Below are 57,671 nucleotides of genomic sequence, written 5' to 3'. Positions count from 1 at the left end.
GAAATTTTTTTGGAGGCACGCCGTGAATTTTTTTTACTTTTCGATGTTTTTCTCTTAGGAACAGCCAAAGTGTGACACCTCCCTGTAATTAAATGATAATGATTACTATTTAAAAGATACGCGCTTTTGGCAACTTTGTAAAGGCCTTTTTAACTGTAGTTGACAAAGTAACTTTTCATTGTTATTTTATAAAGAGTAATTATTACTATTTAATATGGAGGAGAAAACATGCGAACAAATATACTCTTAGAATGTGTCGAAACTGGAGAACGTCTTTATATTACAAGTAAAAATAAGCGAAATACGCCAGAGAAGCTGCAATTAAAGAAATATTCACCAAAACTGCGCAAGAAAGCATTATTTGTAGAAGTTAAGTAACTAGCCTACTGAATAATTTGTAAAAAGGAACGATTTGCTCTGGTTTTTAAATATACAGCAAAATAATAGTCATGAAACGCAGTACGGACACCTGAAGTTTCTTACTCAAAACTTCAAGTGCCCGTTGTTCTAACAAGACAAGTCGTCATTGGATAATTGCACGACTGTCGTTTGCTCGTTATAGGATTGTTTTTTGTGCAAAAAGTGTAGTAGGGCGTTGGTGTGGAGTTTGATGGTACTTCTACATAACGTGCTCAAAGGCTAACGGTGAGTGTCGGCACTTCTACATAACGTGCTCCAAAAGGCAGCCCTTTATGCTTAGCTCAGGTAACAACGGCAACAAGCCCAGTCACCCATGTTACCTGTCGCTAATCCTTCAAGGCCTCCCGCCTTTTTACGCACTTCTATTTAACGTGCTCCACCCAGCAACCGCCGATTCCTAAGCCTGCCTTACGCGTAACCAAGCCCGGGTTACTTTGTAATGCCGGACTTAGTCATTGGAGGCTGAACGCCGGGTGTCGGCACTTCTACATAACGTGCTCCAAAAGGCAGCCCTTTATGCTTAGCTCAGGTAACAACGGCAACAAGCCCAGTCACCCATGTTACCTGTCGCTAATCCTTCAAGGCCTCTCGCCTTTTTACGCACTTCTTTTATAACGTGCTCCACCCACCAGCCTTTTGTGCCTAACCTCAAATTACGCATAGACACAACCCGTCTATTTTGTAATTTGTTGTTAGTGCTCAAAGGCTAACGGTGAGTGTCGGCACTTCTTTTATAACGTGCTCCACCCACCAGCCTTTTGTGCCTAACCTCAAATTACGCATAGACACAACCCGTCTATTTTGTAATTTGTTGTTAGTGCTCAAAGGCTAACGGTGAGTGTCGGCACTTCTTTTATAACGTGCTCCACCCACCAGCCTTCTGTGCCTAACCTCAAATTACGCATAGACACAACCCGTCTATGCGTAATTTGTTGTTAGTGCTCAAAGGCTCCCAGTGAGTGTCGCACTTCTTCAAATTTCTTGCCTAGCTTTTACTTTTATTTCTGAGTCTCACTAAAATTTTTAATGCTAAATATAAACGATGTTTTAAACAGAAGACAAAAACCTTCTCCTGCGTATTTAGCAAATTATAGTTGACCTTCCCCAAAGCCGTTTGATACCTTTTTTTGTTCAAAAGAGTATTCAAGGCTTTTTTGCTTTCCCAGTAGTTATTAGGGTTTCGGGGGTGAAAGTAGTAGTGATACAGAAAAGAGTTAAAGCTAGTTAGTTCTTTCATATACATGGCATGATACATAATATCTTCTCTTTGAGAAAGAGATAAAAATTTAAAGGTTTCATCAAAATATTTTTCAAAATTATCTACAATTTGGGTTGAATATTTTGACGAAGCAGAGCCTTCTTCTTTTCTGTAATAATAAAGTTTTTGAGGAAGATAGTGTATCTTGGCAGCACATTCAATCGCATACAAGCAGAAAATATTATCCTGCATTCTTCTCATTCCTGGAATAAAGGAAAGCTGATTGGCTTCAATGAAACTGCGCTTAAACATCTTAGCCCATGGGACTCCTGCAGCAATTTCTGGAGGATAATAGGCACAGATCTTTTTGCCCACTAGTTGATATAACAAGAGATTTTTAGCTTTACCGGTTAAATTACCCTCTGGAATATTAAGAAAACGATTTTCTTTTTCAGAGTGAGGATAGTGGACAAAACAATCTGAGATTACAAAATCTGCATCCGATGTTTGAAGGGCATGCAAGAGTTCGCCGACGTAATTTTTTGCAACCCAGTCATCAGGGTCAACAAAACAAATATAATCGCCGGTAGCTTTTTTAAGACCATGATTGCGCGCAACAGATACTCCTGAATTTTTTTGACGGATAATTTTTATCCGCGGATCTTTTTGCGCATAGTTTGTGCACAGTTCATAGGAATTATTTGTAGAACCATCGTCCACCAGAATAATTTCAATGTTAGAATAAGTTTGGCTTATAAGAGAAGTGACGCACTTTTTTAAAAACGATTCTTTGATGTTATAAATTGGAAGAATTAGACTAACACAGTCATTTTTCATATGATTACTCCTAAATTTTGACAAAATGAGTTAATGTGGTGAAACTATGAGCGTCAAGCGAAAAAATGTTGGACAAGTAATTTTCCCGGCTGCAGTTGGGAGGTGCAACTCTGTGCTATAATAGCGTTATGCTCATTTCTAAAGTTAAAATTAAGGTTAACATAGAGATTTGACTTTTCTGTTAAGAACCATCAAATTTTTGTAACCACTTTATTTAAACGTCGAAAACCGCTTTCAAAATTGGCAAATTAAAATTTAAGTAAGTAACTTGGTAACTTTTTTGAATCTGACAAGGGACTCAGAGTATAATTAGAGAACGGAGCTTAAGACTTATTTTATGCAATTAAAGTTTGACACTGATAAGGAAAGTTAATAATGCTTAAAATTGAGTAGCAAGGTTTGCAGTGTTTTAAAGCTCAGTTTAGGTTTTTGAATAGATTCTTGATGTAAAGGGTGAAACAGTAATGCAGGCTGTTCTGATATTAGCACACAAAGATGTTTCTCAAATTATTGCGTTGGCAAATTTGTTGAAGAGAAAATTCCTTGTTTTGGTGCATTTTGACAAAAGTTTAGGGTTAACGAGTGCAGATAAAGAAAGGCTCAAAGAAAACAATGTGAAGTATTTTTCCAAGGTGAATGTTCATTGGGGAAGTTGGAGCATTGCACAGGCAGCAATTTTGTTGATGCAAGAAGCATTAAAGAATCCAGAGGTTACATATTGCCATGTTATCTCTGGTCAAGATTGGCCTGTCACAAATTTAGATCAAATCCATGCTTTTTACGAAGACAATGATAGAATCTACATGGAATATCACAGATCACGAGAGGTTAAAAAGTCAGGAGAGCCGGTTATCTTATGGCAAAAATATTATTTTAACTACGATCAGATAAATCGGCGCAGTAAATTCGGAAAAATATATCATCGTCTTCTGCTTGGCGCACAGACGTTGTTACGGATTAACAAGTTTAAAAAATACAACATAACTCTGGAAATCTATAACGGCCCCAACTGGGTAGATCTGCCACGGGACGCAATTGAATATTGTTTGGATTATTTAAATAAGCATACTAATTTATTAAGGATATTTCAAACAGGATGCTTTTCCGATGAGTTCTGGATGCAGACAATTCTGGTGAATTCTCCCGAATTTAGGAAAAGAATTGTTAAAAATAATCATCGCTATCTCAATTGGCAAAAGAAAAACGGGAGTTATCCCGCGGTGTTAGATGAACAAGACTTTCCAGATATTAGTAAGAGCCAGTGCCATTTTGGCAGAAAATTTGACAGTACGCATTCAAAAAAATTGATTGCATTGCTGAATATTCAGGAAAAATCATAGTTTCAAAATTCTTTGGACATAACTTTGCCACTTTAAATTGACTTAGGCTTAGTTAGATTCAGCGTGGATACGCATCATAGTATTCGAACTGAATCTTTTTGTTTACGCTGAAAATGTTAACGCTGTTTAACTGATAGTTATATTTTAAGTGCAAATAAAAAGATCCAAGCCAAGTTACTGAAATACAGTGCTTGGGATTGGATCTAAAAGTTGCAGTTTTTGCGATGCGCCCCTTAAAAGTGAAACTTACTAAATGCAGTTTTAGTAAAGTGACCTGTACGCATTTTCTGGCCCACTTTAATTGCATTTTGCCGCATCTCTTTATATTCAGAAGCTGAGATACTAGCTAAGACATGGTCTAGGTCTGCAAGACTCTCCAAGGCGATACCCACACCATTTGCTTCAATGAAGTCTGCCAGAGCAGCTTGTTTCCAGATGATCACAGGGATGCCAGAACTAAGATAAAGTGAAGCCTTGTGTGGGTTGTTGAACTTCATATACTCACCATAAACACCATTGCAAGCTGAAAGTGCTGTTCCATCCCAGACTAGGCCAAAGTTTTGTGTCAGATGTTTGGGGAGTTCTTCAGGAGAATAGATTCCTTTGTAGACTAATCCATTTGAATAAGTTTTCGCGGGATTAGGACCATAGATATCGACTTCATTTTGAGTAGTCATTTTCTCAAGAAACTTGGCTTTCTTTAAGTTACCCGCGAAACAGACATCTTTTTTAAAAGTTTCACTGCGCTGTAGTTCCTGAGTATTATCGTAATCGAAAATCTGCAAAGAAACCATTTGCGTAGTAACACCATGTTGTTTTAACCATGCCAGCATTTTATCATTATGTACAATTAATCCGTCTGCCACATTCAGAAGTTCAATTTCGGCGGCAACATACGCTGCGTTGTTTTTAAAAAGGCGCAATGACTCGACATCATGAATTACAAACAGCAATTTGGCGTTAGAGTACTTTCGTGCATTTTTGATTAACTGTTTCATGAGCACCAGGGAATAAAGCGGATACTGTAATACGATGGTATCCATCCTGCGATTTTTAAAGGCGCGCGGAATATCCCAAAGTGCATATTTAATTTTTTTCATTTTGCTGACAAGAGAGCCGTTTAAGTCGAATTTAAGTTTGATGATTTTAAAATCTTTTTCAGTTAAGAATTTGTCAATGTCTTGCTTGGCTTTGGGACCGGCATCGTTTTTCTTATTGTCATATATCGAAATTACATAGTTGTCCATGATTTGTAAGCCTCCAGTATGATGCTATAATTCTGAGCAGCTCAACACATGTGAAATTTAAACACTAAGATCTGGTTTACTTACCGGCAGACTCTTGTCTAAACTGAAAGTCAGCTGCAGTGCAACAGGTTATTTAAAGTGCTTTCAATTTTTAATTTGTGCTAAAGCAGACATTTTCCACGGACAGGCTAATTTAAGAAAGTTGCTGCTGCAATAGCGCAAATTTATTTGAAGTCTTTTGGACCTAGTCTAAGGGTGTACTGAGTTACACAGATAAAAGTGTTTTCACATGTAGTCAGAGCTAATTATTGAATACTTAAATAACCATGTTAAGTAAATATTTATTGTGGTATGAAAAGAGAAACCCTCCCCCACGACGATTAGAGACTAGACAAACCATGAAATAAAATAGTTATTATAAGTACATCTACTTTACCATATTTTCAACTTGAGTTCGATTTATAATTAGATTTGCAAGGAAATTCTAACTTTTGAGTGTTTAAATTAAGCGATCTTTTTAATTTGATTTAGTAAAATATCATAATTAGGCCCAAAAAAGCTGAGGTGTGACATAAGTCGGGAAAATTTGAGTGCTAACTCGAAATTACGAACATAGCGAGTACTTTGCGATGAGCAATTCGAAGTTAGACGGAGGATTTTGATTTATGGAACACGTTTATCCGGAATAAAAGAGGGGCTGTGACAAAAGTTAAATTTTGTCACAGCCCCAACCTGATTAGGACTATTTTTAATTAAATCACAAAATTAAGGGCTGAAATTTCTGTCAAGGTTGTGCAGCTTTTGGGCTTGCTCAGCTAAATTTCAGCAGGTTCAGTTTTTTCAGAAAGCGTAATGATTCCGACAGCATAAAGACCAGTATGGGTCATGATAATGGGACTCGTCAATTTTTCAAGACAGTCAACTTGTACGCCATCTGCTGGCAGGAGAATATTTTTAATCCGCTCTAAAAACTCTTGAGCAGCATCAGCATGGGAAAGGGCAAGTTCTTGAATCGGATTCTTTTCTTTATGATAGGCCGCTAGCTTTTCACAGAATTTGATAAAGGTTTTGCGGCTGCGGCCTTTAACAACAACATCCAAACTTTCTTCACGAAGTTCAACGATTACCTTCAAATTGATAAGCTTGGTAACGGCACCGGCAAAACGACTAACGCGACCACCTTTAACGAGGTAATCAAGGGTATCAATCAGAACATTCACGCGTGTTCTTTTGAAAATTTCACGGCAATGTTGTTGTATTTCCGGAATTGTTTTACCAGCTTCAAGGTCTTGTGCGGCTGCGATAACTTGAAATGCTAGACCGCGATCAGTTGATTTGCTATTGATTACAGTTACCTTAGTAGTGGTCATTTTAGCAGCCGTCTGTGCGGTTTCAAAGGTCCCACTTAGAACATCTGAAAGAACAATTGCCAGCACCTCACTGCCGTCTGCTCCAAGCCGATCGTAAGCTTCAACGAATTTTCCAAGAGCTGGTTGGCTGGTTTTGGGGAATTTTTTGGCGTGCAACTTATTGATTAATTCCGCTCGAGTAATATCGACGCCATCAACATAGGTTTTACCCTCAATTTCAATAGAGAGCGGGACGATTTCGATCTTGTATTTTTCGATTTCTTCAGGTGTTAATTGAATTGACGAATCGGTCAATATTTTAACGGCTTTTGTCATGCTGGTTAAGCTCCTTAGTTCGTAATCTGATTTATGCAAAATTAATTTTATACACCTAATTATACACGTTGTGGTTTAGTATTCAAGAATATGTAAAACACGTGTCTAGATGTGGTGCTCATATACCAAACAAAGTATAACAGAAATGTTAACGGGTGGCATTTTTTTGATTTTAATTAAATTTACTATGATAAGCAAAAAAGGGACCGCATCAAAATTTTAGTTTTGACGCGGCCCCTTCATCGATGAAGATGCTCTGTAAAAAATGCTTGGGGGAGCAAATTAACGTGCATCTTCAATCCGAAAGTCAGTGAATCTTTAGGGGAAGTAAAAATTCAGCTAACTCTTACTAGGGAAAGGAAAAGATATATTATCAGGTTACAAGATCATCCTACTGCCAAATTATGAATTATTTGTGATGATAAATTTTATTTTTTGTTAAGATAGAAAAAATCCGAAAAATTGGAGCTAATGGAAACTGCTGCAATAATGAAAATAGGGTCTGACTTGTTCGAAAGCAGTTTGCATTTTATTATAGAACTAGCCTGTAATTTAAAGTAACGTTTTTTGCAGAGAAATTATAACTGACAAAGTGGAGGAATACTAGTGGGCAAACAGAATGTTTTTGAAAATGGTTCGATTGAGATTCATGATGCACAACAAAACAATTTGCACCACGTTAGTCTTAAGATCCCTAAGAAAAAAATTAGCGTTTTTGTTGGATTATCCGGTTCAGGCAAATCATCGCTGGTCTTTGATACGTTGGCGGCACTTTCACGCCGGGAATTGAATGAGACTTTTCCAAGTTTTACACAGCAGTACTTGCCTAAATATGGTCAACCGCACGTTAAAGAGATTACTAATCTGCCCGTAGCAATTGTGATTGAACAAAAAAAGTTAACTGCAAATGCACGTTCAACAGTTGCCACATATACTGGAATCTATTCATTGCTGCGTTTGCTTTATTCGCGGATTGGGAAACCTTTTGCAGGTTACTCAGACAGTTTTTCTTTTAATCTGCCACAGGGAATGTGCCCACGCTGTCAAGGTTTAGGATACGTTGATGAGGTTGATGAACAACAATTGATTGACCCGCAAAAATCACTCAATGAAGGTGCAATCACATTTGTTAGTTTTGGTCCGCAGACGTGGCGCTGGAAAAGATACGTTAATAGTGGACTTTTTGACAATGACAAGCCGCTTGTAGAATATTCAAAACACGAATATGAATTGCTAATGCATGCCCCACAGCAGAAGCTTAAAGATCCGCCAGCCGATTGGTATAAATCTGCCAAATATGAAGGCCTCGTGCCTCGAATTAAACGCTCGATTTTATATAGTAAAGAAGGCAAACATCATCAAGAGGCACTCGCAAAAATTGTGACACAGCAAATCTGTCCAGAATGTCATGGTGCAAGACTCAGAAAAGAAGCTTTGGCATGTTTAATTAACGGAAAGAATATTGCTGCAGTCACCGAGCTTGATCTAGTTGCTTTACTGCGCTTTTTGGGGACAATTAAAGAGCCGCTTGCGGCAGAAATAGTCCGGCAGTTACAGACTAAAATCCAGTCGTTGATTGATATTGGCTTGGGATATTTAACGCTTGCACGGCAAACTGGGACACTTTCTGGGGGTGAAGCACAAAGAATCAAAATCGCAAAGTACCTGACGAGTTCGCTGTCAGATCTGGTTTATGTCCTAGATGAACCCAGCGTAGGACTCCATCCATATGATATCAAGTTGCTTGAAAAGGCCTTGAGAAAGCTTAAAAACAAAGGAAATACGATTATTATTGTTGAACACAACCCGGCAGTGATTGCTTTTGCAGATTATGTGGTCGAATTGGGACCTGCGGCGGGCGCTCAAGGCGGTCAGCTGACTTTTTGCGGAACCTTCCAGGAAATGCTAGCGTCATCTTGTTTAACATCAAAATGGTTGCAGCAAAAAAAGCAGTTTACTGGCAGCAGAGAGGCCACTAAAATGCTGCAGTTGAAGAATGCAAAGTTGCACAATCTCAAAGCAATTAGTGTAGCAATTCCTTTAGGTGTGATGACGGTGATTTCTGGGGTTGCGGGTTCAGGTAAGAGCTCATTGGTCGCTGCTGTAAAGGAAAAATTGCAGCAGCCATACGTTGATTTTTCGCAAACACCCGTCGGAACTAATATTCGTTCTACGCCAGTAACTTATCTTAATATTCTGCCAGCCATCCGAAAGCTTTTTGGTAAAGCCAACCAGGTTTCAACCCAGCTTTTCAGTTATAACAGCAAGGGTGCTTGCCCGCGCTGCAAGGGCAAAGGGGTCACAATCACAAATATGGCATTCATGGATCCGGTCGTTCAGCTTTGCGAATTGTGCAACGGAAAAAGATATAATCAAGAGGCGCTGGGGTATCGTTATCATGGTAAAAATATAGCAGAGGTTTTGCATCTTTCCGTTAAAGAAGCACACACTTTTTTTGCAACTGAGCCAGAAATCAGTCAAAAATTAGCCCAGCTTGAACGTGTTGGTTTAGCTTATCTGAAGCTGGAACAGCCATTGACGACGCTTTCTGGCGGAGAGCTACAGCGGTTAAAGCTCGCCTTTGAACTCAACCATCAAGGACAGGTCTATCTCTTTGACGAACCAACCGCAGGACTGCATATGAAGGATATTGCGAAATTGCTGCGGCTCTTTAACGAATTGGTTGCACAAGGCAATTCGGTGATTTTGATTGAACATAATCTGGATGTCATTATGGCAGCAGACTGGCTAATTGATCTTGGTCCGGGTGCCGGTCTTTATGGGGGTGAACTGATGTATAGTGGTAAACCGCGCGCTGCAATGGCTGTTCCAAATTCACGCACAGGTGCTGCTTTAAAGGAGTATCTCGCGGGCCAAACAAGCAGCTCACATTAAACTTGTTTATTTTTACCAGAAAAATGTAATTCTGGGATGAAAATAAGTGCTAGAATCAGGTTGAAAAAGAGCGATAGGGCGGTAAAAATGAAAACTCCGCTGTAACCATACAGGTTTGAAACCACTCCGCCTAATAAAGAACCAAACATACTTCCAAGCGCTTGGAAAGATTGGTTCCAACTAAAAATGGTACCTACAAGACTTGAGGGGGAATCTTTTGAGAGCAGAGTTTGGACTGTTGGAAAGAGAGCTCCATCAGAAATGCCGATCATAAAACGTAAAATCCCCAGGGTCCAGACACTAGCAATTAGTCCTTGGGGAAGATACATAATTACAGCAAAGACAAACCCAAACAGCAAAATTTTGCCATGTCCCTTTCTGTCACCAAGCTCACCGAGTCGCGGGGCTGTCAGCAGCGTTGAGACACCAGGAAGTGCGGCGATGATTCCTGCAGCAATCGTGATTGGACCTACACCATGCATAAGTTCTTTGACGTACAGACTGATTATCGGAGTGATGGAATTATTACCCATCTGAATAATCATAGTTGAAAGTAACAAAACGATAATTGCGGATGGATTTTTAAATTGAGCAAGTGGGAAAGAATGGTGTGGGAATTTTTTCTTTTGAGAAGCAGGCACAAAATCTTCATGTACGAAAAAAAGGCTCAGGCCAAAAACAATGAGCAACAAAAAGCCGGTTAAAACAAAAGTTAATCTAATAGAGAAAACCTGTGCGAGGAAACCGCCTAGTACGGGACCAATCAGGTTTCCAGAAACATAACCGGTTGTTAATATTCCAAGTGCTGCACCGCTTTTAGCGCGCGGTGATTCTGCAGCAATTAAAGCCGATGCATTGGGAATATAGCCGGCACACAGACCTTCAAGAAAGCGTAATATCAGCAATTCCCAGATAGTATGAACGAAGCCACAGGCACCGATAATAATTGCCATTCCTAATGATGAACGTAACAGCATCAATTTACGCCCTTTGCGATCAGCAAGTCTGCCCCAAAGAGGAGAGACAATTGCTACTACTAGGAAGGTAATCGCATAGGTGACCCCGCTGTATAAGGATAGTTGACCCTTATTAAAATTACCGAGTTCTTCAACATAAAGGGATAAAAAAGGTGCGAGCTCGCTGAAGCCCACACCGGCAATAAAGCAACCTAACCAAAGGACAATTAGATTACGTTGCCATTTTTCGAGTTTAGCGAACATAAAAATTCATCTCCACTGCTTATTTTAAAGTGCGCAGCCCCATTATACGCGCAGCTAAGGTAGTTGCGCAAAAGAGTTTTAAAAGGAAATAAGCTAACAGGCTTAGAGTGAAAGGAAGATTCACATGAAAAATTTAAAAATTGCGGCAACAGCGGAGGTGGAAAAGTTTATTCCAGACGGCTGGAAAAGCGAGCTGCTCAGCAATACATCTCTGCCAGCTGAGTTGGCAGCAGTGGTAATTTCTGCTCGTGCAACATTACCGCCAGTCTTTGCCAAGAAGTTAGCTGCAAGCGGGCTGACAGTTCCAGTGATTCGGGTTAAGCCGCAAGTTAAGTCTGCCAAAATGCGTGCTGAGATTAACCGAAAAGCTGCAGCTTATGAGCAGGAAAATGTGCCGCAGTTTCTGAATGATCTGATCACTTACGCGCGTGCGCATCCTGTCAGTTTTACTACACCAGGACATCATAATGGACAATTTTATGCATTGCACCCTGCTGGTAAAGTCTTTAAAGATTTCATGGGCGAAAATTTTTTTCTAAGTGATGTTAGTGATACTGTTACAGAGTTAGGAGATACTTTGACGCATGGCGGGTCACCATTAGCAGCTCAGCAGCAGGCTGCCCGTGCCTATCATGCAGACAAGGTCTATTTTGTGACGGATGGGACGACCTGTGCAAATACTATTTGTGCAACAGCCGCACTGACTGCAGGTGATTTGGTTCTTTTTGATCGCAATAATCACAAATCATTGTACAATAGTGCCTTGGTTGAGACTGGAGCAATTCCAATTTATTTACCAACAGATCGCAATGCTTTAGGAGCGATTGGAGAAATAGATGAACGGGCGCTAGATGAACAGCAATTGCGGGCACAAGTAAAGAAAGTGGCACATGCTAAGGCAACTCAGCAGCGGCCTTTCAGATTGGCAGTTATTCAATTAGAAACATATGACGGTGTGCTGTATGATGCACAGCGGCTTGTTAAAAAAATTGGTCATCTCTGTGATTATATTTTGTTTGACTGTGCGTGGGGTGGTTATGAGCAATTTCTACCCATGCTCCGTCCACTTTCGCCTTTTTCGCTGAAGCTGTCAGCGCAAGCACCAGGTATTTTGGTGACACAGTCAATCCATAAACAACAGGCAGGGCTTGCCCAAGCTTCACAGATTCTGAAGAAAGACCGACATCTTAAGGGACAACCACGCTACATTGATCATAAGCACTTTAACCATGCGTATTTGAAATACGTGACAACCAGTTATTCATATCCAATTTATGCCTCACTGACTGTCAATGCAGCACTTGCGGCAAATAATTTTAGTGCAGTGGTATGGCAAAGGGCGCTGAGATTGGGCATTGAATGGCGCAAGCAACTCTTACAGTCTGCACATTTTTTCAAACCTTTTGTTCCTGCAAAAATTAATGGGATTCCCTGGGAGCAGATTCCAACTGAGGAATTAGCAACCCAGCGTACTGCATGGCAATTGAATGCTCAAGCTAAGTGGCATGGGTTTAGAGAGGTCGTTGATGGGCAGGTTTTGCAAGATCCGCTGAAATTGATTATTACAACTCCAGGAGTTGATGTGGCTGCGGCACAATATCAAACGGATGGGATTCCTGCTCCGATTGTAGAGCAATTTTTAACTGAAAGACGCATTATGTGCGCTAAGGCTGATCTAAATTCGTTGTTATTTTTGTTGACCCCAGGAGAAAGTCAGGCAAAACTCGCTCGCTTACTGTCAGCATTGCTTGAATTTGAGAAGTTATATCAAGCAAATGCAACTGTTGAGGAGGTTTTACCACGGTTATTTAAGGAGCATCAGAAGTTTTATGCTGGCTGGACAATGCAAAAACTTTGCAGCAATATGCAACTTTACTATCGGCAACATCAGACATTCGCCTTGCAAAAAGTTTTGTTTGAAAGCCGCAATTTGCAAGATTTTGTGTTGTCACCCGCAAAAGCAGATGCAGAGTTTGTGCGCAATAACTGCGAGTTGATTCCCTTAGAAAATGCGGTTGGAAGGGTTGCGTTAGAAGGAGCTTTACCTTACCCCCCAGGAATATTTGTAGTTGCTCCAGGGGAACGATGGCAGGAAAAAGAGATTGCGTATTTTGAAGTCCTTTTAGGTGCAATGTCGGCCTTTCCAGGTTTTGCGGCTGAAATTCAAGGGGTTTACCCAGAAAAAACTGCGACAGGGAGATATAAAGCAAAGGTTATAGTACTTAAAGAGCAGCACTGATTTCAGAAACATAAATGTACACAAATAGCGGAGAGTGTGACATAAGTCGGGAAAATTCGAAGTTAGACGGAGAATTTTGACTTATGGAACACGTTTATCCGGAATAAAAGAGGGGCTGTGACAAAAGTTAACTTTTGTCACAGCCCCCGCTGATTTTTGGTGATAAATTAAGGTTGTTCAAAGCTGTCCAAGTTTATTTTGTAATTTGTTGTTAGTGCTCAAGGCTACCGGTGGTTGTCAGCACTTCTAAAATAAAGCACCCGCAGCATTATCAAGGTCTGGTTTAGCGACAGACACAATTAATTTTTCATTAACAAAAGCATTTAAGCCCAGACTGCTCATTTCACGACCATAACCTGAACGTTTGATACCGCCGAATGGGAGCTCTGGGAGAGTGTATAGCACTGTATTAACAAAGACCATCCCAGTCTCAATCTGGCTAGCAACTTTTTCACCGCGTTTTACGTCACCTGAGAAGACAATTCCGCCTAAACCGTAATGCGAATCGCTAGCAAGTTCAATTGCTTCTGCCTCACTTGAAACTCGGTAGACTTGTGCAACTGGTCCAAACATTTCTTCATAGTAGGCTGGGTTGTCACGCGTGATGTCTGTCAGAATAGTTGGTTCAAAGAATTGTCCTGGCAGATCAATTGGTTGATTACCCTGATAAAGAGTTGCACCAGCCTTAATTGCAGCATCAACTTGCGCTTGAATCTTCTTCTTTGCGGACGCAGTCGAAAGAGGAGCTAAGGTTGTTTTTTCATCAAGCGGATCACCGGGTTTGAGTTGCTTAAAGTCTTCACCAAGGCGTTTTAAGAATTCGTCGTAAAGATTATCTGCAACAATAAAGCGCTTGGATGAAGTGCAGACTTGTCCTGCATTATACGTACGCGCACGTTTTGCAACTTCTAAGACCTGTTCAAGATCTGCATCATCTAAAATTACAAAAGCATCATTGCCGCCTAGCTCCATTGAAGACTTTTTAAGATACTTTCCAGCAGCTTCTGCAACTACACTACCACCCTGTTCTGAGCCTGTTAGAGCTACTCCTTGAACTCGTGCATCGGCAATGACATCAGTGACCTGATCATGGCTTAGGAATAAGTTGGTCAGGCTTCCTGCAGGTGCGCCAGCTTCATTAACTACTTTTTCGAATGCTACAGCTGAACTTGGGGTATTAGAAGAATGCTTCAAAATCATGGGATTGCCGACCATATAATTAGGAGCAAAAACACGCATGATTTGATAGTAAGGAAAATTCCACGGCTCAACCATCAATAAAACACCGGTCGCATCTTTTTCAATACGTGCAGCACCAGCTTGTGATGATAGTGGTGTGGGTTTGAGCATTTCAGCACCGTGATCTGCAAAATAGTCTGCGATAATTGCACACAATTCAACTTCGCCGCGTGCCTCATTGATTAATTTGCCCATATCGACAACTAACACTTTAGCAAGCTCCTCAGCATTTTTGCGCAGTAAGGCTGCAATTTCATGCAACTTTGCAGCACGTCCTGCTGCTGGTTCTTGGCGCCATTTGTGATAGAGCGCATCGCCCTTTTCTAGTGCTGCCTCAATCTCCGCAGAAGTTGCTGTGGGATATTCTTTAACTAGTTCATTTGTATATGGATTAATAGTTTTATAAGCCATTATTAAAACCCTCCCTTGAATATTTATTCCAGCCTCAGTATATGACCAACTAATTTTTAAAAGCAAATTATTAGTCTGAGTTCAGCAAAGGCATAGAATATAAGTAGCGGGATAGTACATTCCGTTTACAAACAGATAGTAATATAATTAATGGATGAGGTCAATATTATTTTTGGATGATTTTTATTTTTAATTGGGAGGTACCAATTTTGAAAAAGGAATGGTTGCAAGCACTACCTTTAAAAGAGATTCTGGACGTTCAGCCTGTCGGAGGTGGAGATGTTAACCAAGCTTTTCGCCTAAGGACTGCAACAGGAAACTTTTTTTTACTCGTCCAACCACAGACGACCGCTTCTTTTTATGCTGCTGAGATCGCGGGGTTAGAAGACTTTAAAAAAGCTGGTATTTTGGCACCGCGAGTCATTGCGCATGGAGAAATTCAGGGGGATGCCTATCTAATCTTGAATTATCTGGAACAAGGAAGTGGGTCACAAGCCGAATTAGGTCAGTTGGTTGCAAAATTGCATATGCAGCACAGTCCAAATGGCAAGTTCGGGTATGCTTTACCATACTCCGGTTCCAGTATTACTTTAGACAATACATGGACAGATTCTTGGGTCGAGTTATTTGTAGAAAAAAGATTGGATGTTTTGGCAACAGCTGTTGCTGATAAGGGTTTATGGGATCAGCGAGCAATCGCCCGTTATAAACAAGTTAGGCCGCAGATCGTACAGTTATTGCAGAATCATCCAAGCCAGCCGGTTTTACTGCATGGTGACTTATGGAGCGGCAACTATCTTTTTCTTGCTGACGGGCGCCCAGCCTTGATTGATCCGGCAGCTTTTTATGGCGATCGTGAATTTGATCTAGGAGTCACGACGGTTTTTGGTGGATTTAGTGAACAATTTTATCGGGCTTATGCAAAATTGCTTCCATTTGCTCAAGGTTACGAAAAACGCTTAGACTTATACCGCTTATATTATTTGCTAATTCACCTTAATAAGTTTGGCAGCACTTATGCAGCAAGTGTGCAGCGGGTAGTACAACAAATAGCAAATTATTGATTGGTAGTTGAAAAGGACTGATTGATTGTTTTGAGTGTGGAAAACATTTATAATGACACCTTGTCATATGAATGTGAGCGTCCCCCTAAAGTTAGACTAAAAATCAAACTTAGGGGGTCATTTTATGATCGTACTTAGGGCTATGATTAGCGCGCTTGCCTTAGATGCTCGACAGAACACGCACCTGCAGCAATTGACGATTAAAAGCTTTAAAAAAGGAGGTTCCAAGATGCCCAAAGCAACCTTTTATCGGTTAGAGCTTACCAAGAAACGGCAACTTTTCAGGGCGCTTAAAAAAGAATTTGAGTATAAGAGTTTTGCAGATGCTTCAATCAATGAAATTATCAAAACTGCCGGAATTGCACGCGGAAGTTTTTATCAATACTTTGAAGACAAGTTGGATTGTTATCTTTATTTTGTAGAAAAGCTCCAAAAAAAACGTAATCAGCTATTCGTTAAGCTTCTCATACAGGAGCGGGGAGATCTTTTTGCAGGTGCGCGCTTGTTTTTTGAACAAAGTTTAGTTGATGTGCTTACAGGGCCTAACGCTCAGTATTATTAAATAATGATAGAAGCGCATGATTATCGTCTTTACCAGCAACAGCAACGAGAAAAGTGTGCCCAACAGCGTGCACTGGCAAAAGCACTGTACGCAGTTACCACGATGAAAAATTTAAAACTTGCTGGTTACGAAGAATTTAATGCGCTGTTAGAGTTGATTTGCAGTATTTTTTTCAGAACAATGCGTCATTATTTTCGTGCACAGCAAGCAAATAAAACAATTACGCTGGCACAATTAAAGCAGCAATGTTTTTTGCAGCTGGATTGGCTTGAAAATGGAGTTAGTAGCAACATGTATTTTTTGGAAAAAAGGAGTGACTAGATGTTTAGATTGGCTAGAAACAGATTATCAACGGCCGCGGTGTTGGGGGCGGCAATTTTTATGATTATCCAAGTCTTTTGTGATTTGCAGTTGCCCACAATAACCTCTGACATGATTAATCGGGGAGTAGCTATTGGAAATACGGCATACATCTGGCGCAGCGGGAGTCTGATGCTTTTGTTAGCATTTATCGGTGTTCTGGCAGCGGCTGGGAATGTTTTTTTTGCTTCTACGCAGGCGCAACAATTAGGAGCTAAGCTGCGTGCCGAACTTTTCCGCAAGGTTTTGTATTTTGGCAATTTTGAGATGGATCATTTGGGATCTTCTTCATTGATTACACGGACTACAAATGATGTGTTACAGATTCAAAATGTAACGGTTATGATTTTACGAATGATGATTCAAGCCCCTATCATGCTTGTGGGAGCGGGAATTATGGCATTTATTAGTGAAAGAAAGTTAACAGTGGTATTTCTAGTTTCTATTCCGGTATTAATGATTGCAATTGTTAGTATTATGTACTTTGCGGTGCCACTTTTTAAGAGTTTGCAAAAAAGAATTGACGGCATTAATTTAGTTTTTCGTGAAGGTTTGACAGGAGTCAGGGTAATTCGCGCCTTTCGGCAGGATCATTTTGAGCAAGAGCGGTTTAAAAACGTAAATCGTGCGTACACTCAGACAGCCGTCAAAGCATTTAGTCTGGTATCGTTAATGTTTCCAGTAATGATTTTGATCCTTAATATGACCAATATCGGAATTATCTGGATTGGGGGCAAACTGATAGCTACTAGTAGGATGGAAGTTGGTAATTTGGTGTCCTTTATGACGTATGCGGCAATGATCTTATTTAGTTTTATGATGTTATCAATGATTTTTGTCTTTATTCCCCGAGCTCAAGCCGCCGCAGTTAGGATTAATGAGGTCTTGGACACAGATTTTTCGATTACTGAGATTGCTGACCCGGAAAAATTACCGGTACAAAAGTCGCATACCCTCGAGTTTAAAAAGGTTGCTTTTAGATATGATCATGCTGAAAATCAAGCGCTACAAGACGTTAATTTTCATTTGAGATCGGGACAGACCCTTGCAATTTTGGGTGGAACAGGCTCAGGAAAGTCGACACTTGTTAATCTATTACCACGACTTTATGACCTAGAAACCGGACAGATTCTGCTTGACGGAAAAGAAATTGCCAAGTGCAGTCAGCGTGATTTGCGCAATGCGATTTCATTTGTACAACAAAAAGCAGTTCTTTTTAAAGGAACTGTTCGCAGTAACCTACAAGTTGGCAAAGTAACTGCGACTGATCAAGAAATGTGGCATGCACTTGAGATAGCCCAAGCTAAGGATTTTGTGAAGGAAACACAAAAAGGACTCGACGCGGTAGTTGAACAAAATGGGGCTAATTTTTCGGGTGGACAAAAGCAACGTTTGGCAATTGCGCGTGCATTAATTAAACCGGCTGCGGTCTACGTATTTGATGACTCTTTTTCTGCACTGGATTTTAAAACTGATGCTCAGTTACGGCAAGCCATGAAGACGGATCCCCAAACGCAAAAGAGCATTGTGATAATTGTTGCGCAAAGAATAGCAACTGTGACGCAAGCTGACCAAATTCTAGTCTTAGACGCAGGACGCGTAGTTGGATTAGGAACTCATCAGCAACTAAAGGCTGGAAACCAAACCTATCAGGAAATTATGCGTTCTCAGCTACGAGAGGAGGAACTCTAATGCCGCAACATGGACCAGCACGAAATATTGGTAAAACAGTTGATAAGCCAAAAAATTTTTGGCAGACTGCCTGGCGTTTGTGCAAATATATGGCTCCTTGGAAATGGTTCCTAGCACTTGTCTTTATCTTCGCCATCGGTTCAGTTATTTTTCAGATTATCTCCCCCAAGGTATTAGGTGAAGCAACTACTGAGATTTTTAATGGGGTAGTAAAGTATCAACGATTGCAGCCAGCGAAGCGGACGGGGGCACTACCGATTGATTTTGACAAAATTAAAGTAATTTTGCTGACCGTTGGAGGAATGTACCTAGTTTCAGCCTTGCTCGGCTTTTTCCAACAGCTAATTATGGCAAACATTTCGCAAAAGATTGTTTTTAAATTACGTGCAGATTTAAAAGATAAGATGCAACGCTTGCCAATTAATTATTACGATACGCATTCTAATGGTGATATTATGTCACGAGCTGTTAACGATATGGATAACATTGCAGGAACCTTGCAACAAAGCCTTACACAAATGGTAACCAGCATTGTGACATTTGTTGGAGTCTTGATTATGATGTTTACGATCAGTTGGCAACTAACTTTAATTGCCTGTATAACTGTCCCGTTAGGGATTTTAGTTGTAGCTTTGATTGCACCCCGTTCTCAGAAATATTTTGCTAAGCAACAGCAGAGTTTGGGCTTGTTAAATGATCAAGTAGAAGAAAATTTTGCAGGACATACGGTGGTCAAGACTTTTAATAAAGAAGAAGAGAGTTTGGAAAAGTTCAATGAGCAAAATGAACTTTACTATAAATCTTCGTGGAAAGCGCAGTTTATTTCAGGTTTGATTATGCCTGTGATGAACTTCGTTAAGAATTTGGGCTATGTTTTTGTTGCGGTTGTTGGTGGGATCAAAGTTGCCCATGGAAACCTATCGCTAGGGGATGTGCAGGCTTTTTTACAATATGTTAATCAGTTTACACAACCAATTACTCAGATTGCCAATATTGCAAACACGATTCAAGCTACAGTAGCTTCTGCCGAACGTATTTTTCAAGTACTGGATGAAGAAGAGATGCAAAAAACGCATGTTGCAATTCCAGATAAAGCTGAAACTGAATATAAGATAGAGTTCGAAGATGCTGCTTTTGGTTATGACAGTAAACAGCCAGTGCTTAAAAACCTAAATCTCGCAGTTACAACGGGTGAAAAGATTGCAATTGTTGGACCAACTGGTGCTGGAAAAACAACATTGGTCAATTTGCTGGAACGCTTTTATGATATTCAAGGCGGAACACTGCGGTTAGCGGGGCGCGATACACGCAATCTTTCAAGAGAAGCGGTGCGGTCGCACTTTGCGATGGTTCTCCAAGATACATGGCTTTTTACAGGAACAATTTACGATAATATCAAGTATGGGCGTGAAACAGCACGTGAAAAAGAAGTGCTGCAAGCGGCAAAAGCAGCACATGCAGATTCCTTTATTCGGCAACTTCCTCAAGGGTATCAGACGATTCTAAATGAAGAAGCTTCCAATATTTCTCAGGGTCAACGGCAATTATTGACAATTGCGCGTGCCTTTTTAGCTGATCCAGAGATTCTAATTTTGGATGAAGCAACTAGCTCAGTTGACACGCGGACTGAAATCCTGATTCAAAAAGCGATGGCCAAATTATTAAAAGGAAGAACCAGTTTCATTGTCGCCCATCGCTTATCAACAATTCGTGATGCTGATAAAATTATTGTGATGAATCACGGGGCAATTATCGAAGCGGGAAATCACGCAGCATTGCTGGCCAAAAAAGGATTTTACGCAGATCTTTATAATAGTCAATTTACAACATCAGCGTAAAAGAGTCGATAATTAGGAAGTCGGCGCAGCAATTCCAATTCAAGCCTTGATTTATAAAATACGTTTATCCGGAATAAAAATAGGGAGAGTGTGACATAAGTCGGGAAAATTTGAGTGCTAACTCGAAATTACGAACATAGCGAGTACTTTGCTATGAGTAATTCGAAGTTAGACGGAGAATTTTGACTTATGGAACACGTTTATCCGAAATAAAGAGGGGCTGTGACAAAAGTTAACTTTTGTCACAGCCCCTCCTTTTGGGATGCTGCGATGGCAACTGTAAAAATAAAAAAATTAGAGGGGAGGGACCTAATCTAGTGGTCCCTTATCTAAATACGCACTAAGCATCCAAATGATCTTATCTGCATCACTTTTATATCCGTTTAAAATGTCTTGAGTTGGAAAATCGCCTTCAGCATCTGTAATTTCAATCCCCCGCTGATACTGGTCACGGAGATATTGGAACTGTTTGACCAAACGACTAACTAATTCTGGAAGTGTAAATTCATCGAAAGTAATTTTCTCATCAGGGAGACCAGTATTTTCAACGAATTCTTTAATTGTAGCAAAGGGTGAACCACCCAGAGCAATAATTCGTTCACCAAGAGTATCAGTTTGTTCTGCAAGTTGATCTGAATAATCGTCCATTAGAGGATGCAAACTAAAGAAATTATGACCACGCATATACCAATGAATTTGTTGTACATTATTTTTTAACTGTGCAAGATCGGCTAAAAGCTGATTGAGTTGAGACAATGTTTTTGGATATGAATAATCTGGTGTTGTAGCTGTTTTTCCTGTTCTTGTCATTGATGAGACCTGCCTTTCTATATTGTGGTTCAACCTCATTGTACTTTGCACCTTTTTCACAATCAAATAATAGGCTCGGTTGCAGAGCGATTATTGCGGGTATTTTTGGCTGCGCCTAAGCCTGCCTTACGCGTAACCAAACCCAGGTTACTTTGTAATTCAGGACTTAGTCTACGGCGGTTGAACGGTGGTTGTCGGCACTTCTATCATAACGTGCTCCACCCACCAGCCTTTTGCGCCTAACCTCAAATTACACATAGACACAGCCCGTCTATTTTGTAATTTGTTGTTAGTGCTCAAAGGCTCCCGGTGGTTGTCGGCACTTCTATCATAACGTGCTCCATCCACCAGCCTTTTGCGCCTAACCTCAAATTACGCATAGACACAGCCCATCTATTTTGTAATTTGTTGTTAGTGCTCAAAGGCTAACGGTGGTTGTCGGCACTTCTACATAACGTGCTCCACCCACCAGTCTTCTGCGCCTAACCTCAAATTACGCATAGACACAGCCCGTCTATTTTGTAATTTGTTGTTAGTGCTCAAAGGCTCCCGGTGGTTGTCGGCACTTCTATCTAAATAAAAAAAGCATCTCCCACCTCGGAGTCTTACCTAAGGTGTAAAGATACTTTACGTTTAAGCTATTCTTTTATTTTATGACAGACGTTCAATAAAATCGGTGAATGTTTCCATTGCACCTGCAAGGAACTTGAGAGTACCTTCATTTTTGATCTTCAAATTATCATCTAATAATGCAGTCACATTGCCAATATAAAGCTCAGGCTGTTGAATCGTTGGCATATTAAGGAAAACCAATGATTGGCGCAAATGATGGTTAGCACCGAATCCGCTGATTGCACCAGGGGAGACACTTAAAATAATTGCTGGTTTCTGATCCCAAACGCTTGCGCCATAAGGACGTGAACCAACATCAAGTGCGTTTTTAAGTACACCAGGAACAGAACGGTTGTATTCTGGAGTTGCGAAAACAACAGCATCAACGGTTTTCATAGCAGCCCGGAAATCTTGCCAGCTTTGTGGGGCTCTCCCCTCATCATCCAGATCCTGATTATAAAGGTCTAAGTTACCGATCTCAATATTTTTTACGGTGTAACCTGCTGGCAAAGTTGCTACCATTTGTTCTGCGACTGCACGGGTGAAAGAACCCTTACGTAGACTACCGACGATTAAACCAATTGTTTTTGACATGTACATCGCTCCTTATTTTTTGTAAGTAAATAATTTATAAGATAACTATAACACTTGTTACAAAAAAAGCAACATAAGATACTCTGACCTCATTTTTATTTTAGGCACTTAGCATGATAAATTCCAATATTATGACGAACGAAGCCAAAAAAACTCCGCAGTCTTGGGGGGAACTGCGGAGAAAAGGGAGTAGAAAAGATAAATTTTAGTAGCCTGATGGACATCCTATCATAAAGATATGGTCTCTTGGGGGAGTGGATGTCTTAATCAAGACTATGCTTATACATTAAGGGATAAATTTGAAAAAAGTGTGAAAAATATACAATGAATAATTGCCAATTTGGTTAAAGATCATTTGGATTTTAACGAATGGACCTGAAGATTGACAATTCTAAAAGAGACTATTATGATAAAATAAAGCTTACAAAAAGTAAGAATATTTTTTGTAGTTAAAGGAGGAAGCAGATGACAACGCAAAAAAAACTAATTTTTGGACTTGATTCTTTTGGAGATATTCCTACAACTGCTGAAGGTCAGCTCTTTACACAGGCCGCAGCAATTCGCCAGGTTGTCGCAGAAGGGGTCCTAGCTGATCAACTGGGCCTTGATGTCATTGCACTGGGTGAGCATCATCGTCCAGAATACGCAATCTCGAGTCCCGAGACAGTTCTAGCAGGGATTGCGACGCAGACAAAAAACATTATTCTAGCCTCGGGAGTAACCGTGCTAAGTTCTGATGATCCAGTCCGTGTTTATGAACGCTTTGCAACTTTAGATGCGCTTTCAAATGGAAGAGCTGAGGTTGTACTGGGACGTGGCTCTTTTACGGAGTCTTTTCCTCTTTATGGATATAATTTAGAAGATTATGATTTGCTTTTTGAGGAAAAAGTTGCCTTATTTGCGAAACTCAAAACTGAGAAACCGGTTTCGTGGTCTGGAAAAACGCGTGCGCCCTTAAAAGAAACAGCTATTTACCCGCAAACAGAAAAAGGCAGTTTAGCAACTAGAATTGCAGTTGGCGGCACGCCAGAGTCGGTCGTACGTGCGGCAAAATATGGATTCCCACTTACACTGGCAATTATTGGCGGGACACCGCAGCGTTTTGTTCCTTATATTAAGCTTTACCAAAAAGCAGCTGCTAAGTTTTCTCAACCGGCCTATCCGATTGCTGTTCATTCGCACGGATTAATTGCAGATACGGATGAAGAAGCGTTTGAATTAGGCTGGCGTCATTTACGCAAGAGTTTTGTCCGAATTGGGCGTGATCGCGGTTGGGTTCCTATGTCGCGAGCACAGTTTGAAAATGAAGTTAAAAGTGGTTCATTTTATGTAGGTTCCCCTGAAACTGTTGCACAGAGATTAGCAGAAATGATTAGGACATTAGGAGTCGGAAGAGTTGAGCTGGCTTATGGAGCAGGTGAACTGTCCGCACCAGCGCGCATGCACATGATTGAATTATATGCTAAAGAAGTTATCCCGCGGGTGCGCAAGTTATTAAGCGAAGGATCAGAAAAATGAAAAAGACAATCGGAATTTTAGGAGCTGGTAAACTTGGCACAGTCTTGGGGCAACTAGCCTTAAAGGCAGGATATCAGGTTTTGATTGCAGGTTCTGGCGATCCTGCCAAAATTGCTTTAACGGTCGAAGTATTGCTTCCAGGTGCGGTTGCCTTATCTGCTGCTGCGGTGGCTGCCCAAGCTGAACTAATTGTGCTGGCACTTCCACTTGGAAAATACCAGACGCTTGATCCCAAACAGTTAGCAAATAAATTAGTGGTAGATGCAATGAATTATTGGTGGGAAGTCGATGGTAAAGAGACAAAGCTTAACGATGCACGTACGTCTTCCAGTGAGTTAGTCCAGGCGTATTTGAAGAACAGCACAGTTGTTAAGGCCTTTAACCATATGGGGTATCACGACTTATACGACGAAACACGCCCAAGTGGAGCCCAGGGACGTAAAGCAATTGCATTTGTAGGAAATGACAAGCAGGGACTAGGAAGGGTTGCAGCTTTGATTGATGCTTTGGGTTTTGATCCTTACTATGCTGGCGAACTGAAACAAGGAATCAGGTTAGAGCCTGGCAGCCCAGTTTTTGGAGCCAATGTCTCACTCGCTGAGTTAAAAAAACTAGTAGCTGCTTTTGTAGAATCTTCGCGTGGGCGCGAGGTGTTACGCGCACGTGGGGGAGAAATTTAAAAAAGTACCTGATTAATTTGCGAATCCCAGCTTTAAGTTGAGTGGTTGGAGTTCGAAGCAATCAAGCGTTTAGTACAACATAAAAAAATTAAACTTGGATTCAGTGCAAATACCGCTTAAATTCGGTCTTTTGAGCTGAATCTTTTTTTATATCAAGAATAATGAAACTAGCAGGTCTCAGAAACTTTAGAGAATGGGATAAAAGGCGTTTAGTTTGCAACTTTTGTTCCAACCTAATTTTTAGCGAATTTATTAAGAAAAAAATTTTTGCGCTGGTTAATGCAATGAAGTTTTACTTTTTTCTCATAATAGAATATAATGATTACTAGGTTATAATAATTCTAAACTAGGGAGAGGGAACAACATGCAAGCGAAGAAAAGTTTAGCTGAGCGTGTCAATGTGATGCGTGCTTCGGTCATGGGAGCAAATGACGGTATTCTATCTGTTGCAGGGATTGTAATTGGGGTTGCAGGAGCAACTGCGAACAATTATGCAATTTTTCTGTCAGGAATCGCGGGAATGTTGGCAGGCACAGTATCAATGGCGATGGGGGAATATGTTTCGGTAAATGCACAAAAGGACGCCCAGAAAAAGGCAACAATTCAGCAAAAGACAGCATTAGCACTTAACTATGAGCAAGAATTTGACTATATCAGACAAGGTTATTTAGATAAAGGAATTAGTCCACAGTTGGCTCAACAAGCTACGCAAGAGATGATGACCAAGGATGCGCTTGGGACAACTGTTAGAGCTCGTTTTGGTTTCGAAATTAATGAGATGACAAACCCTTATGCTGCGGCATTTTCATCAATGATCTCTTTTCCTTTGGGTTCTATTTTACCGCTTGCAGCAATTTCACTTTTTCCGCTGAAGATCCGGGTTTTGGCAACATTTATTGCAGTTGCCATTGCTTTGATGATTACCGGGTACAGTGCAGCAGTTTTAGGAAATGCAAATTGGAAAAGAGGAGTGCTGCGTAATTTGATTTCAGGAATTTTAACGATGTTGGTCACGTTTCTAATCGGAACTTGGATTGGGGGATAGAAAAATGAAAGAAATGGCAAGTTTAACTAAAATAAAGAATAAGAAACACGAACATACTACGCTTGAACAAAAGCTCAATACTTTGAGAGCTGGGGTATTAGGCTCAAATGATGGGATTTTAACCGTTGTCGGTGTCCTTTTTAGTGTTGCGGTGGCTACCAGTAATCGGTTTACAATTTTTATTGCAGGGTTGGCGGATTTGTTAGCATGTGCTTTTTCGATGGCTTCCGGTGAATTTGCTTCAGTTAGCACACAAAAAGATACCGAAAAAGCTGCGGTTATGAAAGAACAAAGACTACTTAAGCAAAATTACGCACAAGAAGTTCAGACAGTGGCGGCCTATTATCACGAACAAGGTGTTACACATGAAACAGCAATTGAAATTGCACGTGAATTAATGCAAAAAAAGCCGCTTGAAACACTCACAGATGTTAAGTACAATCTAAAACTTGGACAATATATGAACCCGTGGGATGCGGCAGTTGCCTCCTTGATTTCTGCGATGCTTGGCGGAGTTTTTCCTTTAGCTGCGATGACACTTAGTCCCGCTAATTATATGTGGCAGGCTACAATTTTTGCTGTCTGCCTTTCAGTTTCACTGACTGGTTATTTGAGTGCCAAGCTTGGAAATGGGTTGGTAAAAATTGCGATTTTGCGTAACCTCCTGATTGGGATATTGACCATGATTATTCACTATAGCGTTGGTATTTTACTCTAAGAAAAGTAGTGTACTAATGTGGGAAGGAAATTTACAATTCGGTGAGCTTTCCATGTTGGAGTAGTATTTGCCTTTTCTTAGAACAAAAGTCAACATTGAATTAAAAGATATCTATGTGAAAGTACGTTGGTTGCTAATTTAGCTTGCATAAATAAAAATGGACTTGTTTTTATGACATCCACGTTCTATAATCATCTTTAATATTTATATTTAATGTCGGTTTACATGAAGTAGTCCCTTATCTGGGTGTCAGGAAGTTAGTGGTTGCTGCGAACTAATCAGGATAAGGTGTGCGAAATACCGTAAGATCAGCGACGATGGTTAATAACTAGAATCCATTATATTCTAGTGAGCGGTGTCTTTTTAAGGCACAAATTGGGTGGTACCACGGCTAGAGTCGCCCCTATTGGATTAATAATACAATAGGGGCGGCTTTTTGTTGTTCACTGGAAAGGAATTGAGAAGATGAATAGAATCAGAACCAGTAATGGAGGAATTGTGCGTTATTAAACAACTACTTTTGCTAAATATACAAATATATTACAAAAGAGGTTGAATGGAATGAAAAAAATAAAATTAAGTTTAAGAGAAGCAATTATTGTTTTGATCGTGATTTTAGCAATTCTGGGATACGGCGTGATTGGCTTAGGATTGTCACCACAAATTCCAGTCTTATTAGCCATTACAGTGACCATTTTCTGGGGCAGATTTAAAGGTTTGCAGTGGGAAGAGGTTAATGCCAGTATTAAAGATGGCATTGATAAGGGAATTATTCCTATTGTAATTTTTATTCTGATTGGTGCAATGATAAGTACTTGGATTGCAGCAGGAACGATTCCAACTTTAATGGTAATTGGGTTTAAAGCAATCAGCGCACAATGGTTCCTTCCAACCGTATTTCTGGTGTGTTCATTAGTTGGAGCGGCAGTTGGCAGCTGCTTTACAGTTGTCTCAACGGTCGGGATTGCTTTTTTTGGTATCGGGGTAACTATGAATTTTGCACCCGCTTTAGTTGCAGGTGCAATTATTGCAGGCGGGATCTTTGGTGATAAGTGTTCACCACTGTCAGAGACCAATAACCTTGCTGCTGCAGTAGTTGATACCGACTTGTTTGACCACATGAAGACGATTTTGTGGTCAACACTTCCAGCAGCGGGGCTTTCAACTATTGCTTTTGCTGTTTTAGGAAGTGGTCATAATCAGGCTAATATGGGTAAAATTAATGCAACAGTCGCTGCACTTTCCAGTAATTTTAATATTTCACTCTTAACACTGATTCCAATTGTCTTGGTATTTGTCTGTGCTGCATGTAAAATGGCAGCCATTCCAACGATGCTGTTGAATGTTTTTGTGTCTGCCGGAATGATGTTTTTTACGATACCGAACTTGAGTATGCGTAAGGCTAGTACAATTATTACTGATGGGTTTGTGGCTAAGACTGCTAATACTGAAGTTAATCTGCTTTTGTCGCGCGGGGGAATTGTCAGCATGATGCCAACGGTTGCATTAATTGTTTTAACATTATCGCTGGGGGGACTGTTGGTTAATTTCGGCTTGATTAGTGCCGTAATGACTCCCTTAGCCGAAAAATTAGACAGCCATGGTAAATTGATTGTTGCGGCATTGGCAGCCTGCATCGGAATCAACATTTTTGTTGGTGAACAGTTTCTCTCAATTATTCTTCCAGGTCGTTCATTTAAGCAGACTTTTAATAACGGTGGTTTAAAAAGTTCTGCTTTAGGGCGTGTCTTGGAAGATGGTGGCACTGTCTTGAATTACTTGGTTCCATGGGGTGTTGGCGGTGTATTTATCGCTAACGCACTCGGGGTCGCGACACTTCAGTACTTGCCCTTCGTGTTTTTTAGTTTGTTGTGCCCGGTATTTTCCTTAATAAGTGGGTTTATGGGAATTGGACTGCAGACTACAGATAAGGTAACCGAGAAGAAAACAACAGCTTCACAAACGCTACATTAACTATCAAAAACTATCACATGTAACAGCTAAAATAATTTAAGCTTGGATTCAGTACAGACCACTGGTTACGTGGTTTTTACACTGAATCATTTTGGACATATTGGAAAAGGTAAATGTCTTGGAATTCTACTAGGTAATAATAAATGATGGATGAAATATAAACTCGAAAAATATTGATAGTACGTAAAAAAGAAGGGGGCTGGGTCAAAAGTCCTCTAAAATAAAAGAGATTGTCGAAAATCGTTCTGGGATTTTCGACAATCTCTTCTTTGGTTTTAAAAAACAAGTATAATTGGTGACTCTTGCCACCAATTTCCTGATATTCATCGCTATCAAGGCAATTCCTACTTCCTTTTTTACTTTTTTGAGGCCTCTAACCATAAATCTTTTGAAGCCTAAACAAGCCTTCAATCCGCCAAAAACTGATTCGACATCAATTTTACGTTGTCCATAAATGGAACCAGTTTGAGGATTTGAAAGCAATGCTCGTTCTTTAGCTTTGAAATATTCCCAAGTTTCATTAATCTTTATTTTACGAAGCTTTCCACCGCTGGTGAAAGCCTGTTGGTCAACTTGAAAAGTATCATTGTATTTATTCGCTATATATTCCTTAAATTCACGTTCAAAACCATACTTATCTTTGCGTTTGCGATAAGCATGAAAACTAAATCTAACTCCTTGTGGGTCGATAAAATAGTCATCTTTAGGATGGTATTTCCAATTCATAACCTTGCGGTCATCACTCTGCCATTTTCGACTATTTTCTTTAAGCATTGTCCCATATGGGATCAGTGCCGTGTGTTCCGGCAGCTCATCTTCAAGATACTGGTAGTTTGGTTCTGAACCATATCCTGCATCAGCTACAACGTATCTACCTAAAGTTCCAGCTTGTTTTTGTTGCTGCAAAAAGGGAATTAGCGTTTTGGTATCTCCTGGATTTTGAAAAATACTGAAGGCAGTCACAAACTGTCCACTCGTGGCGATTTGAAGATTATAAGCAGGTTTTAGCTGCCCATTAAGCATCGGATCTTCCTTAACACGCATAAAGGTTGCATCATGATCTGTCTTCGAATAACTATTACGTTTACCGTAAATTCCAAGTTGGTTTTTATGTTCTAGTAACTTTGCTTGACGTAACTTAAGTTTTCGCTTTACTGATTTCAATTTTCGCCGTCTGGCCTTATCAGGATTTGGGGAAATATGGTCTTTTTCAATTTTTTTATCCAGATCTTCTAAGCTATTCTCTAAGCGCAGAATAACTTCATCTAACATTTCTAGACTAAGTTCAGTTCCTGCTGGAATTTGGCAATTAAATTTCGCCACTTTTAATTCCTGCAAAAGAGACACAATCGCGGCGCGATTGAGTTTATCAAACCGTACCGTATTTTTACGCCAAACAAAACTATACTTATTGGCATCTGCTAGAATTTTGGTTCCATCAATAAAGGTTACTTCGGTAATCAAATTGTGTTGACGTAAAAACTTAGTTAACTTCTGAAGACATTGATTTAACAAAACTTCAACCTCAGTTGAAACACGGAAACGACAAATTGTACGGTAAGCCGGCACTTGTTCCTGCGTTAACCAACGAGCTGCGAGATTCTCCTCTGCCAGAGTAGTAATCTGACGACTACTAAAAATTCCTTTGGTATACGCGAATATAATTAATTTTAAAAGAACACGCAAGTCGTATTTACGTGGACGTCCAAAAAGGTAGTGATCATTGAGTTCGAGTGACTCAACGATTTTGTTAATCATCCGGGCAGGATGATTTTCTTTTGGCTCCCAAGCAGTTGAAATACTCAGTACGGTCTGATTTATGTTATAATTACTGTGCATTTTGATTATCCTTTCGTAAGGGTATTGTTTTTAAAAGTGTTGGGTGCGACCAATGCTTTTTTATTTTCTATTATATCAGAAGAGCTTCGCCAGAAAAATTACTACTTTTTCTGGCGAAGCTCTTTATTTTGGGACTTTTGACCCAGCCCCTTTTTTATTCCGGATAAACGTGTTCCATAAGTCAAAACTCTCCGTCTAACTTCGAATTACTCATAGCAAAGTACTCACGATGTTCGCAATTTCGAGTTAGCACTCAAATTTTCCCGACTTATGTCACACTCTCTTCTTTTTAAAATTTCAGTTAGTTTTTATCATGTTTCAAATGCTTGTTTAAACAGTCTAAGTCAGAAAGTGTTGTACTTTTTGTATGGTTTTATTCTTAAATAAGAAAATTTAAAAATAAAATGAGTTCAACAAGGTGTTTTTAAGGTCTCGCCTCTGCTAAAATCAACTAAAGTAGCCGATATTAAAAAGTAATTGGCCCATAAAAATCTACTAATAAGAAAATTTAGAGTTATGTCTGCAACGAATCAAGTTGCTGTCAGCACATGTTTAACATCCTGGGAGTTGTTTTCAAACATTAGCTCGGTGTTAACTATGTGTCTTTTAACGTGCGCTGAAGCAGAAAAATTAGCTGAGATACAATTGTCTGAACTTTTCGGCATAGCCGTCTTCTAAATTAAGCCCACCTTTAAGGTAGTTGTCAAAATTACCGAATTTTTCTCGGATTAATTTGAAGGCATACTGCAGGTACTCTGCTTTGACATTCAAGGAGACAGCTAACGCTTTTAGTTTTGTGTCAGATAATTTGGTCGCAAATTGCTGCAAAATTTGGGCATTTTCAGCTTTGCGGGCTTCATTAGTTTTCAAATAATCAGCGTAAATATCATCTGTTCCGACACCCGCAATCTTTAATAATAACGCAGCGGCAAATCCAGTGCGATCTTTACCTGCAAAGCAATGGAAGATGATCGGTTGTGGTGTGTGTAAAAGCTCATTTAAGAATTTGTGATATCCGTCTTGGGCTGAGTGGCTTAAGACGAGTTCTGAGTAAACTGAGAGCATGTAGTTTTCGATATCATCTGTGATAACCATATTTTTGAGGCTCGGATTGGCTTGGCCAGGTGAAGAGATGATACTGATATTTTCATAAGCAACGTTTTGCAAGGCAACATCTGGACGAGTTTCAATCTCCGCGGGGCGTCTGAAATCATAGATTTTTTTCAGATTTAAATCCTTTTCCAAAAAAGTTGCATCAGCACTGGTGAGGCTGCATAACTCGCCGCTGCGAAAGAAGACTCCTGTCTTGAGACGTCCTTGTGCAGCAGTGTAACCTCCGATATCTCTTAAGTTCGTGATGCTCGTTGTTTTATCGTACTCAACAGTCAAATAAATCACTCCTATATTGGGTTATGCTTCTGAAAAAATAAGTTGCTACAAACTTATCTTACACTAAATTTAGAAAAATCCCCTGAGAATTACATTTTTTTTACAAAAAGGCAGTTACATATGCTTTACATTGTTAAACTAATAATTAAAAATTGAATTAGCGCACATGTTAAACATTTTATTAGAATAATCCAAAAATTAGATAATTAATTAGAAATAAGATTAAGATATGAGGACGAAATCAAATGGAAGCGAACAGAAAAGTTTATGAAACTATTCTTCATTTACTTGAAGAAAAAGGTCCCTGTTTTACTACTGCTGAATTAGCCCAACGGCTTCGAATCAGTAAAAGGACCCTTTATAAAATGTTTCCAACGAAAGCAGAGATTATTGATAAAACTCTGGCTTTCTTCTTTCATGACCTTTTCAAAAGATGGCATGTTCCAAAGGAAACTAGGCAACTATCATCTTCACGCCTATTACAGATTCAGTTGAGCAAATTGCCTGAAAAGTACGATCTTGACAAAATTTTGAACTACTCACAGGAATTCGAGCGGCTGTATCCGGAGCAATGGCAAAAGTTGCAGCGTTTTGTTGATGAATTGGGAAAAATGGTCTTTGATTTCTTGGTTGAAAACCAAAATGTCAGGTTGCTAACAGTTTCTGAACAAAAGGTGTTATTACGTACCATTCAATTGCAAATTCGCCAGTTACTAGATGGAGCTTATCTTAAAGCTGAAGGACTAAGTTTCAAAGAAGCACTGCAGGCATTTTATCAATTAATCTTAAGAGGTATTTTATACTAGTGGATTGTTAAGGCTGTCAAAAAATAATTTTCCATCCCAGCTTAAGGTCACTGCTCGACTGGCTGGCGTATATCTAAGCCACTGTCTACGTAGGCATTCTTTGAAAAATGCACTGCCAAGTGTGCCAGCTAAGTGGAAGCGGCGTTCTGTCCAATCTAAGCAAGGTTTAAGCAAGGGACCTTTTGACGGCAACTTGTTAATATCGATCCCCAAATCTTTAAAGAAGAGTTGACCAGCGGGTGTTAATGCTAATTGCTCATGTTGGAAAGTAACAAAATTTTTTTGACAAAGACAATCTAAGAAATTGACACCTAATGCGCCAGCTAGATGTGAATAGCAACTTCTAGCAGCTTTGAGTTCTTTGAATGCTTGATTCTTTTTAAATGAGTTTATCTTTTTTCGGGGGCTGATATTTAAAAGGTTCTCCAAAAGGGTTGCAAGCTGTTCGCTGGCCAAGTGATAGTAAACAGATCTTCCCTGTTTATAAGAACTGACCCACTCTAAGGCCTGCATTCTTTTAAGATGATATGATGCGGTTTGATCAGTGATCTTGACAGCATGTGCTAATTCATGAACAGTCTGAAAGCGTCCGCTCAATAAAAGGCTGAGCAATGCTACTCTGGATTCATCTGCGAGCAGCTTAGTCACGGCGGTTAAGTCTGGTAATTCTGGCATGGGATCCCTCCTTGTTATCTCGATAAACATCGAACTGTTTTTATAATACTCTTATTCTGGAGGTGAGAGTAATGTTTAAACAATTAACTAAAGACTCTTTTTATTATGGAGCCACAGTAGTTTTAATGACAACCAAGAATCCTAACACAGGGATTGATAATTTAACCCCTTTGAGTTCTACATGGACGCTGGATCAGACGATTGTTTTTGGAATTGGATTGCACAATCAAGGATACTTGAATTTGGCTAAAGGAACGAATTTAACCTTTAATATTGCCGACGGGGAGCATTGGCAGCAAGTCGAAAAAGTAGCGAAAACCACAGGGACCCACGAAATTCCGGGGTACAAAGAAAGGGCCGGCTACACCTATTGTGCTGATAAATTTGGTTTAGGCAACTTTACTAAGTTACCAGGAATAACTGGTGAGACTGTCAGAATTAAAGAATGTCCATTACAATTAGAAGCAACGGTTTTACAAATTACAAAGCGGGCAACTTTTGCGATTGTTGAATGTCAAATTAAAGCTATTTTTGTACTGGAAGACTTATTATACGATAGCACCCACATTGATGTCGAAAAATGGCATCCACTAATTTATAAGTTCAGAGAATATGCGACAACTAAGCACCAGCTGGGCAAAAATTTTCGTTTCGCCGAATTTTCACGTTAAAAAAGATGTGCAGATTTTTGAAAAGGTGATGAAGTAGCGCGTGCAAAGATTTAGCACTGAGCACACATTAATGCAAAAGTAACAAAATAAAACAAAGCGGCTGAGTCCCAAACTAAAGTTTTGGATGCAGCCGCTTTGTTTTATTTTTGATATGCATTAAGTCTTAAGATCCGCTCATTTTGCAATTTGGTAGTCTAACGGAGCTGGTCGGCACTTCTATCTTAACGTGCTCCAAAAACCTAGCGCCTTTTTACGCACTTCTTAACGTGTTCCACCCCGCAACCTCCTGTGCCTAAGCCTGTCTTACGCGTAACCAAGTTCAGGTTACTTTGTAATTCAGGACTTAGTCGACGGAGGCTAAACGCTGAGTGTCGGCACTTCTTCTTTAATAATCTTCTACAACCTGAACCTGATAATAACTGCTGCCACTTAGCAATTTAGAAACAGGGCAACGTTTTTTAGCCAACGCAACAAGCTTCGTGGCAGTCTTCAAAGGTACTCCTGGAATCCGGACGCGGGCCACAACTAAAAAGGCAAAATTTTCTTCTTTAATTAACGTCACAGTTACTCGGACTTCTGCAGTATGTGCCAGTCCGTGTTCACGTTCAATTGCCTGCAAGGTTGCATTCATGCAAGTACTTAAGGACAATCCTAGTAATTGCTCGGGGTTTGTTCCCGGTTTATTATTAAGGGGGTTACTAACGGTTACTGTTAAGCCACCAGTTTTAATAAATGACTGACCGTTGAGACCATCTTGGTTAACGGCTTCAGTTGTGTACAAGATGTGTTTTTCCATTGTTTTTCCTCCTGTTTTTTAGGCCCAAAGTATAGAGAGCGTGAGCAAATCAAACGTTAGTTGAAGAATTTCCGACTAAACATTTTCCGCAGTTCTTCGATTAGAAATAATGGAATTGGGATAAGTAATAACATGCACCATTCTTGCCAACCGATTGCTCCAGTATTGAAAGCTTCTTGTAGAATCGGGGTATAGATCAGGATAGAGAGCAAGGCTACTTCAAAAATGATTCCAATGAGTATTTGATGATTACTGAATAGCCCAATTCGAAAAACTGATTCTTTTTGTGTTCGGCAATTCATAACTGCAGCGATCTGGCAAAAGACAATTGCGGCTAAGGTCATAGTTGTAGCCTCTTTATAGATAGGACCACTTGCTGCTAGTACTTGTTGTGGCCATCCAGCCTGAATATTAACAAAAAAGTAGGCAAGAGCCGAAACGGCACTGGCAACTAGCCCGTACCAACCAAAAGCTTTCCAGATGATTGAGCGGCGCAAGAGATGCGCATCGCGGGCACGTGGTGGTTGTTGCATAACATTTGGTTCGGCTCTTTCAGAACCAAGACCCAATGCAGGGAGCATGTCCGTTCCTAAATCGACAGTTAAGATTTGCATAACTGTGAGGGGAAGTGGAATTGCTCCGCGGCTGAATAGAAAGAGGAGCGACGGAACTGCTTCTGGAACATTTGAATTTAAGATGTACAGTAAGAACTTCTGAATATTACTATATACAGCTCTTCCTTCTTCAACAGCAGCCACAATTGAGGCAAAATTGTCATCAGTTAAAATGATATCGGCAGCATCCTTGGCAACATCTGTTCCCATTTTTCCCATTGCAACTCCGATATCAGCTTTTTTCAATGCAGGCGCATCGTTAACTCCATCTCCAGTCGCGGCTACTATCTCACCTTGGTCTTGCAACGTTGAAACGATCCGGTACTTTTGTTCAGGTGCCACGCGAGCAAAAATGATTTCACCACTAAGTGCGTGACTTAGTTCGTCAGTAGACATTTTTTCTAATTCCGCACCGGTAACTATTCTTGGTTCAGAAGCAGTAATGCCAATCTTTTGGGCGACGGATTTGGCAGTCAGTGGGCTGTCACCCGTGACCATAATAATCTTGATATGCGCTTGCCGGCACATTTCAACTGCTTTATAAGCTTCTGGGCGCGGCGGATCAGTCATGGCAGTTAATCCTAGGAAAGTTAATCCGCTCTCTGCTGCATCTAATGTTAATTCATTGAGATTTACTTGGTCTTGTGAGATTTCCTTATAAGCAAAGCCTAAGGAACGCAAGCCCTGCGCAGCAAAATCTTGGTTAGCAGTGTTAATCTTGCGTTTGTGTGTCTCATCTAAGGGGATCGCTTGTTCTTTGAACTGAAGATGTGTACATTTTGGTAGCAAATCACTCAATGCACCCTTGACTAAGACAAGATAAGTTTTATTTGTTGTTTGATGAACAGTCGTCATCCGTTTACGCCTGGAATCAAACGGAAATTCCTTTAAGCGTGGATATTTTTGCTGGAGCGTGTGCAACTTTATTCCAGCTTTGCCAACTAACGCGCATAAGGCACCCTCTGTCGGTGTCCCAATTAATTTGTTTTTGCTTTGATCTTGTTGATTAAGCTCTAGCTTGGTGTCATTATCAAGCGCGGCAGTTAACAGCAGTTTCTCAAGCTCGCTGGTTGTCGTGGAGGCAAGCGGCTGGTTATCCAGCATGATTTTTCCGTTAATTTGATAACCTTGTCCAGTTACTTGATAGTCATGGAGCGGGGTCCAGACATGTGTAATAGTCATTTGATTCTGTGTCAGAGTTCCGGTTTTATCGGAACAGATTACGGTAGTCTCTCCAAGGGTCTCAATACTATTCAATTCTTTGACGAGGGCATGCTTTTTGGCCATGCGTTTGACACCTTGTGCAAGTGAGAGCGTTACCGTGGGCAAGAGACCTTCTGGGATGAATGCTACAACCAGGCCAAGCGCAAAAATAAAAGCTTTAGCTGCGGTGTAGTGAACGAAGAACAGTGCGGCGATGAAAAAAACAATCCCAATCGAAAATGCAATTAATGAAAGTTGTTTAGTTAGACGGTTTAATTCACGCTGCAGCGGACTGAGTGTCTTTTTTTGTTGGTGAGTCAAAGCAGCAATTTTACCAAATTCAGTCTGCATTCCAGTTGCAAGTACGAGCGCGGTCGCTTTACCGCTGACAGCAGCTGTTCCGGCATAAATCATATTGGTTTCTGCAAATTGACCTTCACCAGGTTCGTAAAGAACATCTTTGGACTCGGGAACTGACTCACCTGTCAGTGCAGATTCATCTACCTGGAAGGTAGTTGCAGAAAGTAAACGAGCATCAACGGGCACCGAGTCTCCAGCTTGAATAGAGAAGACATCTCCAGGGACAATTTCTGTCGCATTGAGCTGCTGTAATTGACCATCTCTGTAAACCTGCGTAAAGACTGGTAGCATGGCTAACATTGAATCTGTTGCTTTTTGGGCGGCATGCTGTTGGTAGTAGCTAAAACAGCCATTGATTAAATTAACACACCAAATGGCGATCCCCAGTTCAATAGTATTGGTCAAAATTGCGACCAATCCACTGATCCACAGTAAAATTGCCATCAGACTGGTAAAATTCTTCAGAAATTGCTTAAACTGTGATTGCTTTTTAGTACGTTGAATGGTATTAGGGCCAAAGCGCTGCAAACGAGTGGCTGCCTGCGCACTGGTTAATCCATGTGGTTGCGTCTCAAATTTCTGATACAGTTGTGCAAGTTCTGCCTGCGCGTAATTTCGACTAGTTTTTCCGATCTTTTTCAACGAAATCACTTCTCCCATCTCAAACCTGACTACGTGCACTTTTTCACTTACATAAAAAAACTGGACAACGAAAAACGCTTAATTCACTTCTAAATTACTCCTATGCAGACGTTAATTCAAACTCGAATTAACAGTTATCGATTAAAAGATAGCGCTTACGATTGCTGCTATTAAAAAGCAGGGGATGACTTACACAACACCTGCTTTTTTAATTATCTTTACTGGAATGCTGGAAACTGTTCATTAAGTGCAGTTTCTAAAATAGCCCTCACATGCAGTTCAACGGTGTCATAAAGTGTCAACGATACATCTTTTTGACTAAGCATTAAAGGAAGTTCGGTACAACCAAGAATTAAACCCTCAAGCTGATACTTATTCTGCATAGCATTGATAATGGTCAGCACTTTTTGCTTGCTGGTTGGAGTGACAACGCCAAGTTCAAGCTCATTAGTGATAATTTTATGGATAAGTTCAATTTGTTCGGAATTTGGGGTGATTACTCGGATATCAGCGGATGCCATTTTCTGAGCATAAAAGTCTGTTTCCATCGTAATCTTGGTTCCAAGCAAGCCAACAGTGTGCTGGCGCTTGGAAGTAATAGCCCTTTGTACTGGGTCAAGAATGCTGAGTAGCGGAAGGCTAGCACATTTTTTTAATTCAGGAAAAACAAGGTGTGGTGTATTAGCGGTTAATACCGCAAAATCGGCGCCTGCGTTTTTTAGATTGGTGATACTTGCGGCCAATTGAGCAGTTAATTCAGCTTTGCGTCCATTTTCTTCAAGGTTAAGCAGGGAAAAAACATCTAAACTATCAATGACAATGGGCGGACAGGCATGCGGCATTTTTCTCTGAAAGCCGGCAATGATCTTCTGATAATAATCGACAGTTGAGACTGGTCCCATACCTCCAACCAAACCAATTTTATACATATGCAGCGATCCTTTCTCCATTAGTTATGTTGCTAGTATACAACAATTAAGACTTACTGCTTAATTGTTGTTTTTTAGGTAGTTTAGGTTAATATAAGAAACTGAAAATTCAATGTTAGATGTGAAGCATCCTTTTGTTTTAATACTATAATTTCTGATTTAAGTATCATATAATACCCTTTTAATTGACTGTAAAAGTTAAAAAATATATAATTTCCTTGTTAATCTACTACAAACATGTTTGCTGGGGCCGCTTACCTGAATTAATAGTGGATATTATAATAAACTCAAAAAGGGGAAAAGAAATGAATAGGAACAAATTGTTTCAGAAGTTATACTCTGTGATAATGGCAGTGATCTTGTTAGCACAGTTATTGACACCAATTGCTCAAATAGATGCCAATGACCAAGTTTCCACGAATGCTGACACGGTTAAATTAATTGATGCAAAACAGGATGATAATCAACAAGGAACATTAGCACTGAAGATACATACTAAGAATACAGGATCCACCACAACGCAAGCAAAAGTGAAAGCTACTTCGAATGAAGGGCTGGTATTAAAAAATACTGACAAGGAAACCACGCTTACAGACACAAATAATAAGGAAGTTGGCCAATATACTGTCAAAGATAATCAGCTGGACGTGACAGTTAACGCGGGGGTTGATAGTGATGCCATCCTTAAACTGACCTTTCAGTCTAGTACAAGTAATACAAGCGGCACACTTAAATTTACTTTGAATAGTCAAAGTATTACCTCAGAAACGCTGCAGACTGCGAATAGCTCTGCTAGCACATCAAGTTCGAGTTCTTCCAGTTCTGCTCAGACATCTTCATCGTCTGCAGCATTAACTAGTTCTGCTTCTTCAAAGACTTCTTCGGTTATAAAAAGCAGTTCAAGTAGCTCAAGCCAATCTGCTGCAAGTAGTCAAGCCACAGCATCATCTGCAGCTAAAGAGAGCTCAACTGCAGCCAATAAAACAACTAAGACCTTAGCGGCTGCAACAACAGGTAACGATCTTTCAAAATACCTTCCAGATTCTTCCAACGGGACAATTATAGACTCTGCTGAGATTGAATTTACCGATCAAAACGGTAAAACAGTTGATTCTAGTGCTGTTACAGCGGATACCAATATTAAGCTGAATTATAAATGGTCTATTCTAAAAGAACTTAAAGATGGTTATCAGTTAAAAGCCGGAGACTACTTTAGTTTTAATTTACCTGCTGGGATACAATATAAACCTGGTACAGGGAAATTGGGTGATTATGGAACATATACTATTTCTTCTGATGGAAAAGTGACCTTTACTTTTAACCAAGAGGTTGAAAGCCATGACAGCATCTCTGGAACCTTTAATTACACTTCTACCATAAGTAGCTCCACCACAACTGGAGAACAGGTAATCACAATTCCAACCAAAGACGGCCCACATGAAACGCAGATTGTTGTGAACCCGACAGGCGGAAACGATATTGCTAAGGCCGGGAAACTGACAGGAGAAACTAATTCTAAAAACCCAACTGGAATTACTTGGGATGTCACTGTTAATACAAACGGGAAGGAACTTGATAACGCCACAGTTACAGATCCAATGCCTACAAGTACTAATGGAGATGTACCAACCACTTTAAAGAGCACTGCTGTTTATCCGTTAACAGTTGATTTAAAGGGTAATGTGACAGCTACTGGGGCTCCTTTAACTGCAGGAACTGACTATACTGTCGATAAAAACGGAAAAGTGACTTTTATCGGCAAATACGCTAAAACACACCAAGCATTTAAGATTGAATACACAAGTGAGATTGATGCCAGCAAGTTACCGGATGACGGCGGCAGTGTTAATTTTACTAATATTGCGACATTAACTAATAATGGGAAAGATTCAACTGGTAAGGCGAGCGTGACAGCTAATTATGGCAAACTCTTAAATAAGACATATGATGGTCAAGACAACAACGGTAGTCAAAAGTATAATTGGCACATTGAGTATAATTATGGCGAAAAGAAGCTGCCGGCCAATACTTCGCTGACAGATACATTGTCAGCAGGGCAAGCGTTCAGTGGCGACCCTACATTGAAATATGAAGACGGCACTCAAGTAGATGCATCCTTGTATAAAGTTAGTTATAATTCTGATAAATCAAAGATGACAATTACCTTTACAAACGGGTTAGACAAAGGTGTTAAAATCGCGTATCAGTCGCAGGTGACAGACCCAATTGATAAAAATCAAACAATTAGTAACTCTGTTTCTGGAGGAGACAAGACAGCTGATTCTGGTAATCAGACTGTCGGACAACAGGGATTGACCAAAAGCCGAGGAAATGTTGATTATAATGCCAAGACTGTACAATGGAATTTTGACATCAACATGGCGCGTCAGGAGATGTCAAACTGGTCGCTGACAGATCCAGTTCCTGAAGGTTTGACGGTTGACTATGATTCATTTGTACTACGTAATAAAGACACTAATACAACTTATAAAGCTGGCACAGATTACCTGATTACTAAGGATGGTAACGGATTTAAAATTGAATTCTTAGGTAACTTGAAAACAAGTGCTAAAGATTGGTATACATTATCATACAAAACCAGTTTTGAGACTAATAAGTTACCAAGTAACGGTAAATGGACCAATACTGCCACAGCTACTTGGAAAGATAAAGATGGAAAAGATCATACCAACAATGGCAGTGCGGATTTTGGACCGCAGACTAATTTTAAAAATGATGGTAGTAAGTCTGGTAGTTACAATGCTGTCAACAAACACATTACTTGGACTGTAGTGGGTAACTACAATCAACGAACGCTAAAGAATGCTTCAATCACTGATCCCATCAAAGGTGATCAAGACTATGTTGATGGTAGTGCTAAATTATATGAAGCAACTATCAATGCAAGCGGTTCTTACACAAAGGGCAATGAAGTAACTAATGCTACGATCAACTATAATAAAGATTCTAAGACAATCACAGCTGCTTTACCTGAGGGCAGTACTAAAGCATATGTATTGGTTTACGAAACTAGTTTGGCGGGCAAAGTAATTGATCAAAAAACTTATAATAATACCGCCACCTATACTAATGATTCTAAGTCTAGCAATTTAAATGCAAGTGTCGCAGTCCCGAATAGTGGTAGTTTAGCAACTAAGAGCGGACAACAAGATCCAACTGACTCTGCATATGCTATTTGGAATATTATGGTCAACAAGGCTCAATCGCAACTTAAGGATGTGGTTGTTGATGATACTCCCTCTGAGAATCAGATTGTTGATGAAAAATCAGTTGTGATTTATCCAACTAAGGTAGATGCAAAGGGTAATTATACTGAGGATACTGCTAACCCACTTCAGCTTAATAAAGATTATAAAGTCGATTTGACAACGGATGCTTTGACTGGCAAGCAGGAATTGAAAATAAGCTTCTTAAATGAAATTACGTCCGCTTATTCAGTTCATTATCGTTCACTGATTAACTCTGGGCTGGCAAACGATACACTCAGTAATTCAGTTACAGTTGCTGGTAATGGTGAGAAAGAGACTAGTCAGACAACAACTTCCCAGACACAGATTGTTAATAATGGTGGGTCTGCAACTGGTAAGAATACTAATTTAGTAATTAATAAGACTGATGCAGATAATAAAAAAGCCCTGGCAGGAGCTGGGTTTGAACTTTACGCTGATAATAGTGGTAAAAAGGGGCAGTTGCTCCGTAGTGGTACCACAGGAACTGACGGTAAATTAGGTTGGAATAACTTGAAGTCTGGTAAGTACATCCTGGTTGAAACGAGTGCTCCCGATGGTTATGTGATTTCTTCAGATTTAGCTGAAGGTAAGGAAATTACGATTAGTTATGCTAACGCAGACGCTAACAGCAACGTAACTATTAATGAAAAAAATACACAAGGCAAAGTCACTATTCAGAAAACTGATAGTGATACTACGAAACCACTTTCTGGTGCAACCTTTGATCTTTATAAGAAAGATGGTTCCTTAGTAAAAGGTGGTTTGACATCTAATGATAAGGGAGAAGTTACCTATTCGGGATTAGACGCCGGTGATTACTATATAGTCGAGAAAACTGCGCCAGCTGGCTACGATTTAGATCAAACACAGCATAAATTTACGGTCAACGCTGATAATATTCAACAGACTGTTAAAGCCTATAATGCAGAAAAAACAGGTGCTGTTGTTTTGACCAAAACAGATGGTGATACTAATAAATCGTTGCCGGGTGCAACTTTTGATTTGTATAAAGCAGACGGGACAAAAGTAGCTAGTGATTTGAAGACCGATAGCAACGGGCAGATCTCTTATGCTGGATTAAAGCCTGGTGATTATTACTTCACTGAAACAGCAGCCCCAGCTGGTTATGATTTTAATAAGGACACGCATTACGGGTTTACCGTTGAGTTGCAAACGACTGCTAAAGTTGCAAAGGTAGCTGCGGTAAACAGTGAAAAGACTGGTTCAGTGGTCTTAACCAAAACAGATGGTGATACCGGTAAAGTATTATCAGGCGCGGTCTTTAGTCTCTACGATAGTAACGACAAGTTGATTAAAACAGGCTTAACGACTGGTAAAGATGGGCAGGTTAAAGTCGATAATTTGAAGCCAGGTAACTATTATTTTAAGGAAACCAAGGCTCCAACAGGGTATGAATTAAATGATGCTAAGCTCAGCTTTACAGTTGAGTTACAGATCACAACTAAGGTTGCGACGGTTTCAGCTGCTAACGTTAAGCAGACGGGTGCAGTTGTCTTAACCAAAACAGATAGTGATACAGGAAAGACATTGTCTGGCGCAGTCTTTGATCTCTACAAAAAAGATGGTACAAAAATTGCCAGTGGCTTAACCACCGATGCAGCTGGACAGATCAAAGTAGGCAGTCTGAAACCAGGAGACTACTACTTCAAGGAAACAAGTGCTCCCGCAGGATATGAGTTAAATGATGCCAAATTGAACTTCACAGTTGAACTACAAACAACAGTTAAGGTCGCTACAGTTTCGGCAACGAATGCTGAAAAAACAGGTTCAGTTGTCTTAACCAAAACAGATAGTGATACAGGAAAGGCATTGTCTGGCGCAGTCTTTGATCTCTACAAAAAAGATGGCACAAAAGTTGCCGGTGGCTTAACCACCGATGCAACTGGACAGGTCAAAGTAGGCAGTCTGAAACCAGGGGACTACTACTTTAAGGAAACAAGTGCTCCCGCAGGATATGAGTTAAACGATGCCAAACTGAACTTCACAGTTGAACTACAAACAACAGTTAAGGTCGCTACAGTTTCGGCAACGAATGCCGAAAAGGCAGGCTCAGTTGTTCTGACCAAGACTGATGGAGATACTGGAAAGGCACTTGCTGGGGCAACGTTTGATCTGTACAAAGCAGATGGTACAAAAGTTGCCAGTGGCTTAACCACCGATGCAGCTGGACAGGTCAAAGTAGGCAGTCTGAAACCAGGAGACTACTACTTCAAGGAAACAAGTGCTCCTGCAGGTTACGAGTTAAACGATGCCAAATTGAACTTCACAGTTGAACTACAAACAACAGTTAAGGTCGCTACAGTTTCGGCAACGAATGCTGAAAAAACAGGTTCAGTGGTCTTAACCAAAACAGATAGTGATACAGGAAAGACATTATCTGGTGCAGTCTTTGACCTTTACAAAAAAGATGGTACAAAAATTGCCAGTGGCTTAACCACCGATGCAGCTGGACAGGTCAAAGTTGCTGAGCTGAAACCAGGGGACTACTACTTTAAAGAAACAAGTGCTCCCGCAGGATATGAGTTAAACGATGCCAAACTGAACTTCACAGTAGAATTACAAACAACAGTTAAGGTCGCTACAGTTTCGGCAACGAATGCTGAAAAAACAGGTTCAGTGGTCTTAACCAAAACAGATAGTGATACAGGAAAGACATTATCTGGTGCAGTCTTTGACCTTTACAAAAAAGATGGTACAAAAATTGCCAGTGGCTTAACCACCGATGCAGCTGGACAGGTCAAAGTTGCTGAGCTGAAACCAGGGGACTACTACTTTAAAGAAACAAGTGCTCCCGCAGGATATGAGTTAAACGATGCCAAACTGAACTTCACAGTAGAATTACAAACAACAGTTAAGGTCGCTACAGTTTCGGCAACGAATGCTGAAAAAACAGGTTCAGTGGTCTTAACCAAAACAGATAGTGATACAGGAAAGACATTATCTGGTGCAGTCTTTGACCTTTACAAAAAAGATGGCACAAAAGTTGCCAGTGGCTTAACCACCGATGCAGCTGGACAGGTCAAAGTTGCTGAGCTGAAACCAGGGGACTACTACTTTAAAGAAACAAGTGCTCCCGCAGGATATGAGTTAAACGATGCCAAATTGAACTTCACAGTTGAACTACAAACAACAGTTAAGGTCGCCACAGTTTCGGCAACGAATGCCGAAAAGACAGGTTCAGTTGTCTTAACCAAAACAGATAGTGATACAGGAAAGACATTGTCTGGTGCGGTCTTTGATCTTTACAAGAAAGATGGAACTAAGGTAGCGAGTGGGTTAACCACTGACGCTGCAGGTCAAATAAAAGTTGCTGAACTTAAGCCGGGCCAATATTATTTCGTTGAAACAAGTGCCCCAACCGGCTATAGTTTTGATATTAAAAAGCAATATAGCTTTACTATTGTTCTTAATCAGCAACATGCTGTTACTGTGAAGGCAACGAATACCGAAAAAACAGGCTCAGTTGTTTTGACTAAGACTGATGGGGATACGGGCAAAGCTTTGTCCGGTGCGGTTTTTGACCTTTATAAGAAAGATGGTACAAAAGTTGCCAGTGGCTTGACAACAGATGTAAAGGGTCAAGTCAAATATAATAATCTGAAACTAGGAAAATATTACTTTGTTGAGGTAAAAGCTCCAAAGGGTTATGACTTGAATAAGGACAAGCAGACTTTCAGGATTACTTTACGAATGACTGAAAAATCAATTCCAGCAAATGTACAAGTAACTGATAAGAAAACTCCTGTTCAACCTGAAAAACCAGAGAATCCAACACAATCAAGTAGTAGTAAGCCGAGGACTGGAACATCTGGATCAACAATAAATAAACAAACCGGTAGTTCAGATAAACGTACTTCAAAGGGAAATCTGCCACAAACTGGAGAACAATACAGTGGCTATTTAACGGTCATCGGGATTGTGATCATTTTGGCAGTTTTAGGAATAATCTTGTATCGTCGGCGTTTGAATCACAAAAATAGTAAATAACCAACTAATAAAAGAGAGTATGACATAAGTCGGGAAAATTTGAGTGCTAACTCGAAATTACGAACATAGCGAGTACTTTGCTATGAGTAATTCGAAGTTAGACGGAGAATTTTGACTTATGGAACCCGTTTATCCGGAATAAAGAGGGGCTGTGACAAAATTTAACTTTTTGTCACAGCCTTTTTTTGCAAAATTTAATGCGAATCTAGTTTGCTCATTTAACAACAAGCTGGGGGATATAGATGGAACATGGTGGTGCTTAAGATCAGAGAAATAAGCTTGGTATACTAAAAGAAACTCGTGAAAGTAACTACAACCCAGATTAATTCACAATCAAAATTGCCGTACAAAGGCTTATAATTGCGATGACTTTCACAAGGGATAAGCTATTTACTTGCATTTTTTACAAAATGGTATAATCTATATTTTGTAAGCGGTATCAATAGAAGCGATGATTTCTCAAATAATGGAGGGGAAAAAGATGGCAAAAAAATATATACTTACGATTGATGAAGGTACAACAAGTACACGAGCATTAATCATTGATCATGATGGCAAAATAGTCTCCGATTCTCAACGTGAATTTTCACAGTATTTTCCACATCCAGGCTGGGTAGAACACAACGCAAATGAAATCTGGAACGCTGTGTTATCAACAATTGCCAATGCTTTTATCTCCTCGGGAATTCAGCCAAAGCAAATTGCAGCTGTGGGAATTACAAATCAACGTGAGACGACAGTGGTCTGGGATAAACAGACCGGTTTGCCGATTTACAATGCAATTGTATGGCAATCCCGACAGACAAATGAAATTGCACAAAAATTAAAACAAAAAGGTTATGCGGATATGATTCATGATAAGACAGGGCTTGTGATCGACCCGTACTTTTCGGCAACAAAATTACGTTGGATTCTTGATCATGTCAAAGGAGCACAGGAAAGAGCAGAAAAAGGGGAACTGCTTTTTGGAACCATTGACACTTGGTTATCATGGAAGCTGTCGGGTGAAAAAATTCATGTGACAGACTATACGAATGCAAGCAGGACAATGCTCTTCAACATTCATAAGCTGGACTGGGATGATGATATCCTGAAACTTTTGAATATTCCACGTGTAATGTTACCGGAGATTAAAGGAAATTCTGAGATTTATGGGAAAACTGCTACTTATCACTTCTATGGGAGTGCAGTTCCAATTGCTGGAATGGCTGGTGATCAGCAGAGTGCATTGTTTGGGCAATTGGCACTTAAATCAGGAATGGTTAAAAACACTTATGGAACCGGTTCATTTATTGTGATGAATACAGGAAAAAAGCCCATCATGTCTGCTAATAATCTGTTGACAACTATTGCCTATGGACTAAATGGAGAAGTCAATTATGCACTCGAGGGATCGGTGTTTGTTTCAGGTTCAGCAATTCAATGGTTGCGTGATTCAATGCACTTGATTGATAGTGCACCGGCTTCAGAAGAGGCTGCTCAGACTTCAACTAGTCAAGATGAAGTCTACGTGGTTCCTGCATTCACAGGGCTGGGTGCACCGTATTGGGATGCAGATGCACGTGGGGCAGTTTTTGGAATTACACGTGGCACAAACAGAAAAGATTTTGTTAAGGCGGTTTTGCAGTCGTTGGCTTACCAGTCACGAGACGTGGTGGATACAATGTATAAGGATACTAAGATTAAGGTGCCTGTCTTGCGAGTGGATGGTGGGGCGTCAAATAATAATTACTTGATGCAGTTTCAAGCTGATTTGCTTAATCTCCCGCTTGAACGGGCAGCTAATGTTGAAACCACATCGATGGGGGCCGCTTTTCTGGCTGGACTTGCAGTTGGTTTTTGGGACAGTGTTGATGACTTGAAGGAGATTTACAAAGTTGGTAAAAGGTTTGATCCTCAGATGGATGAGGCGCGGCGTGAAGAGCTGTATGGAGGTTGGCTGCATGCAGTGAAGGCCACGATGGCGTTTAAGTATCAGGTGAAGAAAGAAGAGTAACTTTTGAAGGATAATTTGTGCTGATTAGAAGCTTAGTTGGAGGGAATGCCATGACAGAGTTTAATAGCAAAACAAGATTTGCAGAGCTTCAGACAATGGAAGCTAAGGAGCTGGATGTATTAGTCATCGGTGGCGGGATTACTGGTGCAGGGATTGCACTTGATGCACAAACTCGCGGTTTACAAACTGGGCTGCTTGAAATGCGAGACTTTGCCTCTGGAACTTCGAGCCGCTCAACAAAGTTAGTTCACGGCGGGTTGCGTTATCTGAAACAACTTGCTTTTCATGAGGTTGCAGAAGTCGGTTCTGAACGGGCTATTGTGTATGAAAATGCTCCTCATGTGACCACGCCCGTAAAAATGATGCTACCTTTTTACAATGGAGGAACTTTAGGTAAATTTACGACAGCAATTGCGCTTGATATTTACGATCGTTTAGCCAAGGTTAAGAAAAGTGAACGTAAATTTATGCTTGATCGTGCGGAATCATTGGCACGGGAGCCTTATTTAAAAGCAGAAGGGCTAAAAGGGACAGGTGTTTATGTTGAGTATCGCACAGATGATGCTCGCTTAGTAATGGAAGTTGTCAAGGAAGCACACGCGCAAGGAGCATTGCTAGCCAACTATGCGAAGGTGATGGATTTAATTTATAATGAGCATGGTAAAGTTAGCGGAGTCAAGTATCAGGATCAGATCACGGGAACAAACGGAACAATCTATGCTAAAAGAATTATCAATGCGGCAGGGCCGTGGGTTGATGATATTCGTCAAATGGATGGTTCGAATAAGGGAAAACATCTGCATTTGACTAAGGGTGTGCATCTCGTGGTCGATAATGCCAAATTTCCTGTAAAAAATGCAATCTTTTTTGATACTCCGTTTAACGATAAGCGGATGATGTTTGTGATTCCGCGAGAAGGGAAAACGTATTTTGGAACAACAGATACAAGCTGGAATGAAGATCCACGAGAACCGTCTATTACAAGTAAAGACGTGCACTACATTTTAAGTGCTGTCAATCAAATGTTTGCGATTAAACCGTTGCATTTCGACGATGTTGAATCTGCTTGGTCAGGAGTACGTCCCTTGATTCAAGAAGAGGGTAAAAGTCCTTCCGAGATTTCGCGCAAGGATGAGATTTTCCATTCGGATTCAGGTTTATATTCAATCGCAGGTGGAAAATTGACAGGTTACCGCAAAATGGCGGAAAAGATTGTGAATGAAGTGGCTAAGGACTTTGCAACTGAATATGGTGATTACCACTATGTTGAAACTCAAACTGTTCATTTGCCACTTTCAGGAGCTGACGCAAGCGGCAGTGCAGGGTTTAAGGAATTTTTCGACGCAGCTGTTACACGTGGAACAGAACATGGACTTTCAAAAATGGCTGCAGAGTCTTTAGTGCATCGTTATGGTCGTAATGTCGATGCAGTTTATAGTTATTTGGAGCAGGCACAGACAAGTGAAACACATCTCTCAGCGCTTGACTATGCACAACTGCATTATGGTTTGGAAGAAGAAATGGTTTTGCACCCAATTGATTATCTTCTGCGTCGGAGCAGTCAAATGCTTTTCAATTTTAAGCATCTGGAAAAGGTTTATGAGCCAATCATTACTGAAATGGCACAGTATTTTGACTGGTCCGACGAGACTACTGCACGACTGAGGGATGAAGTGCAGACGCAAATTGCCATTAGGCAGGCGTTTAAGCAAGAAACAGTTCATGCTTGAAGAGTAATGTCTAGTAATATTTACCTATTGGGATACGTTAATGCCCATATCTAAAATAAATAGCGGGAGGCTGTGCCAGAATTTAACTTTTGTCACAACCTCTCTTTTATTCCGGATAAACGTGTTCCATAAGTCAAAATTCTCCGTCTAACTTCGAATTACTCATAGCAAAGTACTCGCGATGTTCGTAATTTCGAGTTAGCACTCAAATTTTCCCGACTTATGTCACACTCTCCCGCTATTTATGCTGAATAAACGCGTTTTATAAGTCAAAGTTCTGCGACTTCGACGCCTCTTTTTAAAAAGATTACTGCAGTTGAAATCATTATTCCTTGAAATGCTTGGACTGGTGTAAATATTTAAAGCCAAAGCCCATTATCATGGCTGCAGTTAACAAAATCCCCCAGAGTGAAAGCAGTGCACTAGTTTGATGATTATCGCCAGTTTGGGGTAAGGTTGCTGCAGCAGCGACATGACTGGTTTTTGTCTTAGCAACTTGATTCGGGGATGATTGTGCTGTGAGGGTGCTTTCCCTAGTGGCAACAGTCTGATTATTCCCTGTAGCAGCTATATTGGTAGCATTGTGGTTAGGCTCTTTGGCAGCACTACTGCTGGAAGAAGAATCCGTTGTCCTAGATTTTTCAGTAGAACTAGCGGCATTTGTGGTAGAATTTGAAGTTAACGTTGCAGAATTTGCAACAGTAGAACTAGCAGCTGCAGTACTGCTTGAGACGTACCCAACCCCACCAGCGCCTTCGCCCGTGCCGTCATGGTTAATGGAAGGATCATCACCTTCACCAGGATTATCGCCTGTCGCACCAGTGACTATACTTTCAGTTGAACTCGAGTTCTGTGCTGCTGAATTTGAGCTTGCAGTTGCTGAGCTTGCAGCCTCAGTGGCAGTTGAATTTGTGGCAGACGAACTAGCAGCTGCAGTACTGCTTGAGACGTACCCAACCCCACCAGCGCCTTCGCCCGTGCCGTCATGGTTAATGGAAGGATCGTCACCTTCACCAGGATTGTCGCCTGTCGCACCAGTGACTATACTTTCAGTTGAACTCGAGTTTTGCGCCGCTGAATTTGAGCTTGCAGTTGCAGGATTGTTTTCAGAAACAGTTGAAGCAGTTACGATTGTCGGACCAGTGAGCATAAGAGCTGCTAATACAGTAGCTGCAACACTTGTGATTTTTTTGTGCATCATCATAAGAAGTTCCCCCAATATAATTGATGTATCCTAATAGTTTCGTGCCAAACGAGTTAATTATACTAACAAATTAGAGCAAAATATTTTTAATGAAATAAATATACGTTAATTATTGAATTTTTTGAGCGAGAAGTCAATTGTTTCTTAAAATAATTTTTTACCTTTTTTTGCATAAAAAATGATGCAGTGAAACATTTAAAAATGTAAATAACGAGCATAAACAGTATCAATCTTTGATTGCAACTACACATTTTTCAAAGATAAAATACGCAATTATTTTTAAATTTTCTCAAAAAAAGCATTGATTGCTGCAACTGCAGTTTAATCAATGCTTAAGAAGTTTGAAAAAATTATAATTGACTTACTAGAGTTTTAATTGCTGACCAACATAGATGATATCAGAGGTTAGGTGATTATTGGCTTTGATCTGTGTCACAGTTAAGCCGAATTTAACAGCAAGTTGCCACAATGAATCACCAGCTTTGACAGTATATGTGGCATGGTCAGAATTACTGGATGTCTTAGGAGCCACACTGCTGGTAGCAATTTTTAATACTTGTCCAACGTAAATAGTGTCAGAGCCGAGACTGTTAAGGTTTTTAAGCTGAGTAACGGTTAATCCATGTTGATTAGCAATGGCCCAAAGTGAATCGCCAGCTTTGACAGCATACTGTTGAGTACTTGAACTATGCTTCGAATTGTTGTTCGCAGAGCTAGAATTTGAAGCATTTTGCGGATTGGAATTATTCGAATTGGCAACTTTTAATTTTTGTCCAACAAAGATAATGTCAGAAGATAAACTGTTCCAGCGCTTCAAGTTAGCGACTGAGATACCGTAGCTATTCGCAATTGCCCAGAGCGAGTCCCCGGCTTTAACAGCATAATTTTTATTGGTTGAAGAACTGTTTGTGTTACTGTTTGTATTGCTGAAATTATGATTGCTAGTATTGTTCGACGAAGCAGTATTATTAATATTTGTAAGTTTGAGATTCTGTCCAATATAAATGGTATCAGTCGAAAGATTATTCCATTTTTTCAAATCACTAACGGAAATACCGTGTTGATTAGCAATCGCCCAGAGTGAGTCCCCGGCTTTGACAGCATATTGCTGAGTACTTGAATTATGATTTGCGGAGTTAGAATTAGAAGTGTTTTGGGTATTAGAACTGCTTGAATTGGCAACTTTTAGTTTTTGTCCAACGTAAATAATGTCGGAAGACAGACTGTTCCAATTCTTCAAGTTTGCAACAGAAATACCATGGCTGCTGGCAATTTCCCATAATGTATCACCACTTTTAACGGTGTATGAACTATTGGTGGCTGCATTCGCACCGCTGGAAGAGGGGCTCTGATTTGAAGCTGAATTATGATTTGACGATTGCGTTGAAGTACCGTTGTTAGGCGTGTCATACTTTGTTAAACCATAATTATTAATAAGAGTTATCAAAGTAGCTGCGTAGTTAGGTGCAGTTGCATACGTTCCATATTTTCCATGAGCAAGATTTTGGGCTGCGGTCGCAACAGAAGCTGCAGTTGCTTTTGTAGAATTCGGAAAATTATTTTTAATTAGGGCTGCATAGCCGGCAAAGGAATCACTGTAGCTATGATAGGCTTGAAATTTAGCTGGAAGATAGATCCAGGAGCCGCTAACATACTCTGAAGTGTTCATTGTAACGTAATTCCCGCTGCCGGAATACTTTACTCCAAATAGATTGTGAGCTTGCGTGGCCAACGAGCTGCCACCCCAACCACTTTCAAGAGCTGCCTGAGCAATCATCAGGGATGCATAGAGATTAGATTGCATTGCGACCTGCTGGGCAGAAGAGGCGACGCTGTTTAGAAATGAATTGACATTACCTGGAATGGATGCTGACAAATTTGTATTTAAATTCGCACTGAACGACGCAACGCTAACATTACTGTTAGCCACAGTAGGGCTACTTGGATTATCCGCACTTGTGGCAGCAGCACTGCTTGAAGTTTGTGTATTTTGGCTGCTGGACTTTGTTGTTGGAGTTGAGGAACTGACAGCAGTTTGCGCACTTGTAGCAGTGTTCGTGGAGGGAGCAGAACTACTAGAGTTTTCAGTTATTTCGTTAGCGGTGGTTGTTTTGTTACTTTCGGCTTGTGTAGTAGAACTAGTTTGTGTAGCCGTGTCATTTGGCGTAGCTTTGGCTTCAGACGCTGCATTTTTTTCACTTGTAAGCGTAGTTGTTGTAGCAGCTTTAACGCTAATCGTTGGTAGGGTAGCGGCCCCAAGTAACAGGCCAGTGCCGACATAGGAGGCTGTGCGGCTAAAGCCGTGAATATGTTTGATGTTGCTTAAGTATTTCTGATGAGCGATTCGCGCACTTCTTTTTTTCAAAGTGGAGCACACCCTTTCAAAGGAATTTTTAAGTATTTACTTTTAGTCACTAACGTTTATTTGGGTTCAGTATAGCAAAAAACAAAACTAATCTGAATTAATCGGTTTTTAAATTCAGCGAGGTAGAATTTTTTTATTTGAAAACAAGATATTGTATAATACGTGAGGTACAAGAAGATCAAAGGAGCTGATTTTGTGAAAGTTACAATGCATAATGCACCGCTTGATACGAATAGTGAACCGCCTGTTGTAGGAGAAAGCTTCCCAGGATTTAGTCTGGAAAATGATCGTCAGCAACGAGTTACATTACAAGGCTTAAATGGAAAGTATGTGTTAATTAGTGTTGTTCCAAATATCAACACAAGAGTATGTAGCCTCTCTACTAAGAAGTTCAACGAGAGGGTGGATAATTTCCCTAACATTGATTTTCTGACAATTTCAACAAATACAGCAGATGAGCAGAAAAATTGGTGTGCTGCTGAAAACGTTTCAGAGATGCAGCTCTTATCTGATGCACAAGGAAGTTTTGGCAAGCAGCTTGGACTGTACATTTCAGATAAGGGGATTGATGCCCGGAGTGTCTGGATTATTGATCATGCTGGAAAGATAGTTTATCGTGAGTTGATTGGAGAACAGAGTAATGAACCTGATTATGCAGCTGCATTAACTTTTTTGGAACAGCATTAAGGGTGTTCATTAGATTAATCAATCGGCAAAAATGATTGTTATGTTTATAAAAAACAAAAAATGCCCTCACATATTTCTTTTGAAAATATGTGAAGGTATTTTTTTAGTGCTGCTGTTTTTCATCATCTTTTGAAAAGCACATCTTATCTTTAAGACCGCGGGTACATTCAGCTTGAATGGTGACATGCATAATTTTGTATTTCTTTTGGAGTAGCTCTTCGATCTGAGAATAGATTAATTCTGTCTCTCTTAAAGACTGATTAGCCAGATTGACATGTACAGAGGCCACTAATTCATTTTCGTTGATTAGCCAAGTATGGAAATGATGGACACCACGTACCGAAGGAATAGTCATGATAGTGTTCTTGACTTCTGTCGGATCAATTGCGGGGGATCCTTCCATTAAAATCATTAGCGTTTGCCGAATGATTGGCCAGGCTTCGTAAGCAATGTATAAAGAAACCAAAATAGTTACCACAGGATCCACCCAAGAAATTTTGAAGAAAAAGATTAAAAGTGAGCCGATGATAACTCCAACTGAAGCTAATGCGTCGCTTAGGAGGTGCAGATAAGTTGCACGCAAATTGAGGTTATGTTTTGAATCACGGCTAAGTAGGATAGTTGCAAAAAGATTTGCTGCAAAACTGATCAAGGCTGTCCAAAACATCACACCGCCACTAACTTGCTCGGGCTGCATGATGCGTTTAATGGCCTCAATCAATAAATAGACCGAAAGAAAAACCAAAATTAATGAATTCAAGAGTGCAGCAATAATTTCGGCTCTTTGATAACCGTAAGTATTTTTGGGAGTAGGACTGCGCATCCCGATTCGATGAGCAATATAACTTAGAATAACCGAAAAAGAGTCACTGAGATTATGCAGGGCATCAGAAATTAAGGCTAAACTACCTGAAACGATACCACCAAGAAGTTCAAAAATTGTGATTGTGACATTTAACACAGTAATTAGTAAAAATCTTCTACCGGAAAAGCGTGCTTGTTCCAATTTGAACCCTCCTTTCTGAATTCAATTAAAGATATGAGTATATGTTCATATTACGTGTAAACTATAACATGAATATTTTGTAAAAACAACTATTAAAGAGGAATTTAGTAGTGTAAAGTGCTACTATAATAAAAAGTAACTAGCATTAAGACTTTGTGAAAAAGCTCAAAGGATTTTAATGGTTAGCTCTTATAAAAAAAGAGAATTGAGGAGAAAACATGAGTTCAGATTCGCAGAAGGATACGGCACATCTAATAGTAGAATGTCTTGAAGGTGAAGGAGTAAAATACGTTTTTGGAATTCCAGGAGAAGAGAACATCCACTTAGTTGATGCGCTTAATGATTCCAAGACGATTGAATTTGTCCTTACACGCCACGAACAAGGAGCTTCATTTATGGCAAGTACGTATGGACGGTTGACAGGGATGCCAGGGGTTTGCTTGGCAACCCTTGGACCAGGTGCGATTAATTTAATGCTGGGAGTTGCTGATGCAGAGACAAATTCGACTCCCTTGGTTGCATTAAGTGCTCAAGGCGGGTTGGCAAGGTTGCATAAAGAATCTCATCAAGTTTTAGATCTTGTTTCTATGTTTAAACCGGTTACACAATATGCCAGTATGATACTGACACCGCGGGCAGTCCCCGAGATGATTCGCAAGGCTTTTTCAACAGCTAAGAGAGATCGACCAGGTGCGGCTTACCTTGCAATTCCTCAGGATGTTGAAGAAAAGCCGGTGACGGCTCAGTTGAAACCTCTTAAAATTGATCCTATTTCTGTGACGCAGCCGACTGTTTCAGATATTGATAAGGCAGTGAAGTTAATCGCCGCCGCTAAAAATCCAATAATTTTAGCAGGGGATGGTGTGCTGTGGAAGCACGCGGAACAGGAAGTTCAGGAATTAAGTGAGTTACTAGACATTCCAGTTGTAACCACGTTTATGAGCAAGGGTGTCCTCTCAGATAGACATAAAAATGCGCTTGGGGTTGTTGGCTTTATGCGCAAGGATTACGAAAATTTTGCGATTGATCGTGCTGATATGATAATCTCAATTGGATTTTCCATTCAGCAATTTGATCCGCAAAGAATCAATCCACATGGCGATAAAAAAATTATTCATATTAACATGTTCCGTCAAGACGTTGATAGTCACTATCCAGTTACATTGAACATCATTGCAAACATTCGTGCTAGTTTGCAGGCGTTATTACAATCATTACGGCTGCAGGACCTGCATTTTTCGCACAAAACTGCTCAAATTCGAGAACTGATTCATGATGAATTGATCAGTGGGCAAAAGAGTCTTGATGTTCCGCTAAAACCGCAAACAGTTGTGTATGCAACCCGTAAGGTTTTACCAGATGATGCAGTAGTGCTTGTAGACACTGGGGCAGTTAAGATGTGGATGGCGCGTCTTTATCAAACTTATCTTTCAAATACTTGCTTAATTGACAATGGACTTTCAACAATGGCTTGGACTTTACCAGGGGCAATCGGTGCCAAGCTTGCTCGGCCTGATAAAGTGGTGGTTGCTGTGATGGGAGATGGAAGTTTTCTCATGAACTCACAGGAGATTGAGACCGCAATTCGCGAGAAGCTTCATCTAATAATCGTAATTTGGGAAGACGCATCTTATGGACTTATTAAATGGAAGATGGATATGGAAATTAAGCATCATAATGGGGTTGATTTTGACAACCCAGATTTTGTCAAATATGCGGAAAGTTTTGGGGCACATGGCCGTCAAGTAGAAAAAGCAGGAGACTTTTCACGCTTTATGCAAGAAGCAGTAGCTGCTAAAACGGGTGTCTATGTAATCGCAGTTCCTGTTGATTATCGTGAAAATATGAAGTTGATTAGTAAGCTAGGTAACACAACGATGCGCCTTTAAGGTTTGTAATTCAGGACTTAGTCTACGGAGGCTGGACACCGGTTGTCGGCACTTCTCTATAACATGTTCCAAAAGGCAGGTTTTTGTGTTTAGCATGGATCACACCGGTAACAAGTGCGGTTACCACTGTGATCCAACGCTAAGCCTCAAAACCTAGCGCCTTTTTGCACACTTCTTTCATAACGTGCTCCACCCAGCAACCTCCTGTGCCTAAGCCTAAATTACGCGTAACCAAGTTCGGGTTACTTTGTAATTCAGGACTTAGTCTACGGAGGCTGGACGCCGGGTGTCGGCACTTCTTTCATAACGTGCTCCACCCAGCAACCTTTTGCGCCTAACCGCAAATTGCACATAGTCACAACCAACCTATTTTGCAATTTAACGGTTGCTGCTCAAAGGCTGGACGCCGGGTGTCGCACTTTTTTCTAATAACTTGCCATAAAGCAACAAGTTGCAGTAGGATAAGTGCAGAAAAGGGGTGTTGTTTTGAAGAAAACTTTTTCTTTTGACAAAGAATTAACCGTGAATCGTTTAGGATATGGAACCATGCAACTGCCTGGAAAGGGAGTTTGGGGTCCTTCAACGGATCCGCAAAACGCCATTAAAGTTCTGACCACAGTGTTAGACAATGGAGTTGATTTTATTGATACAGCAGATGCTTATGGGCCGTTATTCGCCAATCTTTATCTGAAAAAAGCCTTACAGCAACGGCCTCACACTAAAGTAATGGTCGCTACCAAAGTTGGGCTTACACGCCAAGGCCCAGATAAATGGACTCCAAATGGTCGGCCGGAGTACTTAAGACAGCAGGTTGAACTGAATTTGTTTTCGCTTGGTTTGGATCAAATTGATCTTTTACAATTGCATCGAGTTGATCCAGCAGTTCCGCTAGCAGAACAACTTGGCATTTTACGTGATATGCAGGCTGAAGGAAAGATTAAGCATATTGGATTAAGCCAGGTCAGTGTGCAGCAACTTGAAGAAGCTCAGAAAATTGTACCCATTGTTTCAGTGCAGAATCGGTATAACTTAGTTGATCGTGCAGATGAAGATGTTTTACACTATGCTGAACAGCACCATCTGGCATTTATTCCTTGGTTCCCCTTAGCAACCGGGAAATTGGCAGCTGATCAAAGGTTGCAGCAAATTGCTGCAAAATATGATGTTGGACCAGCACAGATTGCACTTGCTTGGTTATTAAAAACAAGCGAGGTTGTTCTCCCGATTCCGGGAACCAAATCTGTGGTCCACGCATTAGAGAATCTTAAGGCCCAAGAGATTGAGTTGAGCGAAGAGGAACTTAATGATCTGAATGAATTGAAATAGTTTTTTAGCAGCTCTAAAAATAAAAGTGTCACTATACCATGCCTTTACAAACAATGTAAATTGCTAGAGATGGACCACTAATCATGC

39 protein-coding genes (1 of these 39 only partly in view) are annotated in these 57,671 nt (G+C 40.3%); 22 read left to right on the top strand and 17 right to left on the bottom strand.

Annotated features, from left to right (window positions below; translation table 11 throughout):
* On the bottom strand, nt 1–68 hold the 5' end (the start) of the coding sequence (rpmF, locus tag AB3Y88_RS05635) for a 50S ribosomal protein L32 (protein ID WP_054755675.1). The gene continues 97 nt to the left of window position 1, outside the view; only the first 68 of its 165 coding nucleotides appear in the window; the start codon lies at nt 66–68; its stop codon lies off the left edge, out of view.
* Nucleotides 69–228: 160 nt separating this feature from the next.
* On the opposite strand from rpmF, the gene rpmG reads away from it, so the two are divergent.
* Entirely contained in the window at nt 229–378 is a 150-nt protein-coding gene (rpmG, locus tag AB3Y88_RS05630) for a 50S ribosomal protein L33 (RefSeq protein WP_054755677.1), read from the top strand.
* Nucleotides 379–1,405: 1,027 nt separating this feature from the next.
* Here the strand turns inward: rpmG and AB3Y88_RS05625 are convergent.
* A complete protein-coding gene (locus tag AB3Y88_RS05625; RefSeq protein WP_056960879.1) occupies nt 1,406–2,455 on the bottom strand; it encodes a glycosyltransferase family 2 protein in 1,050 nt (349 codons plus the stop codon).
* 464 nt (nt 2,456–2,919) lie between these two features.
* Here AB3Y88_RS05625 and AB3Y88_RS05620 point away from each other — a divergent pair, with 464 nt between their 5' ends.
* Nucleotides 2,920–3,795, top strand: coding sequence for a beta-1,6-N-acetylglucosaminyltransferase (locus AB3Y88_RS05620; protein ID WP_056960880.1), 876 nt, complete (start codon nt 2,920–2,922; stop codon nt 3,793–3,795).
* 233 nt (nt 3,796–4,028) lie between these two features.
* Here the strand turns inward: AB3Y88_RS05620 and AB3Y88_RS05615 are convergent, their stop codons facing one another.
* Together AB3Y88_RS05615 and AB3Y88_RS05610 are read right to left on the bottom strand one after the other, a co-directional pair.
* Entirely contained in the window at nt 4,029–5,042 is a 1,014-nt protein-coding gene (locus tag AB3Y88_RS05615) for a sugar transferase (protein WP_054755683.1), read from the bottom strand.
* 815 nt (nt 5,043–5,857) lie between these two features.
* The gene (locus AB3Y88_RS05610; protein ID WP_056960881.1) at nt 5,858–6,727 is read right to left on the bottom strand and encodes a DegV family protein; all 870 of its coding nucleotides are present in this window, start codon (nt 6,725–6,727) and stop codon (nt 5,858–5,860) included.
* 606 nt (nt 6,728–7,333) lie between these two features.
* On the opposite strand from AB3Y88_RS05610, the gene AB3Y88_RS05605 reads away from it, so the two are divergent.
* Complete coding sequence (locus AB3Y88_RS05605) at nt 7,334–9,622, top strand: excinuclease ABC subunit UvrA (protein WP_056960882.1); 2,289 nt, start codon at nt 7,334–7,336, stop codon at nt 9,620–9,622.
* On the opposite strand, the gene AB3Y88_RS05600 is transcribed toward AB3Y88_RS05605, so the two are convergent.
* Entirely contained in the window at nt 9,619–10,842 is a 1,224-nt protein-coding gene (locus AB3Y88_RS05600) for an MFS transporter (protein WP_056960883.1), read from the bottom strand. The genes AB3Y88_RS05605 and AB3Y88_RS05600 overlap by 4 nt on opposite strands.
* Before the next feature lie 124 nt (nt 10,843–10,966).
* Between AB3Y88_RS05600 and AB3Y88_RS05595 the strand changes: the two genes are divergently transcribed.
* Nucleotides 10,967–13,081: a putative ornithine decarboxylase gene (locus AB3Y88_RS05595; RefSeq protein ID WP_056960884.1), complete on the top strand. Its 2,115-nt coding sequence runs from the start codon at nt 10,967–10,969 to the stop codon at nt 13,079–13,081.
* Nucleotides 13,082–13,327: 246 nt separating this feature from the next.
* Here AB3Y88_RS05595 and AB3Y88_RS05590 read toward each other — a convergent pair whose 3' ends face one another.
* The gene (locus tag AB3Y88_RS05590) at nt 13,328–14,731 is read right to left on the bottom strand and encodes an NAD-dependent succinate-semialdehyde dehydrogenase (RefSeq protein ID WP_056960885.1); all 1,404 of its coding nucleotides are present in this window, start codon (nt 14,729–14,731) and stop codon (nt 13,328–13,330) included.
* A 206-nt stretch (nt 14,732–14,937) separates the two neighbouring features.
* Here AB3Y88_RS05590 and AB3Y88_RS05585 point away from each other — a divergent pair, with 206 nt between their 5' ends.
* The 5 genes from AB3Y88_RS05585 to AB3Y88_RS05565 all read left to right on the top strand — a co-directional run bounded on the left by AB3Y88_RS05585 (nt 14,938) and on the right by AB3Y88_RS05565 (nt 20,247).
* Nucleotides 14,938–15,795 carry a fructosamine kinase family protein gene (locus AB3Y88_RS05585; protein ID WP_201780647.1) on the top strand — a complete coding sequence of 286 codons (858 nt, stop codon included), beginning with the start codon at nt 14,938–14,940 and terminating at the stop codon, nt 15,793–15,795.
* Nucleotides 15,796–15,919: 124 nt separating this feature from the next.
* The gene (locus AB3Y88_RS05580) at nt 15,920–16,357 is read left to right on the top strand and encodes a TetR/AcrR family transcriptional regulator (protein ID WP_054755688.1); all 438 of its coding nucleotides are present in this window, start codon (nt 15,920–15,922) and stop codon (nt 16,355–16,357) included.
* A 3-nt stretch (nt 16,358–16,360) separates the two neighbouring features.
* Entirely contained in the window at nt 16,361–16,678 is a 318-nt protein-coding gene (locus tag AB3Y88_RS05575; RefSeq protein WP_054755690.1) for a hypothetical protein, read from the top strand.
* The gene (locus AB3Y88_RS05570; protein WP_056960887.1) at nt 16,679–18,409 is read left to right on the top strand and encodes an ABC transporter ATP-binding protein; all 1,731 of its coding nucleotides are present in this window, start codon (nt 16,679–16,681) and stop codon (nt 18,407–18,409) included.
* A complete protein-coding gene (locus AB3Y88_RS05565) occupies nt 18,409–20,247 on the top strand; it encodes an ABC transporter ATP-binding protein (RefSeq protein WP_056960888.1) in 1,839 nt (612 codons plus the stop codon). Before AB3Y88_RS05570 ends, AB3Y88_RS05565 begins: the two co-directional genes overlap by 1 nt.
* Before the next feature lie 309 nt (nt 20,248–20,556).
* On the opposite strand, the gene AB3Y88_RS05560 is transcribed toward AB3Y88_RS05565, so the two are convergent.
* Together AB3Y88_RS05560 and AB3Y88_RS05555 are read right to left on the bottom strand one after the other, a co-directional pair.
* A complete protein-coding gene (locus AB3Y88_RS05560; protein WP_056960889.1) occupies nt 20,557–21,057 on the bottom strand; it encodes a DNA starvation/stationary phase protection protein in 501 nt (166 codons plus the stop codon).
* Nucleotides 21,058–21,708: 651 nt separating this feature from the next.
* Entirely contained in the window at nt 21,709–22,263 is a 555-nt protein-coding gene (locus AB3Y88_RS05555; protein ID WP_056960890.1) for an NADPH-dependent FMN reductase, read from the bottom strand.
* A gap of 465 nt (nt 22,264–22,728) precedes the next feature.
* On the opposite strand from AB3Y88_RS05555, the gene AB3Y88_RS05550 reads away from it, so the two are divergent.
* The 5 genes from AB3Y88_RS05550 (at nt 22,729) to nhaC (ending at nt 28,198) form a co-directional block, all read left to right on the top strand.
* Complete coding sequence (locus AB3Y88_RS05550) at nt 22,729–23,781, top strand: Atu2307/SP_0267 family LLM class monooxygenase (RefSeq protein ID WP_261909673.1); 1,053 nt, start codon at nt 22,729–22,731, stop codon at nt 23,779–23,781.
* The gene (locus AB3Y88_RS05545) at nt 23,778–24,461 is read left to right on the top strand and encodes an NADPH-dependent F420 reductase (protein WP_261909672.1); all 684 of its coding nucleotides are present in this window, start codon (nt 23,778–23,780) and stop codon (nt 24,459–24,461) included. Before AB3Y88_RS05550 ends, AB3Y88_RS05545 begins: the two co-directional genes overlap by 4 nt.
* 364 nt (nt 24,462–24,825) lie before the next feature.
* Nucleotides 24,826–25,506 carry a VIT family protein gene (locus tag AB3Y88_RS05540; protein WP_056960893.1) on the top strand — a complete coding sequence of 227 codons (681 nt, stop codon included), beginning with the start codon at nt 24,826–24,828 and terminating at the stop codon, nt 25,504–25,506.
* Between the two features lie 13 nt (nt 25,507–25,519).
* Entirely contained in the window at nt 25,520–26,224 is a 705-nt protein-coding gene (locus AB3Y88_RS05535; RefSeq protein ID WP_056960903.1) for a VIT family protein, read from the top strand.
* Nucleotides 26,225–26,785: 561 nt separating this feature from the next.
* Complete coding sequence (gene nhaC, locus AB3Y88_RS05530) at nt 26,786–28,198, top strand: Na+/H+ antiporter NhaC (protein ID WP_228887930.1); 1,413 nt, start codon at nt 26,786–26,788, stop codon at nt 28,196–28,198.
* Nucleotides 28,199–28,402: 204 nt separating this feature from the next.
* Here nhaC and AB3Y88_RS05525 read toward each other — a convergent pair whose 3' ends face one another.
* Nucleotides 28,403–30,037, bottom strand: a complete 1,635-nt coding sequence (locus AB3Y88_RS05525) for an IS1182 family transposase (RefSeq protein ID WP_228890261.1) — start codon at nt 30,035–30,037, stop codon at nt 28,403–28,405.
* A 630-nt stretch (nt 30,038–30,667) separates the two neighbouring features.
* Nucleotides 30,668–31,426 (bottom strand): tyrosine-protein phosphatase, encoded by a 759-nt coding sequence (locus AB3Y88_RS05520; RefSeq protein ID WP_056960895.1) that lies wholly within the window; start codon nt 31,424–31,426, stop codon nt 30,668–30,670.
* A gap of 245 nt (nt 31,427–31,671) precedes the next feature.
* Between AB3Y88_RS05520 and AB3Y88_RS05515 the strand changes: the two genes are divergently transcribed.
* Nucleotides 31,672–32,232: a TetR/AcrR family transcriptional regulator gene (locus AB3Y88_RS05515; protein WP_054757979.1), complete on the top strand. Its 561-nt coding sequence runs from the start codon at nt 31,672–31,674 to the stop codon at nt 32,230–32,232.
* Here the strand turns inward: AB3Y88_RS05515 and AB3Y88_RS05510 are convergent.
* Nucleotides 32,224–32,907: a helix-turn-helix transcriptional regulator gene (locus tag AB3Y88_RS05510; protein WP_228890148.1), complete on the bottom strand. Its 684-nt coding sequence runs from the start codon at nt 32,905–32,907 to the stop codon at nt 32,224–32,226. The genes AB3Y88_RS05515 and AB3Y88_RS05510 overlap by 9 nt on opposite strands.
* A 71-nt stretch (nt 32,908–32,978) precedes the next feature.
* Here AB3Y88_RS05510 and AB3Y88_RS05505 point away from each other — a divergent pair, with 71 nt between their 5' ends.
* Nucleotides 32,979–33,578, top strand: coding sequence for a flavin reductase family protein (locus AB3Y88_RS05505; RefSeq protein ID WP_056960897.1), 600 nt, complete (start codon nt 32,979–32,981; stop codon nt 33,576–33,578).
* A gap of 385 nt (nt 33,579–33,963) precedes the next feature.
* Here the strand turns inward: AB3Y88_RS05505 and AB3Y88_RS05500 are convergent, their stop codons facing one another.
* The 3 genes from AB3Y88_RS05500 to AB3Y88_RS05490 form a co-directional block, all read right to left on the bottom strand.
* Nucleotides 33,964–34,374 carry an OsmC family protein gene (locus AB3Y88_RS05500; protein ID WP_054757981.1) on the bottom strand — a complete coding sequence of 137 codons (411 nt, stop codon included), beginning with the start codon at nt 34,372–34,374 and terminating at the stop codon, nt 33,964–33,966.
* Between the two features lie 56 nt (nt 34,375–34,430).
* Complete coding sequence (locus AB3Y88_RS05495; protein ID WP_228890145.1) at nt 34,431–37,211, bottom strand: cation-transporting P-type ATPase; 2,781 nt, start codon at nt 37,209–37,211, stop codon at nt 34,431–34,433.
* Nucleotides 37,212–37,411: 200 nt separating this feature from the next.
* Nucleotides 37,412–38,122, bottom strand: coding sequence for an aspartate/glutamate racemase family protein (locus AB3Y88_RS05490; RefSeq protein WP_054757983.1), 711 nt, complete (start codon nt 38,120–38,122; stop codon nt 37,412–37,414).
* Nucleotides 38,123–38,427: 305 nt separating this feature from the next.
* Here AB3Y88_RS05490 and AB3Y88_RS05485 point away from each other — a divergent pair, with 305 nt between their 5' ends.
* The 3 genes from AB3Y88_RS05485 to AB3Y88_RS05475 all read left to right on the top strand — a co-directional run bounded on the left by AB3Y88_RS05485 (nt 38,428) and on the right by AB3Y88_RS05475 (nt 49,107).
* On the top strand, nt 38,428–45,381 hold the full coding sequence (locus tag AB3Y88_RS05485) for a SpaA isopeptide-forming pilin-related protein (protein ID WP_367293408.1): 6,954 nt from the start codon (nt 38,428–38,430) through the stop codon (nt 45,379–45,381).
* A gap of 481 nt (nt 45,382–45,862) precedes the next feature.
* A complete protein-coding gene (glpK, locus tag AB3Y88_RS05480; RefSeq protein WP_228887974.1) occupies nt 45,863–47,377 on the top strand; it encodes a glycerol kinase GlpK in 1,515 nt (504 codons plus the stop codon).
* Between the two features lie 50 nt (nt 47,378–47,427).
* Nucleotides 47,428–49,107 (top strand): glycerol-3-phosphate dehydrogenase/oxidase, encoded by a 1,680-nt coding sequence (locus AB3Y88_RS05475; RefSeq protein ID WP_228887975.1) that lies wholly within the window; start codon nt 47,428–47,430, stop codon nt 49,105–49,107.
* A 325-nt stretch (nt 49,108–49,432) separates the two neighbouring features.
* Here the strand turns inward: AB3Y88_RS05475 and AB3Y88_RS05470 are convergent, their stop codons facing one another.
* Together AB3Y88_RS05470 and AB3Y88_RS05465 are read right to left on the bottom strand one after the other, a co-directional pair.
* Entirely contained in the window at nt 49,433–50,311 is an 879-nt protein-coding gene (locus AB3Y88_RS05470; RefSeq protein ID WP_056961091.1) for a hypothetical protein, read from the bottom strand.
* Nucleotides 50,312–50,675: 364 nt separating this feature from the next.
* Entirely contained in the window at nt 50,676–52,676 is a 2,001-nt protein-coding gene (locus tag AB3Y88_RS05465; RefSeq protein ID WP_261909496.1) for a LysM peptidoglycan-binding domain-containing protein, read from the bottom strand.
* 195 nt (nt 52,677–52,871) lie between these two features.
* On the opposite strand from AB3Y88_RS05465, the gene tpx reads away from it, so the two are divergent.
* Nucleotides 52,872–53,363 (top strand): thiol peroxidase, encoded by a 492-nt coding sequence (gene tpx / locus AB3Y88_RS05460; RefSeq protein WP_367293407.1) that lies wholly within the window; start codon nt 52,872–52,874, stop codon nt 53,361–53,363.
* Nucleotides 53,364–53,466: 103 nt separating this feature from the next.
* Here the strand turns inward: tpx and AB3Y88_RS05455 are convergent, their stop codons facing one another.
* Nucleotides 53,467–54,369 (bottom strand): cation diffusion facilitator family transporter, encoded by a 903-nt coding sequence (locus tag AB3Y88_RS05455; RefSeq protein ID WP_228887977.1) that lies wholly within the window; start codon nt 54,367–54,369, stop codon nt 53,467–53,469.
* A 218-nt stretch (nt 54,370–54,587) separates the two neighbouring features.
* Here AB3Y88_RS05455 and AB3Y88_RS05450 point away from each other — a divergent pair, with 218 nt between their 5' ends.
* Together AB3Y88_RS05450 and AB3Y88_RS05445 are read left to right on the top strand one after the other, a co-directional pair.
* Nucleotides 54,588–56,258 carry an acetolactate synthase large subunit gene (locus tag AB3Y88_RS05450; protein ID WP_056961087.1) on the top strand — a complete coding sequence of 557 codons (1,671 nt, stop codon included), beginning with the start codon at nt 54,588–54,590 and terminating at the stop codon, nt 56,256–56,258.
* A gap of 486 nt (nt 56,259–56,744) precedes the next feature.
* Nucleotides 56,745–57,584 carry an aldo/keto reductase gene (locus tag AB3Y88_RS05445; RefSeq protein WP_228887978.1) on the top strand — a complete coding sequence of 280 codons (840 nt, stop codon included), beginning with the start codon at nt 56,745–56,747 and terminating at the stop codon, nt 57,582–57,584.
* Nucleotides 57,585–57,671 lie beyond the last annotated feature (87 nt).

It is taken from the genome of Liquorilactobacillus satsumensis (assembly GCF_964065465.1).
GTDB lineage: Bacteria > Bacillota > Bacilli > Lactobacillales > Lactobacillaceae > Liquorilactobacillus > Liquorilactobacillus satsumensis.
The sequence above is the reverse complement of the archived record's forward strand: the minus strand, read 5'-3'. Positions and strand labels throughout refer to the sequence as shown.

What these genes read in the sequence shown, in the direction of transcription:
- rpmG (WP_054755677.1), top strand. Translation starts at nt 229, where the DNA reads ATGCGAACAAATATACTCTTAGAATGTGTCGAAACTGGAGAACGTCTT.
- AB3Y88_RS05590 (WP_056960885.1), bottom strand. Translation starts at nt 14,731, where the DNA reads ATGGCTTATAAAACTATTAATCCATATACAAATGAACTAGTTAAAGAA.
- nhaC (WP_228887930.1), top strand. Translation starts at nt 26,786, where the DNA reads ATGAAAAAAATAAAATTAAGTTTAAGAGAAGCAATTATTGTTTTGATC.
- AB3Y88_RS05485 (WP_367293408.1), top strand. Translation starts at nt 38,428, where the DNA reads ATGAATAGGAACAAATTGTTTCAGAAGTTATACTCTGTGATAATGGCA.
- AB3Y88_RS05555 (WP_056960890.1), bottom strand. Translation starts at nt 22,263, where the DNA reads ATGTCAAAAACAATTGGTTTAATCGTCGGTAGTCTACGTAAGGGTTCT.
- AB3Y88_RS05470 (WP_056961091.1), bottom strand. Translation starts at nt 50,311, where the DNA reads ATGATGATGCACAAAAAAATCACAAGTGTTGCAGCTACTGTATTAGCA.
- AB3Y88_RS05560 (WP_056960889.1), bottom strand. Translation starts at nt 21,057, where the DNA reads ATGACAAGAACAGGAAAAACAGCTACAACACCAGATTATTCATATCCA.
- AB3Y88_RS05510 (WP_228890148.1), bottom strand. Translation starts at nt 32,907, where the DNA reads ATGCCAGAATTACCAGACTTAACCGCCGTGACTAAGCTGCTCGCAGAT.
- AB3Y88_RS05450 (WP_056961087.1), top strand. Translation starts at nt 54,588, where the DNA reads ATGAGTTCAGATTCGCAGAAGGATACGGCACATCTAATAGTAGAATGT.
- AB3Y88_RS05545 (WP_261909672.1), top strand. Translation starts at nt 23,778, where the DNA reads ATGAAAAAGACAATCGGAATTTTAGGAGCTGGTAAACTTGGCACAGTC.
- AB3Y88_RS05505 (WP_056960897.1), top strand. Translation starts at nt 32,979, where the DNA reads ATGTTTAAACAATTAACTAAAGACTCTTTTTATTATGGAGCCACAGTA.
- AB3Y88_RS05475 (WP_228887975.1), top strand. Translation starts at nt 47,428, where the DNA reads ATGACAGAGTTTAATAGCAAAACAAGATTTGCAGAGCTTCAGACAATG.
- AB3Y88_RS05495 (WP_228890145.1), bottom strand. Translation starts at nt 37,211, where the DNA reads ATGGGAGAAGTGATTTCGTTGAAAAAGATCGGAAAAACTAGTCGAAAT.
- AB3Y88_RS05570 (WP_056960887.1), top strand. Translation starts at nt 16,679, where the DNA reads ATGTTTAGATTGGCTAGAAACAGATTATCAACGGCCGCGGTGTTGGGG.
- AB3Y88_RS05595 (WP_056960884.1), top strand. Translation starts at nt 10,967, where the DNA reads ATGAAAAATTTAAAAATTGCGGCAACAGCGGAGGTGGAAAAGTTTATT.
- AB3Y88_RS05610 (WP_056960881.1), bottom strand. Translation starts at nt 6,727, where the DNA reads ATGACAAAAGCCGTTAAAATATTGACCGATTCGTCAATTCAATTAACA.
- AB3Y88_RS05550 (WP_261909673.1), top strand. Translation starts at nt 22,729, where the DNA reads ATGACAACGCAAAAAAAACTAATTTTTGGACTTGATTCTTTTGGAGAT.
- AB3Y88_RS05580 (WP_054755688.1), top strand. Translation starts at nt 15,920, where the DNA reads ATGATCGTACTTAGGGCTATGATTAGCGCGCTTGCCTTAGATGCTCGA.
- AB3Y88_RS05600 (WP_056960883.1), bottom strand. Translation starts at nt 10,842, where the DNA reads ATGTTCGCTAAACTCGAAAAATGGCAACGTAATCTAATTGTCCTTTGG.
- AB3Y88_RS05575 (WP_054755690.1), top strand. Translation starts at nt 16,361, where the DNA reads ATGATAGAAGCGCATGATTATCGTCTTTACCAGCAACAGCAACGAGAA.
- AB3Y88_RS05540 (WP_056960893.1), top strand. Translation starts at nt 24,826, where the DNA reads ATGCAAGCGAAGAAAAGTTTAGCTGAGCGTGTCAATGTGATGCGTGCT.
- AB3Y88_RS05515 (WP_054757979.1), top strand. Translation starts at nt 31,672, where the DNA reads ATGGAAGCGAACAGAAAAGTTTATGAAACTATTCTTCATTTACTTGAA.
- AB3Y88_RS05625 (WP_056960879.1), bottom strand. Translation starts at nt 2,455, where the DNA reads ATGAAAAATGACTGTGTTAGTCTAATTCTTCCAATTTATAACATCAAA.
- AB3Y88_RS05615 (WP_054755683.1), bottom strand. Translation starts at nt 5,042, where the DNA reads ATGGACAACTATGTAATTTCGATATATGACAATAAGAAAAACGATGCC.
- AB3Y88_RS05565 (WP_056960888.1), top strand. Translation starts at nt 18,409, where the DNA reads ATGCCGCAACATGGACCAGCACGAAATATTGGTAAAACAGTTGATAAG.
- AB3Y88_RS05535 (WP_056960903.1), top strand. Translation starts at nt 25,520, where the DNA reads ATGGCAAGTTTAACTAAAATAAAGAATAAGAAACACGAACATACTACG.
- AB3Y88_RS05525 (WP_228890261.1), bottom strand. Translation starts at nt 30,037, where the DNA reads ATGCACAGTAATTATAACATAAATCAGACCGTACTGAGTATTTCAACT.
- AB3Y88_RS05620 (WP_056960880.1), top strand. Translation starts at nt 2,920, where the DNA reads ATGCAGGCTGTTCTGATATTAGCACACAAAGATGTTTCTCAAATTATT.
- glpK (WP_228887974.1), top strand. Translation starts at nt 45,863, where the DNA reads ATGGCAAAAAAATATATACTTACGATTGATGAAGGTACAACAAGTACA.
- AB3Y88_RS05500 (WP_054757981.1), bottom strand. Translation starts at nt 34,374, where the DNA reads ATGGAAAAACACATCTTGTACACAACTGAAGCCGTTAACCAAGATGGT.
- AB3Y88_RS05490 (WP_054757983.1), bottom strand. Translation starts at nt 38,122, where the DNA reads ATGTATAAAATTGGTTTGGTTGGAGGTATGGGACCAGTCTCAACTGTC.